At 42.4% G+C, this 42,603-nt stretch carries 39 protein-coding genes and 1 pseudogene; 28 read left to right on the top strand and 12 right to left on the bottom strand.

What is annotated here, in order from left to right; translation table 11 throughout:
• The 5 genes and pseudogenes from FTU44_RS14095 to FTU44_RS14075 all read left to right on the top strand — a co-directional run.
• A pseudogene (locus FTU44_RS14095) lies at positions 1–115 on the top strand (IS5/IS1182 family transposase); the annotation flags it as partial.
• Positions 116–270: 155 nt separating this feature from the next.
• A complete protein-coding gene (locus FTU44_RS14090) occupies positions 271–1,779 on the top strand; it encodes a hypothetical protein (protein WP_074384032.1) in 1,509 nt (502 codons plus the stop codon).
• 2 nt (positions 1,780–1,781) lie between these two features.
• Positions 1,782–3,833: a hypothetical protein gene (locus FTU44_RS14085; protein WP_180051202.1), complete on the top strand. Its 2,052-nt coding sequence runs from the start codon at positions 1,782–1,784 to the stop codon at positions 3,831–3,833.
• Between the two features lie 21 nt (positions 3,834–3,854).
• The gene (locus tag FTU44_RS14080; RefSeq protein WP_005172668.1) at positions 3,855–4,550 is read left to right on the top strand and encodes a hypothetical protein; all 696 of its coding nucleotides are present in this window, start codon (positions 3,855–3,857) and stop codon (positions 4,548–4,550) included.
• 144 nt (positions 4,551–4,694) lie between these two features.
• Positions 4,695–5,291, top strand: coding sequence for a 4'-phosphopantetheinyl transferase superfamily protein (locus FTU44_RS14075; RefSeq protein WP_218944638.1), 597 nt, complete (start codon positions 4,695–4,697; stop codon positions 5,289–5,291).
• 22 nt (positions 5,292–5,313) lie between these two features.
• Here the strand turns inward: FTU44_RS14075 and FTU44_RS14070 are convergent, their stop codons facing one another.
• The gene (locus tag FTU44_RS14070; RefSeq protein ID WP_180051196.1) at positions 5,314–6,084 is read right to left on the bottom strand and encodes an SDR family oxidoreductase; all 771 of its coding nucleotides are present in this window, start codon (positions 6,082–6,084) and stop codon (positions 5,314–5,316) included.
• A gap of 90 nt (positions 6,085–6,174) precedes the next feature.
• Here FTU44_RS14070 and mazG point away from each other — a divergent pair, with 90 nt between their 5' ends.
• From mazG to FTU44_RS13985, 17 genes are all read left to right on the top strand, one after another.
• Entirely contained in the window at positions 6,175–6,987 is an 813-nt protein-coding gene (gene mazG / locus FTU44_RS14065) for a nucleoside triphosphate pyrophosphohydrolase (RefSeq protein WP_100329225.1), read from the top strand.
• Entirely contained in the window at positions 6,947–7,360 is a 414-nt protein-coding gene (locus tag FTU44_RS14060) for a ComEA family DNA-binding protein (protein WP_180051193.1), read from the top strand. The genes mazG and FTU44_RS14060 overlap by 41 nt, the downstream gene beginning before the upstream one ends.
• Before the next feature lie 136 nt (positions 7,361–7,496).
• Positions 7,497–8,969, top strand: coding sequence for a polynucleotide adenylyltransferase PcnB (gene pcnB / locus FTU44_RS14055; protein WP_180051190.1), 1,473 nt, complete (start codon positions 7,497–7,499; stop codon positions 8,967–8,969).
• Positions 8,966–9,451, top strand: a complete 486-nt coding sequence (gene folK / locus FTU44_RS14050; protein ID WP_005172653.1) for a 2-amino-4-hydroxy-6-hydroxymethyldihydropteridine diphosphokinase — start codon at positions 8,966–8,968, stop codon at positions 9,449–9,451. Before pcnB ends, folK begins: the two co-directional genes overlap by 4 nt.
• Positions 9,452–9,504: 53 nt before the next feature.
• Positions 9,505–10,314, top strand: coding sequence for a 3-methyl-2-oxobutanoate hydroxymethyltransferase (gene panB, locus FTU44_RS14045; protein WP_074384037.1), 810 nt, complete (start codon positions 9,505–9,507; stop codon positions 10,312–10,314).
• Position 10,315: 1 nt separating this feature from the next.
• Positions 10,316–11,164 carry a pantoate--beta-alanine ligase gene (panC, locus tag FTU44_RS14040; RefSeq protein ID WP_005095700.1) on the top strand — a complete coding sequence of 283 codons (849 nt, stop codon included), beginning with the start codon at positions 10,316–10,318 and terminating at the stop codon, positions 11,162–11,164.
• Positions 11,165–11,182: 18 nt separating this feature from the next.
• Positions 11,183–12,034, top strand: coding sequence for an RNase adapter RapZ (gene rapZ, locus FTU44_RS14035; protein WP_005172647.1), 852 nt, complete (start codon positions 11,183–11,185; stop codon positions 12,032–12,034).
• Positions 12,031–12,300: an HPr family phosphocarrier protein gene (locus FTU44_RS14030; RefSeq protein ID WP_034608740.1), complete on the top strand. Its 270-nt coding sequence runs from the start codon at positions 12,031–12,033 to the stop codon at positions 12,298–12,300. Before rapZ ends, FTU44_RS14030 begins: the two co-directional genes overlap by 4 nt.
• A 2-nt stretch (positions 12,301–12,302) precedes the next feature.
• On the top strand, positions 12,303–12,836 hold the full coding sequence (gene yjgA / locus FTU44_RS14025; RefSeq protein ID WP_005172645.1) for a ribosome biogenesis factor YjgA: 534 nt from the start codon (positions 12,303–12,305) through the stop codon (positions 12,834–12,836).
• A 704-nt stretch (positions 12,837–13,540) separates the two neighbouring features.
• A complete protein-coding gene (locus FTU44_RS14020; RefSeq protein ID WP_180051187.1) occupies positions 13,541–14,809 on the top strand; it encodes a HAMP domain-containing sensor histidine kinase in 1,269 nt (422 codons plus the stop codon).
• Positions 14,810–14,893: 84 nt separating this feature from the next.
• Complete coding sequence (glnE, locus tag FTU44_RS14015) at positions 14,894–17,644, top strand: bifunctional [glutamate--ammonia ligase]-adenylyl-L-tyrosine phosphorylase/[glutamate--ammonia-ligase] adenylyltransferase (protein WP_180051184.1); 2,751 nt, start codon at positions 14,894–14,896, stop codon at positions 17,642–17,644.
• Positions 17,645–17,668: 24 nt separating this feature from the next.
• On the top strand, positions 17,669–18,595 hold the full coding sequence (locus FTU44_RS14010) for a branched-chain amino acid transaminase (protein ID WP_074384043.1): 927 nt from the start codon (positions 17,669–17,671) through the stop codon (positions 18,593–18,595).
• A 128-nt stretch (positions 18,596–18,723) separates the two neighbouring features.
• On the top strand, positions 18,724–19,446 hold the full coding sequence (locus FTU44_RS14005; protein WP_074384044.1) for a glycosyltransferase: 723 nt from the start codon (positions 18,724–18,726) through the stop codon (positions 19,444–19,446).
• Between the two features lie 38 nt (positions 19,447–19,484).
• Positions 19,485–20,228, top strand: a complete 744-nt coding sequence (locus FTU44_RS14000; protein ID WP_005172634.1) for a hypothetical protein — start codon at positions 19,485–19,487, stop codon at positions 20,226–20,228.
• A gap of 2 nt (positions 20,229–20,230) precedes the next feature.
• Complete coding sequence (locus FTU44_RS13995; RefSeq protein WP_373686019.1) at positions 20,231–21,043, top strand: glycosyltransferase family 25 protein; 813 nt, start codon at positions 20,231–20,233, stop codon at positions 21,041–21,043.
• Positions 21,044–21,049: 6 nt separating this feature from the next.
• On the top strand, positions 21,050–22,105 hold the full coding sequence (locus FTU44_RS13990; protein ID WP_180051179.1) for a glycosyltransferase: 1,056 nt from the start codon (positions 21,050–21,052) through the stop codon (positions 22,103–22,105).
• A gap of 26 nt (positions 22,106–22,131) precedes the next feature.
• Positions 22,132–23,073: a glycosyltransferase family 2 protein gene (locus FTU44_RS13985; RefSeq protein WP_005095722.1), complete on the top strand. Its 942-nt coding sequence runs from the start codon at positions 22,132–22,134 to the stop codon at positions 23,071–23,073.
• Here FTU44_RS13985 and FTU44_RS13980 read toward each other — a convergent pair.
• The 5 genes from FTU44_RS13980 to FTU44_RS13960 all read right to left on the bottom strand — a co-directional run bounded on the left by FTU44_RS13980 (position 23,066) and on the right by FTU44_RS13960 (position 28,107).
• The gene (locus tag FTU44_RS13980; protein ID WP_005095725.1) at positions 23,066–24,163 is read right to left on the bottom strand and encodes a glycosyltransferase; all 1,098 of its coding nucleotides are present in this window, start codon (positions 24,161–24,163) and stop codon (positions 23,066–23,068) included. The genes FTU44_RS13985 and FTU44_RS13980 overlap by 8 nt on opposite strands.
• Positions 24,164–24,174: 11 nt before the next feature.
• Positions 24,175–25,041 carry a lysophospholipid acyltransferase family protein gene (locus FTU44_RS13975; RefSeq protein ID WP_180051176.1) on the bottom strand — a complete coding sequence of 289 codons (867 nt, stop codon included), beginning with the start codon at positions 25,039–25,041 and terminating at the stop codon, positions 24,175–24,177.
• 18 nt (positions 25,042–25,059) lie between these two features.
• A complete protein-coding gene (locus FTU44_RS13970) occupies positions 25,060–25,281 on the bottom strand; it encodes a hypothetical protein (RefSeq protein WP_004733007.1) in 222 nt (73 codons plus the stop codon).
• A 114-nt stretch (positions 25,282–25,395) separates the two neighbouring features.
• Positions 25,396–27,180 carry an aspartate--tRNA ligase gene (gene aspS / locus FTU44_RS13965; RefSeq protein ID WP_180051173.1) on the bottom strand — a complete coding sequence of 595 codons (1,785 nt, stop codon included), beginning with the start codon at positions 27,178–27,180 and terminating at the stop codon, positions 25,396–25,398.
• Positions 27,181–27,342: 162 nt separating this feature from the next.
• A complete protein-coding gene (locus FTU44_RS13960) occupies positions 27,343–28,107 on the bottom strand; it encodes a DUF4184 family protein (protein ID WP_034609136.1) in 765 nt (254 codons plus the stop codon).
• 137 nt (positions 28,108–28,244) lie between these two features.
• Between FTU44_RS13960 and znuD the strand changes: the two genes are divergently transcribed.
• Positions 28,245–30,383, top strand: a complete 2,139-nt coding sequence (znuD, locus tag FTU44_RS13955; RefSeq protein WP_180051170.1) for a zinc piracy TonB-dependent receptor ZnuD — start codon at positions 28,245–28,247, stop codon at positions 30,381–30,383.
• A gap of 105 nt (positions 30,384–30,488) precedes the next feature.
• Complete coding sequence (locus FTU44_RS13950) at positions 30,489–31,952, top strand: phospholipase D-like domain-containing protein (RefSeq protein ID WP_180051167.1); 1,464 nt, start codon at positions 30,489–30,491, stop codon at positions 31,950–31,952.
• An 83-nt stretch (positions 31,953–32,035) separates the two neighbouring features.
• Here FTU44_RS13950 and FTU44_RS13945 read toward each other — a convergent pair whose 3' ends face one another.
• Positions 32,036–32,488 carry a hypothetical protein gene (locus FTU44_RS13945; protein WP_005095738.1) on the bottom strand — a complete coding sequence of 151 codons (453 nt, stop codon included), beginning with the start codon at positions 32,486–32,488 and terminating at the stop codon, positions 32,036–32,038.
• A gap of 179 nt (positions 32,489–32,667) precedes the next feature.
• On the opposite strand from FTU44_RS13945, the gene FTU44_RS13940 reads away from it, so the two are divergent.
• Positions 32,668–33,123, top strand: a complete 456-nt coding sequence (locus tag FTU44_RS13940; RefSeq protein WP_005095740.1) for an RcnB family protein — start codon at positions 32,668–32,670, stop codon at positions 33,121–33,123.
• Between the two features lie 38 nt (positions 33,124–33,161).
• Here FTU44_RS13940 and FTU44_RS13935 read toward each other — a convergent pair whose 3' ends face one another.
• Entirely contained in the window at positions 33,162–33,659 is a 498-nt protein-coding gene (locus FTU44_RS13935; RefSeq protein WP_005095743.1) for a phosphate-starvation-inducible protein PsiE, read from the bottom strand.
• Between the two features lie 173 nt (positions 33,660–33,832).
• Between FTU44_RS13935 and FTU44_RS13930 the strand changes: the two genes are divergently transcribed.
• Complete coding sequence (locus FTU44_RS13930) at positions 33,833–34,039, top strand: hypothetical protein (protein ID WP_005095746.1); 207 nt, start codon at positions 33,833–33,835, stop codon at positions 34,037–34,039.
• Positions 34,040–34,101: 62 nt separating this feature from the next.
• Here FTU44_RS13930 and FTU44_RS13925 read toward each other — a convergent pair whose 3' ends face one another.
• The 3 genes from FTU44_RS13925 to FTU44_RS13915 form a co-directional block, all read right to left on the bottom strand.
• Positions 34,102–35,883: an acyl-CoA dehydrogenase C-terminal domain-containing protein gene (locus tag FTU44_RS13925; RefSeq protein ID WP_005095749.1), complete on the bottom strand. Its 1,782-nt coding sequence runs from the start codon at positions 35,881–35,883 to the stop codon at positions 34,102–34,104.
• A gap of 168 nt (positions 35,884–36,051) precedes the next feature.
• Positions 36,052–37,854 (bottom strand): acyl-CoA dehydrogenase C-terminal domain-containing protein, encoded by a 1,803-nt coding sequence (locus FTU44_RS13920; RefSeq protein ID WP_005095752.1) that lies wholly within the window; start codon positions 37,852–37,854, stop codon positions 36,052–36,054.
• Positions 37,855–38,157: 303 nt separating this feature from the next.
• Positions 38,158–38,769 (bottom strand): hypothetical protein, encoded by a 612-nt coding sequence (locus tag FTU44_RS13915; RefSeq protein WP_005172593.1) that lies wholly within the window; start codon positions 38,767–38,769, stop codon positions 38,158–38,160.
• 135 nt (positions 38,770–38,904) lie between these two features.
• Between FTU44_RS13915 and baeS the strand changes: the two genes are divergently transcribed.
• Together baeS and FTU44_RS13905 are read left to right on the top strand one after the other, a co-directional pair.
• Entirely contained in the window at positions 38,905–40,557 is a 1,653-nt protein-coding gene (gene baeS / locus FTU44_RS13910) for a sensor histidine kinase efflux regulator BaeS (protein ID WP_180051164.1), read from the top strand.
• A 13-nt stretch (positions 40,558–40,570) separates the two neighbouring features.
• Positions 40,571–41,257: a response regulator gene (locus tag FTU44_RS13905; RefSeq protein WP_004278304.1), complete on the top strand. Its 687-nt coding sequence runs from the start codon at positions 40,571–40,573 to the stop codon at positions 41,255–41,257.
• A gap of 216 nt (positions 41,258–41,473) precedes the next feature.
• On the opposite strand, the gene FTU44_RS13900 is transcribed toward FTU44_RS13905, so the two are convergent.
• On the bottom strand, positions 41,474–42,334 hold the full coding sequence (locus FTU44_RS13900; RefSeq protein WP_180051161.1) for a hypothetical protein: 861 nt from the start codon (positions 42,332–42,334) through the stop codon (positions 41,474–41,476).
• Positions 42,335–42,603: the final 269 nt, after the last annotated feature.

The raw sequence follows: 42,603 nt of genomic DNA, 5'->3' as shown, positions 1-42,603 counted from the left end.
TTTTGCGAGATTAAAACATTTCCGTGCTATTGCAACTCGATTTGATAAACTGGCACGCAATTATAAATCTATGATTCGTATAGCCTGTATATTTATTTGGTGCAAAGCCAAATGAGGACACACCCTAGTCATTTAGTATAAGTATCAATTTAATATTTATGTAATATGTATTATATTTGTTTTAAATTGTTAACTCAGTCGCAAGAATGAAAGCTGGCTGAAAAAGATCATAAGAAATTACTGTCTCGATTGGGGTGGTGTGAGGGGAACATGAAAAAAACTGCATTGGCTTTAATCTGTATGATGGGCCTGCCAAGCCTCGCGTGTGCTGAAATGATCAAAGTAAATGGTGAGGGCAGTAGCCCTATTATTAAAAAAGATCCGGTAGGAACACGTAATCAAGCATTGAATAATGCAAAAACTGATGCAGTCATTGCTTTAATCAAAAAAATTAATGGTCCTCAAGCCATGCAGGATGCTCAGCCTCATCTAACAGATATTGTGAAACAAGTTGATAATGGCTACGTGTTTAATCGTGGCAGCCAAACTAATAGTAATAAAGAACTGGTCACCTCTATTTCAATTGAAATGGATGATCAGGAGTTTCGCCAGATCTTAAATGACCTGGGTTTATCCAAAAAGAATAGCCGAACCAGTCCGATCATGATCGTGATGGATGAATATTTCGGTGTGCCGCGTGATAACTCTAAACCGGTCAAAGAATTTACCTCGTACTTCTCTGATAAAAGCTATGCTTATGATGAAAAGGCCAGCTATGATGCCAAAGAAAGTGCCAAAGCGAGCGAGAGTTCATCATATTCATCGAAAGGAAAGTCATCAGCTGCATCTGGTTATGCATATGATAATTATTATGGTGCGGGTGTAGGAGTCGCAGCACGTTCAGCAAGTCACAATAATTCAGGTAAATCTTCAGCTTCAGCGAGTTATAACGCCAGTGAGTCAGCACGTTATAGCCAGTCTGAACGCCAAAATGATATTCAAAACTTTGTAAAATATGTGGAATATCAGACTCCATCTACAAAGCCAGAGCGTGAAAACCATACACTGAATGCAATTGCAGGCTCAGCATCTAAATACGATCTACGTTTAATGGATTCGGATCTATTCCGTAGCCGTTATTTAAAAGGCAAGAGTATGTCTATTCAGCAATTGCTGAGTGATGCAGAATTGGCAAAACTTGCAGTTGCTGCACGTCAGGAAAAAGCAGACTGGTTTATGGTCGGTAGCTCCTATATTTATGACCGTGGTCGTTCAGGTGTAACCGGCCAGTTTGTGTGTGATGGTGCTGTCAGCTATAAAATTTATTCAGTCGATGATGGCACGCTGATGGGCGGTGATACCCGCACGGAATCATCAATGGCTGCAACGACAAATTCGTGTCGTACCAATGTTGCCGGTAAACTGGGCGAAATGACCTTGTCCGAAGTCGGTCCACAAATTCTGTCCTATTCGAAAAACCGTAGCATGTATGGTAAGGAAATTACCCTTTTTGTAAAAAGTGTATCGGGTAGCGTATCTAGCCGCTTGGGAGATGATCTCTATGTGGCTTTAGATGAGATGGACGGCGCAGAAAATATCGATATACGTACCCAGGATGGCAAGCTGGTCGAGATGACCATGACTTATAAAAGTGAAAAGCCATTGAGTGCTGAACTGGCCAAAGCTTTACGCCGGGTAAATCCTGTGCTGTCTAATGCAGAACGTTTGCAAGCAGGGAATACCATTACCTTATGTATTGGCGGTACCCAATGCAAATAAGCATGAAAAAAATTACTCTTGCCATGGCCCTGATGGGTACTGCTGCAAGTGTGCAGGCCAATATTCAGGTTTTTCCGGCTAAAGGAATTTATGGCTTGGAATTGCCTTGTCGTCAATCGGCAGATCATATAGAAGCAAATGCCTCCTCGATTTCCTGTGACTTTAGCAAGGCTGTGTCGAACGAGGTGATCCGTAAACAAGTTGCACAGACTTTTGAGCAGCAGTTGAAACAGGTTTTGCAAGATCAGGTGGTGGCTTCAATTTCCCAGCAGAATAAACATCGAAGCTATGTGGCTTCTCTGGACGTTTTGCGTGCTAGTGAATATGTGGTGCAAAAGGAATCTACAGCCGAGATTTTTCTGCCAGTCACCTTAAGCTTAAAATTGACCAATATTCTATCTGGGGAAGTGATTTATACCGATAGTGCTACCTTGTCACAGCCTATTCAGGTGTTGTCGACCGAGATTCAGACTGTTGCAACACGTCAAGCCGTCCAGCAGAAGTTTCAAAGCAGTTTGCTGACCTTGACCCAGCAACTCACTCAGGATCTCCAGAAGAAATTCAAGGTGTCTGAAGTACAGACCAAGGTGATTGATCGCTGGAAATCCTATCTGATTTTAGATAAAGGCTTCAATCAAGGCATTGCCAAAGACGATGAACTCAGTTCGGATTCCGGAGATTTGATTAGAGTTGTACATGCCGATAGTGATTATGCAGTGGCATTACCGGTGTTGATGAGTGGCACTTCAAGCCAGTTTAGCAAGATTTCGGCAAATACCCGTCAGGCGCTGAATAAGCCTAAAGCTTTGGTCGTAGATGTATTGACCTACCAAGGTGAATCAAAAGACCTGATTGAGCAGATTTTTTCTGATGCCATCGGGGAGAATGCATCATTTACCCTTACGCCGGTGAATAAACGTTACAGCACTTTGGCGCAAAGTGTCAGTGAGCAGACGGGGTTAAGCAATCAGGAAACCCAGCACCAGCGCGAACTACCAGAATTTTTTATTCGTATTAATGTGATCCCTGTGATTGGCTATCAGCAACAAGTCGGCAAGATGACCCAGCAGCAAGTGGTACATAGCGAAGTTTTTGCTGAGATGATTGATCGTTCGGGACGTGTGATTTATTCCGCGCATGCGACTGATGAAATAAGTGAAACCATTTCACAAGGTATGGGTTTTTCACTCGGTACGCGTAAAGAAGTGGCACTCAAAAATGCTTTGGTGAAATTAGGTCAGCAATTTCAGAAAGGGATTCAATTTACCCGTTCCGATTTGCAGGTATCGAGCGGGGGGAGCGATACCATCACGATTCAGGATACGGGTGAGCGCTTGACCACAGGCATGAAAATTCATGTCTATAACCGTGAAAAAGTTGCACAACGTCAAGTATTGATTCCCACTTGGGAAGCTACAGTGGTTGAGCGTCAGGGCAATAAAGTTAAAGCACAGCTTGATTTTCCTGTGAGTGGAAATGATCGTCTACCGGTACGTTCAGGAGACAGCATCTTGGTGGATAGTCACGCTGCTGTCGGTGACTCAAAACTTGCCCGGGTGCTTTGTTCAAATCTGCATACTGAACAGGTTGGAGAGATTCCGTTTTATGGATTTGGGCCACTGATTTACCACGCGTTTACCAGTCAATCCAAGCGTCCGTTTTATGCGACAGGTTCAGGGTTTAAAGGGCAGACCAGTTTAAAAACATCTATTGTAAAAATGACTGAAAATGCGGGCTTTAAAAAACAGCTGGATTTGAAACTGTATGTGCCAAAAGAAGAGTGTTTACAGCCAGCATTTAAGATTCAGGTTCAAGAAGATTCCATCAAATGCAATACAGATCAATCCATCTGCGATGCCACTTTGGTATTGGCAGGAGGAGCACGCCGTTTTAATGAAAAACAGGAGCGGGTCGGTGCTGTAGGTTTGCAACAGGAAGTTAATTTAAAAGGCATAAATACTGCTCATCGTCATGCCATGTACAACATTCAAATGTTTAAAGCATTACCAAAAATTTTAAATCAGATCGTGCAAAAAGCCGATTCAGGGCAGTAAGGAATTATGAGGGGAAATACTATGAAAAAAATCGTAAGCATATTGATATTGGGAAGTGCTGTATTGACATCACAAAGTCATGCAGGTTTTGGAACACTCAGTGGTCTGGCCTCAAAAGTAGTGGAGACAACAACAGGTACATCTTCACAAAATCTGGATTTAGCCGGTTTTTTTAAGCAGGCACAAGCAACCAATGCCATGTTTATTCAGAGTCGTACAGCATTGGCAACCTTATTTGCTGAGCGAAAAGACAGCGAAGAACTGAAAACCAAGTTGAATAGCTTGAAAACCACTTCTGATGTCAAAGAAAAAGAAGCGATCCAGAAAGAAATTACCAAGCTAACCAATGCGGTTCTGGAAGCTTCGAAAAAAGATGAAGCTGCGACACTTGAGCGTATTAATGCATTAAATACCAGCCAGAAACAGCATTTAATGAACTCACTGACAAACTTTGCCATTGCTGGTCTGTCTGCACGCGAACTGGTCGTAAATAGTAAGCAGGTGTCTATGCAATTGCTGAGCAATCCAAGTACTATCAGTAATAGTGGCATGTCTTTTATGGATGCCAAAGGTCTGCTTAGCGATGTCACCGGCATTGCCAAAAACTCGACTATGGCATTGGTTGAGTATCCACAACTGATGAAAAAAGCTGGCTTGAACTTTAAGGCCCCAGAATCTGCTGCAGCAAAACCTGTCGATATTTCAGATTCAATTTAAGACAGATAAAGCTAGCCTGTTTTCGAACAGGCTTTCTTTTTTTATCTAGCGACGTAAAATGAAAAAAGTCAAACTGTTTTCAAGAGCTTTCCATTGTCGCGTAATATTCACATTTATTTGCAAAAAATAGATCAGTTCTTTTCAATGGAACTTCATCAATCACGTGTAGAGCAAATCAAATTTCGTAAACGTGCGATCTATGCCTATCGTAACCAATTGCTTTCAGATCAACTTAATTATTTTATCCAGTCTTCAGATTTTAGCATTACTGAATTCGGCAAACCCTATCTCCACACTCATCCAGACTTCAACTTTAACCATAGCCATAGTCAAAATTTCTATGCTCTGGCAACGAGCAATAATGTCCAAAATTTGGGAATTGATATTGAAGAGCTGAGCCGTAAGGTTCGATTTGAAGCCATGGCACAACATGCCTTTCATCCTGAAGAGCTTAAACAGTGGCAGGCACTGGACTATGATTCCGAATACTGGTTTAAGGTCTGGACCACCAAGGAAGCTGTATTAAAGGCCTCAGGACTGGGCATACGCATCAACCTGAATGAGTTAAATACCCAGATTCATCCAGATCAGAATGGTGGAAGATGTGAACATCCAGAGATCGGCGTCTATGCCTATCAAAATTATAATATGGCAGGATGTATGCTCACCGTGGCCTGGCAAAGTGAGCATTCATGCAAGGGTTTCAGATTTCCGCTAATCCAGATTCACCAATCTGTTTAAATCAGCAGAGTAGAAATAGACTCTATTGTCTGGCAATCAACAGGTTGCTGATTCGGTTCACAAACTGTGGACTCATACGTGATAGATGAAATAAAAATTTACTTTTTAATCCAACCGGATGGTGCGTAGCGTGCCAGATGGAATCTTTAAGCTGTACCAGTTTTAGAATATCCTGTGCGACATCCTCTGCTTTCAAATGTACCCCCATTTTTTTAATACTTTCTGCCTGCATATCTTTCACCATGGCTGTACCGACGAAAAGTGGCATCACATCAAGCACCCGAATCCCATAGGGTTGCCATTCAATATCCAGACTTTCAGTCAGACCGCGCACGGCAAATTTACTGGTCGCATAAGAGGCTAAATCGGCCTGTCCATAAATGGCGGATGCCGAAGATAAATTAATGACACGAGCAAATGAAGATTCTTTTAAATAAGAGAAAGTGGCATGACAGCCATTGAGGAGGCCTTTAACATTAATATCCAGCGTGCGATGATGCGCTGCAATTGTGGTGTCTTCAAAAGGCCCTGAATATAAAATTCCGGCATTATTCACCAGAATGTTGATTTCACCGGCCCAGGCTGAAAACTCCGCCAAAGCTGTTTCCCAGGAAGTATAGTCTGCCACATCCAGAAAGCCTGCTTTGGCATGTTCGCCCAGTTGCTGGGCCAGCTGTTCGGCCTGTGCCACATTGATATCATAAATACCGACTTTATAGCCGTGCTGGTAAAATAGCATGGCTGTCGCGGCGCCAATTCCTTGTGCTGCCCCACTAATCAATATACTGTGCATGTGCTTGATCTCCTTATTGTCTTTTTTTCTTGAGCATAACAAGAAACAGGCAGATTGACGCGACTATTTGGTAAAGAAGAGGTTTTAAAAGTGGAACAATTGCTTAATATCATGCGTGAATTACGTGAAAAATGTCCATGGGATCAGCAGCAGACTCCCGAATCTCTGACCCAATATGCGATTGAAGAAGCTTATGAAGTAGAAGCTGCGGTACGTTCTGGAAATGTTGACGAGATTCGCGATGAGCTGGGCGATCTGCTGTTACAGGTGGTGTTCCAGTCGCAAATGTACAGCGAGCAGGGCGCTTTTGATTTTCAGGATGTGGTGCAGGCCATTAGCGACAAACTCATCCGCCGTCATCCGCATGTATTTCAGGCTGAACAGTTTGCAAAATTGAGCCCGGAAGATGTCTCTCAGCTCTGGCAAGAAATTAAACAGCAAGAAAAGCAGGGCAAGCCACGTTCCCGTTTAGATGAGGTCAAGCATGCACCGGCCTTGGTACAGGCAGATGAAATCCAGAAAAATGTTGCAAAAATCGGCTTTGATTTTCCCGATGTCACTGGGGCATATGACAAAGTAGAAGAAGAGCTGGCCGAGTTAAAAGAAGCTTTGGCAAGCCAGAATTCCGATGAAATACAGGAAGAATTTGGTGACTGCTTATTTTCTCTGGTCAATGTTGGCCGTAAACTTGGAATCTCGAGTGAAATGGCATTATTAGGCACGATCCATAAATTTCGTACTCGATTTGCCTTGATGGAACATCAGGCGGAAAAACAACAACTTAATATAGACCGCTTGTCACTGGCTGAATTGGATCAGCTCTGGGAACAGGCCAAATTAGAATTAAAACAAAGAGCGGCGCATGAACAAACAACAACATCGAACAGGTCCGGCGTGGATTAATCTTCTTCTGGGTTTCTGGCTAGGCTATATTGCTATTGGAACTGCACATGCAACTGCGACCGATTATATGGAATGGAAGACCAGACAACAGCAACATGATGCACGGCTCAAACAACAGAATGCATCGACTAAAGCAGATCACTATCTGGCAAAACCGGCACTTTCGGTACAAGCGACAGGTGATAGAATTAGTTTAAATAGTGCAAATATTGAACAATTGCAACAGTTGCATGGCGTGGGACAAAAGAAAGCCCAAGCCATTGTTGAGTACCGGCAGAAAAATGGGAAATTTAAAAGCATTGAAGATATTCAGTTGGTCAAAGGCATTGGGCCGGCATTATTTGCCAAAAACAAGGCCAGACTCGCGTTGTGAATAGACTGAATTGATGCAAAATACAGAATCAATCTGAGCGGCAGGATTGACATAATCAAATTGCCCTTTAGTCGTGTAAGCGATATGATTAGCGTCATCTTAGAATTTTACGTTCAGACGTAGGAGACAGCGTCTTTTGCAAACTTTGCGCGCGTCAAAATGTGGTTTATCAACCGCTCAATTACCTTCTTATATTCTCGATGTGATTGATGCCTTAAACAAGGCAGGCTATGAAGCTTATATCGTGGGTGGTGGTGTTCGAGATCTGATGTTAGGTTTGAATCCTAAAGATTTCGATGCAGTTACCAATGCAACCCCGGCTCAGGTCAAGGAAGTATTCGGACGACGTTGTCGAATTATCGGACGGCGTTTTGAACTGGCGCATGTCTATTCAGGGCGGGAACTGGTTGAAGTGGCCACTTTCCGGGCACCTCCAAAAAAAGCAGTCACCTCGGCCGCGGGGATGATTCTGCGTGATAATAACTGGGGCAGCATCGAGCAGGATTTTGCCCGTCGCGACTTCTCGATCAATGCAATGTATTACCAGCCGCGTAAAGCGATTGTGCTGGATTTCTGCAATGCTGTAGATGATATTCACAGCAAAACTTTACGTTTGCTCGGTGATCCGGCCTTAAGATTTGAAGAAGATCCGGTGCGGATGTTACGTACTTTACGTTTTGCTGCCAAGCTGAATTTCAGTATTGATGAAGCCATTCTGGATATTTTCACGCCGGAAATGACCCAGCTGCTGCGTGATGTCTCTCCGCATCGACTCTATGATGAATCACAAAAGTTATTCACCATGGGGCATCTGAATCGTGTGTTGCCCATGCTGATTGATTTCGGAATCTGGCATCAGCTGTTCGCCGATATCAAAGCTGAAATCACGCCGTTTATGGAGCGTGCCGCGAAAAATACCGATCAGCGTATTTCGATTGGCAAGACCATCAATCCTGCATTTTTCTACGCGGTACTGTTATGGCAGCCATTCCTCGAGCGTTGTGAGTTTTATCTGAATAAAGGCGTGGTCGCAGCAGAAGCACGTGCCCAAGCGGGTCTGGATGTTTTGAAACGTCAGGCAACCCGAACCATTATTCCTCGCTTCGCCGAGACTTTCATTCGTGAAGTCTGGGAAATGCAGACCCGTTTGCTGAATCCAAAACCGCAACAAATTGAGGCCTTGTCTAGTCATGCGCGTTTCCGTGCCGGATTTGACTTTTTGCTGTTGCGCGAAAAATCAGGCGATGCAACGGCGCAAGGCATGGGCAGCTGGTGGGATGCTTATCAGCAAATGAGCGGTGACGAGAAAGAACGGGCCATTAGCCAGTACAACCGTCAGCGTGCCAAGAGCCGTCGTAAGGCCACTCAAGAAGAACATCTGGAACAGAAACTGACGGCACAACAGGATCTCGCCGAGATTGAGCCTTTAGTCAATGAGCCTGAACCACGTAACCGCCGGGTGCGTAAAGCCAAGTTTGAAGACAAGGCGAAAACCCTGTCACATGTGGCAGCCAGTGCCAGTGGTGAAATTGGCGCAGATCATCCGATTATGAAACGTAAGCGGGTGCAACGTGATTTAAGCCAGGTGGTGTTTGGGCCAACACAATGATCGTGACGTATATTGGTTTGGGCAGTAACCTAGGCGATTCACGCCAGATTTTGGCAGAAGCTGTACAGAAACTGGCGACATTGGGTCAGGTAAAAACCTCGCATCTTTACCAAAGTCCACCGATGGGGCCACAGGATCAGCCAAATTATCTGAATGCTGTGGTGCAGTTGAATACTAATCTGGCAGCTTTAAGCTTGCTGGATTATTTGCAAGCCTTCGAGCAGGAAGCCGGTCGGGTACGTTTGCGTCATTGGGGCGAGCGTACGCTGGATCTGGACTTGCTGATCTACGGGGATGAACAGATACAGAATCAACGCCTGACTGTACCGCATGTCGGCGTGTTAGAGCGTGATTTCGTACTCATTCCGTTGCTGGACATTGATGCTGAAATACAGGTTCATGCTACATCCTTAAAAGACCTGGACATCGTCAAGCAATCGACCTTAACGGTACTCGATGACACAAACTGGGCAAATATTTAATTTTTGAGTTATGGGTATGTTCGCGAGAACTTCAATCATAGAGGAACATCTTCATGGTCAGTCTGAGTGACTTAAGACGCTTCAAAGCAGATGGACGCAAATTTTCATGTCTGACTTGCTATGATGCCAGCATGGCCAAAGCCATGGAAATTGCAGAAGTAGACAGTATTCTGATTGGCGACTCTTTGGGAATGTCAATTCAGGGCCGCGATTCGACTTTACCAGTGACTGTTGCTGATATGGCCTATCATACCGCTGCGGTACGCCGTGGTAACCAGCATGCCTTTATCATGACTGACTTGCCGTTTATGAGTTATGCCACCTTAAATGATGCCTTGCAAAGTTCCAAAACCGTGATGCAGGCCGGTGCGCAAATGGTGAAAATGGAAGGCGGTGCATGGCTGGCAGAAACCGTGCAGGTGCTGACCCGTAACGGTATTCCAGTCTGTGTGCACTTGGGATTGACGCCACAATCGGTACATGTCTTTGGCGGTTATAAGCTGCAAGCTCGTACCCGTGAAGCAGCGGATCAACTGATTGCAGACTGTAAAGCAGTGGTTGATGCAGGTGCTGCACTGTTACTGCTGGAATGTGTACCGGCACAATTGGGTCAGGAAATCACGGAACTGTTTCCACAAATTCCGGTGATTGGCATTGGTGCAGGCGCAGCCACTGATGGTCAGGTCTTGGTAGTACAAGACATGCTGGGTTTAACCTTTGGCCATACTGCAAAATTTGTCCGTAATTTTATGCAGGAACAATCGGGTGCTACTGCCATTCTGGATGCTTTTAAAGCTTACCATGCTGCAGTTTTGGATGGATCTTTCCCGGCACCCGCACAAACTTTTCAGGTTGAATTGTAAGATGAAAACAGAAACCACCATTCAGGGACTCGCGGCCTCACTTAATCCGGCACGTGCCAACCGCAAGATTATTGGTTTTGTACCGACTATGGGCAATCTGCATCAGGGTCATTTAAATCTGGTACGTGAAGCGCGTAAGCTGTGTGATGTGGTGGTGGTCAGTATCTTTGTCAATCCGATCCAGTTTGGACCCAATGAAGATTTTGATAACTACCCGCGTACGCTGGAGCAGGACCAGCAGCTTTTGGCAGACGTCGGTTGTGATATCGTCTTCGCGCCAACGGTTGAGCAAATGTATGGCAAAAAACCGCGTCTGACCAATATCAGTATCTCTGACATTACTGATGACTTGTGTGGTTTGCAGCGCCCCGGCCATTTTGATGGTGTAGCGGTGGTGGTGACCAAATTGTTTAACATTGTTCAGCCAAACTATGCTTTCTTTGGGCAAAAAGATTATCAGCAGTTGGCAGTGATTCGCCAGTTTGTACAAGACCTGAATATTCCATTAGAAGTGATTGGCGTGCCAATTGCCCGTGCAGAAGATGGTTTAGCCTTAAGTTCTCGAAATGGTTACCTAAGCCAAGAGCATCGTGCAATCGCACCGGTCATTTATCAAAGCTTACAAAAGGCTGAACAGCAGCTCCATGCTGCGATTGAACTGGATACGGTATTGGCCGAGCTTCGCCAGACTTTAACAGATGTCGGGTTTGTCGTAGACTATGTTGAAGCACGAACGCCAGAATTAAAAAAAATTCATACGTTTAATCAAGATGTTGTGTTATTTGTAGCTGCAAAGATAGGTAATACACGTCTGATCGATAACCTGCAGGTCAAATACACTGCCGGATAGGATGAAAGGGTAGCATGTATGAAGCGCATTTTAATTGTCACGGGACAATCTGGTTCAGGTAAATCATCTGCATTGCAGGTGCTTGAGGATCTGGGTTATTACTGTATTGATAATCTGCCTTTGGCATTGCTTCCCGAAATCGTGGCGAAACTGCACAGTGAGAACAATCTGGAACAGTTGGCTTTGGGGGTCGATGTACGCAGTACCCGTGCCGATTTGCAAGAATTTGATCATGTGTTCGAGCAGCTACAACAGCATGGCTCGGTTGATATTATCTATCTGACCACGCAGGATCAGGAACTGATTGCGCGCTTTAGTGCCTCGCGTCGGCCGCATCCTCTAGCTTCGCGCTTTAAGAGTCTGAACGAGTGCATTCAGGAAGAAAAAATCCTGCTAATGCCCATCCAGCTGCGTTCTACCGTGCACATCGATACTACAGATAAAAGCGTGCATGACCTGAAACATACCTTATTGACCAAGTTGGGACAGACCGATAACCTGATCCTGATTTTGCAGTCTTTTGGTTATAAGCATGGCATTCCACTGGATGCCGATTATGTCTTTGATGTCCGGCATTTGCCGAATCCGCATTGGGAACTGGAATTACGCAAATTTTCAGGACTCGATCAACCGGTGCAGGAGTTTTTGCAAAAGAGCGATCAGGTCGAAGATATGTTTAATGATATTTACCATTTTCTGGACAAATGGTTGCCAACCTTTTCTGAAGGGCATCGTCATTATATGACTGTGTCAATTGGCTGTACCGGTGGCCAGCATCGTTCTGTTTACATTGTGGATAGACTAAAAAAAGCCCTTGAGGCAAAATGGTCTATTCAAGTCCTCCATCGAGAAATGAAGCACTGGTCATGATTGATACCACTGTTGACGTAATTAATAAACTGGGTTTACATGCACGCGCATCTGGTAAACTTATAGAAGTGACTACCAAATTTCGTTCCAGTATCCAGATTGGAAAAACGGACAAACTGGTAGATGCAAAAAATATCATGTCCTTGCTGATGCTCGGTGCGGGCAAAGGAACAACTTTACGCTTGGTGATTGAAGGAGCGGATGAGGACAAAGCCTTATCTGAAATTCAGGCACTATTTGCAGCAAAATTTTATGAGGCAGATTAATCGTGGCACGTCGACCGAACAGTTTAACTGAAGAAGATTTCGATTCTTTAGAGGGACGCGCAAGTAAAACCGAACAGAAAAAAGCAGTCCAGCGTATGGCGGCTTTGGGTGCACAGCTGGCTGAGCTGAGTGCTAAACAAATTAAAAACTTGCCTGTTGAAGAGCGTTTGATTGAAGCATTGCTCGATGTACAGGAATTTACCTCACATGAAGCACGTCGCCGTCAATTTTCACGTATTGGTAAATTACTGCGCAATGAAAATGAAACGGTGATTTTATCTTATTTAACACCAAAACAAGGTCTTAAAAAGACAGCCCAATTACAGCGTTGGGTCGATCGAATTGTCAAAGATGGTGACCCAGCCATTAATGAATTTACCAAAACCTATAATGCCACAGAGCGTCATACCTTGCGTCAGCATTATCTTCGCGTACACCGTGATTTAAAGAATCAGGCACCTGAAGCAGAGGTCAATGCGTCTAAGTTAAAGTTATTTAACTATGTACAGCAAGTGGCGTTAATTTCAGACAATTAATTCTTCGTTAAAAAGCGGTCTTTTTAGGCCGCTTTTTTTTGTCTTTACCTTAAGTGCGCTGTTCCTTGTGTAAAAAATACCCTGAATTGGATTCATTCGTCCTCAGCATGAAATTTCCATTTTTAATGTAAGCTTGAGTGATAAAAAATCACAAAATTTTCGCAATTAATTTGTTAAAGACTGTAATTTCTTTACAATTCAAAGGCTATCTTTCAGACAGTTTTTTTGAGACTTTAAGTTGAGACTCAAGATCATTGTTAAGTATTTTTTAAAAATAAAAAATGAATTTTGAGCGTTATTAGAGAGTGAAGCCAATCTAATTTATTTTTTAAACGAAATTTAAATCTATATAGTTGAAAAACCATTAACTTTTATTTAAAAGGGGATAAAAATCGATGCTGAGTATTTTTTGGTCAAGAGTATGTTAAAGTAAATACAAATAAACATGCTTAATTTTAGCTTAGATATTGAGTTTCAAATACTTAAGCAGACTTTTTTTTGAAGATTAAATTTTCAAGTTATTCTTAATTAATTAAATATCAGTGCCTTGCGGTTATGAGTGTATTTGGATAGAAACAGATTAACAAATCCTTTAACCTATAGGTGAGTTTTCAGCGTTCAGTAAATATAGAATCTTTGTTATTGATTGTATAAATTTGGTCGGCAGTGTTTTCTATATTCCATACATATTCAGAGAGGCAGACATGGAACTAAAACTGCTAGAGGTCGGTCAGAATACGGAGCTTTTAAGCTCATGTCGTATATCTCTCATTTTAGGCGTCTACACCTCCAATAATTTACTAGACACCTTCTGTAAGGTTGCCCGTAAAGTCCTAGGCGTTAAAACCAGTATTATTGGATTCCATATGGAGCCTTATATCTGGTACAGCTGTCCGCACGGTTTTCGGGCCTTGCATGCTCCGCAGGAAATTGCCATCCCTACATATCTGCAACAGGCAGATGTCATCGACCAGACTCATCCTGCTTATGCAGAATTGTCGAATTATGTGAAAGAGCTGGGTGTGGCGCATCACCGACTGGTCGCATTTAATTTAAAAGCGAATGCTGGTCAGCCGCTAGGTCAGGTGATTTTTTTTGATGATCAAACTGACAGGTTTGATCAGGATGATATTGAGACCGTTAAGCAATTTGCTGAAAGTTTAGTAATTCGAATCCAACTCAATGAAGAACATACTGAGCTGAAAGAACTATACGAACAGCAATGTGCACAAAACTTTAGTACAACCAAATTTTTCCAGATCATCGCACATGATCTGCGTGCGCCATTTCATGGCCTGCTGGGCTTTTCCGAAGTTCTGGCGCAGGAACGTGATACCTTGGATGAGTCCAGTATTCAGAGTATCGCGGATTATTTATATGATAATGCACAATCGACTTATAACCTGCTGGAAAGCTTGCTGACCTGGGCCATGGCCGAGGGCGGACGCTTTGTATATCATCCGATTAATTATGAACTCAAGCAATCCAGTAAAATTGTCTGCAGTGTATTGCACAGTCTGGCGTTGAATAAAAAAATTGAATTAATCGACAATATTCCCGAAGACATTAAAGTCCATGCGGATATCAATATGATTACTTCAGTGTTGCAGAATCTGGTTTCCAATGCGCTGAAATTCACCCCGGTTAATCAAGGCGGTAAAGTCATTTTAGAGGCAGAAATGGACGGTGAGCAGGTTAAAATCACCATTCAGGATACCGGTCTGGGCATGACTGAAGAGCAGATACAGAATCTGTTCAAGCCGACGTTGATGGTGAGTGTCCGAGGTACCGCTGAAGAGAAAGGTGCTGGTTTAGGTTTGGTATTGTGCAAGCGCTTTATTGATCTGAATCATGGTCAAATCGCGGTGGATTCAAAAGAAGGTCGAGGTACGACCTTTACGGTGCGTTTGCCAATGGTCACCAATGATCATCAGGCACTGGTGCTTGAAGATCTGCATGCTGAGAAATCCTAAAAGATAATTTCAAACTAAAACACTCCCCCTGAGACAAAACTCCTGCTATAACTAAGCAGAACGTTTCGGGGGAAGAGTTGAGTGATGAATGCGACACAATTGCAAAAAACCTTAAGAGCAAGCCAATATGCTGAACAGGTATTGGCCAATCACCAGAGCCTCCTGGAACAGGATTATGCAATTGACCAGTTTCAGGCTGCACTCAGTCGGGAATATATTGATCAGCTGGTGCAGCACTGTATCCTGAATATTATAGACGAAGCCGCCTGGATGCGCGCCATGCGTATTCTGCGGGCCCGCCTGATGTTTCGCTGGATCTGGCAGGATGCCAATCAACTCACCGATGTCATTACCCTCACCCAAGAACTCTCCGATTTTGCCGATGCCTGTATTTGTGCAGCCAAAGATTTTGCCCGTATGCCGATTGCTGCCAAGTATGGCCAGCCGATTGCTTATAACGGTAAAGTTCAGGATCTTATTGTCATCGCTATGGGCAAACTCGGCGCGCAAGAACTCAATCTTTCCAGTGATATTGACCTGATTTTTGCCTTCGACGAACAGGGTGAAACCGATGGACGCAAATGTATCGATGTGCAGCAGTTTTGCATCCTGTGGGGACAAAAACTGATTCACCTGCTGGATCAGATCACGGCGGATGGTTTTGTGTTTCGGGTCGATATGCGTCTGCGTCCTTGGGGTGATGGTTCAGCCCTGGCCATTAGTCATGTGGCCTTAGAGAAATACTTAAGTCAGCATGGCCGGGAATGGGAGCGCTACGCCTGGATCAAGGCGCGTGTTGTCAATCCAAGTCCGGAAGGTGATGCCCTGCTTGACATGACCCGTCCTTTTGTCTTTCGTAAATACGTGGATTACAGTGCTTTTGAAGCCATGCGCGAAATGAAAACCATGATCGAGCGTGAAGTCCAGCGGCGTAATATTGAAGATGATATCAAGCTCGGTGCTGGCGGTATTCGCGAAGTTGAATTTATCGTGCAGGTCTTTCAGCTGATTTATGGTGGAGCCAAACTTGAATTGCAGGATCGCCAATGTCTGGTCAATCTGAACCATCTCGATGATGCTGAACTCTTGGATGAACAGGCAGTCCAAGATCTGGAAGATGCCTATCTGTTCCTGCGCCGGGTGGAACATGCGATTCAGGCCTTAAACGATCAACAAACCCAATCTTTACCGACTGAGCCTGATTTACGTCAGCGAATGGTAGAGACCTTAGGTTTTGCAGACTGGTCAGATTTTATGACTGTCCTGAACCAGAAGCGAGCCAAAGTCATTTATCAGTTTGAGCATCTGATTAAGGAAAATGAACCGGAAGCCCAGGTCGAAAGTTTTGTCCAGCTGGAAAAGAAGCTCAACGATGTTCTGGATGATGCCGCCAAGAATCTGGTTCATGAATTCTGGCATGGTCATGCATTGAAAAAGCTACCGGCCAAGGCGATTCAACGTTTAAAAACCTTTTGGCCTTATCTGATTGAAGCGATTCTGGAGTCTGCCAAGCCGCAAATGGCGTTGTTGCGTCTCATGCCCTTGGTTGAGTCGGTGATGCGCCGTACTGTCTATCTGGTCATGCTGATTGAAAGTAAAGGCGCACTGCAACGACTGGTCAAAATGGCCACGGTGAGTCCCTGGATTTGTGAAGAACTCTCGCAATATCCGGTATTGCTGGATGAGTTTCTGTCGATGGATTTTGAGTTACCGAAACGACAGGATCTGGAAGATTCTTTACGCCAGCAATTACTCCGTATTGAGATTGATCAGGTTGAAGATCAGATGCGGGTATTGCGCCTGTTTAAAAAATCCAATGTCTTGGCCGTCGCAGCCAGTGATGTTCTGGCTGAAAGTCCTTTGATGAAAGTTTCTGATGCCTTAACCGATATTGCCGAAGTATCCGTTAATGCAGCTCTGCATTTGGCCTATCAGATGGTGGCCAAAAGGCATGGTTTTCCACTGGATGCCGAAGGCAAGCGCTGTTCAATCGAGCATACTGCTTTTGCGGTCATTGGTTATGGCAAGGTCGGTGGCATTGAACTGGGTTATGGCTCGGACTTGGATTTAGTATTTATTCATTTTATGGGAGAACAGGCCGATACAGATGGACTCAAGCCGATTAGTGGTTTTGAGTTTGCCATGCGTGTAGCACAAAAATTCATGTCATTGATGACCACGCAAACCCTGGATGGGCGGGTCTATGAAGTCGATACCCGTTTACGTCCTTCAGGTGAAGCAGGACTCTTGGTCACCAGTCTGAAAGCCTTTGAACAATATCAGCTTAAGAGTGCCTGGTTATGGGAGCATCAAGCCTTGGTGCGCGCGCGTCCAATTGCAGGTGAGTTAAGCCTAAGACAAAAATTTGAAATCTTACGCCGTAATATTTTGATTCAGCCTCGTGATGAAAATTATGTGCGGGCAGAAGTGCTGAAAATGCGTCAGAAAATGAAGGATCATCTGGGCTCCTCCAAAGCGCAGAAAAAAGATGGAATTTTTCATTTAAAACAAGATACAGGTGGTATCGTAGACATCGAATTTATGGCACAGTATGCGGTGTTGGCCTGGAGTGGGACGAATAAAGATCTCGCCCATTTCTCCGACAATGTAAGAATTCTTGAGGATACCGCAAAATCAGGTTGCTTATCCAGCGACGATGCGACTGCTCTGATTCAAGCTTATCTCAGTGAACGCGCCGAGAGCCACCGCTTAGCCCTTGCAAATCAATCCATGCAAGTGTCTGCAAGCGACTGGCACGATACCCGAATGACCGTTTGCAAGTTATGGCAAAGACTAATTGATCCAAGTGCAAGCTTTGCGCTGGATAGTGAATAATTGTGAAAAATTGGAGTTTGTGGCATGAATTTGGCTGATCGTGATGGTTTTATTTGGCAAGATGGACAACTGGTTGACTGGCGTGAGGCGAAAACCCACGTATTAACCCATACTTTGCATTACAGCATGGGTGTGTTTGAAGGCGTCCGAGCTTATGAAACTCCGAATGGAACGGCTATTTTCCGTCTAAAAGAACATACCAAGCGTTTGTTGAATTCTGCAAAAATTTATCAAATGAAAGTTCCATTTGATCATGCAACATTAGAACAAGCGCAAATTGATGTGGTGCGTGAAAATAAACTGGCATCTTGCTATTTACGTCCAATCCTTTTTATTGGTTCTGAAAAACTGGGTATTGCTGCAACTGATAACACGATTCATGCTGTGGTTGCGGCATGGAGCTGGGGTGCTTACTTGGGTGAAGAAGCTATGGCGAAGGGTATTCGCGTGAAAACTTCATCATTTACCCACCATCATCCAAACGTGACCATGTGTAAAGCCAAAGCATCTGGGAACTACACGCTGTCGATTCTGGCGCATCAGGAAGTCGCGCATTCGGGTTATGACGAAGCCATGTTACTTGATCCACAAGGCTATGTATGCCAGGGTTCAGGCGAAAACGTATTCCTGGTGACTGACGGTGTAATTCATACCCCTGATATTGCTGGTGGTGCGCTGGATGGTATTACCCGTCAAACCATTATTACCATTGCCAAAGACTTGGGTTATGACGTGGTTGAACGCCGTATTACCCGTGATGAATTCTATATTGCCGATGAAGCGTTCTTTACCGGTACTGCTGCGGAAGTGACCCCAATCCGTGAATATGATGACCGTCAAATTGGTGAAGGTGTCCGTGGTCCAATCACGACGCAAATCCAAAAAGCTTATTTTGATGCAGTTCAGGGTAAAGATCCTAAATATGCACATTGGCTAACTTACGTGAAATAAGTAATAATTTACTGATTGAAAAAACCTCTCATTTGAGAGGTTTTTTTTAAGGGATATACTTATTCTGCCGAACTTATGTCATCATATTCGGTATCCAGAAGATTTTAAGATGAGCTTAGGCATACGCAATGAGTAACATCGTTATTTGTATGAAATGGGGAACCAAATACGGTTCTGAATATGTCAATCGTTTATACAACATGGTTAAACGACATACGACAGTCGATTTCAAAATGGTCTGTCTGACGGATCGTACTGAAGGAATTAATCCTGAAGTACAATGTTTCCCAATTCCACCTTTGGCATTGCCTGAAGGTGCGCCTGAACGTGGCTGGAATAAGCTGTCCACTTTTGAACCTGATCTGTATGGTTTAGAGGGCAATGCGCTATTTCTCGATCTTGATGTGGTGATTGTCGATAACATCGATGAGTTCTTTAGCTATCCGGGTGATTTTCTGATTATCCATGACTGGAAACGTCCTTGGCGGATTACCGGCAACAGTTCGGTGTATCGTTTTAAACTGGGTGCATTTCCGGGACTTTTACCGTATTTCCGTGAAAATTTTGATGAAATCCGTCAGAAATTCCGTAATGAGCAGGCTTATTTGTCTTGGTATGTAGATAAAGAGGGCAAGCAGACTTATTGGCCGGAAAGCTGGTGTAAGAGTTATAAATATCATTGCCTGCAAAAAATTCCGATGGCTTATTTCAAGCCCCCAGTGAAGCCTGAAGGTGCCAAAATTATTGTGTTTCATGGTGAAATTAATCCACCTGATGCAGTCAATGGTGGTGGTGGAAAATGGTACCGTTATGTGTTGCCATCGCAGTGGATTAAGGATGCTTGGCAGTAAGTTGAACTAATGTGAAATTGAAAGAGATTTGATTTCAAATGCCTGTAAGAAAGAAGAGTAAGTTCGAACAATGGTTTTCATTTAGTCGCCATCAGCGTCGATTTGGAGCGGATAAGGTCTATGCTCAGTTTAATGATGTAGATCTTGATGCGCTTAAAAAACAGATCATTGATGGTAAAGAAACTCGCTATACCCATGGTTCTGCTAAAGATTTAAATGAGCATATTGAACAGCTTGAACAGGAATTTGTCGGTCAGTCTGCACTGAATCATTATCATGCCAGTTTAATTGTTCTGATACGCCGCGAAGTGGATGTTCCGAATAATTATGCAAAATTTAAAGCATTATGGATGACTGAGCGCGACTATTTACTGGCTTCATTAAACACGCGGTGGTTAATTTCTGCTTGTGATACTTTTATTGATTTAGAAGATGATCCGCTATTACAAGCAATTTTGATGAATGCAGTGATACTGATTAATACGATTAAGCTTCAAGAAACTGAAAGATTCTTGTGTGATCAGTTACTCGAAGTCAATTTACAGCATCAGGATTTATTGCAACAACAACGCTATGCTTTATTTGATGGCACTTCTGCATTTACTGTCGGGACAGATGATACCTTGCGTAATATGCGTTGGCGTCTAGAGCAGATATGTGAAACCCATGAGCTTGGGCAAATTGTGATGAAAGTTTTTGACAGATTGCAGCTTGATCAGAATAACAATGTGTATTCACGATTCAAACAGCGTCATACTCGTGATAAAACGAGATGGTGGTAAATGTGAATATTTTAATTATTAATTTAAAGACCTCACAGGATCGTCTTGATTTTCAAAAAAAGCAATTTGAAAAATTAGGCTTAAATTTTGAAGTATTAGATGCATTTTCAGTTGCAGACTTGAGTGAAGAGCAGTACCAGAAACTAGGTTTTGGTTGGCAAAGACCTTTACGTAAAGTGGAAGTAGCCTGCTTTCTGAGCCATCAAAAAGCGTGGGAAGAAGTACTGAAGAAGAATGAACCTTGTTTAATTCTTGAAGATGATGCAGTACTCGCTTCAAATACAAAAGAAATTTTAAAGAAAATCAAAGAGCATCACATTCAAGATGTGGATTTAATTAACTTAGAAGTGAGAAGCCGTAAAAAGATTATTAGCCGGATACCTGTATTAACTTTAAATCAGGCGCAGGTTGAATTATATAATTTATATCAAGATCGTACTGGAGCAGCAGGTTACATTCTTTATCCAAGTGGTGCGCAAAAACTATTAAATCGTTTGGCTCAGACAGCACCAGCAATTGCGGATGGATTTATATTCTCTACTTATGAGTTGCAATGTTTACAAGCTGAACCCGCAGCGATTATTCAAGAAGATCAGCTTGCTGCTTATGGTCTGATTACGCAAGAAAGTTTTGATTCAACTATTGGACGTTCTGAACACTTTAAGCCTGAATTTAACTCGATTAATGAAAAAATTAAATTTAAAAAAAGACGATTGGTTGGGCAGATTGCGATGGCAATGCGATATTTGCAGGTCATGGGAAAAGCAGAAAAAAGGTTGATTAACCTAGATCAAAAAAGATTTATTCAGGATTAGTGCTTCATGAAAAAAACAATCATATTAGCTATTTTTACTTTACAGGGAAATGGCGCTGAACGGTTTGCTTTAACCTTGGCAAAAGGTTTAATTGATGCGGGTCATGAAGCACACATTGTTTATTTTAAAAATATTATTGATTTACCGATTCCTGAGGGTGTAAAACTTCACTTTTTTGATTATCAAAAATATCGTGTAATTCCTAAATTTATGCGTGCCGGTTTTGCAGCAAAAGCATTTGATAATTTTATATTAAAAAATATTGGTACTCCTGATCTTGTCCTATCAAACTTATTTCCTGTTGATTTTGTATTATCAAAAAGTCAGTTGCCCAATGTACACTTAGTCATTCATAACACGACTAGTCTGGAATATGGTGAAAGATTAGAAGGGATGAGAAAAGAGTTGACTAAAATTTATTTAGCAAAACCGTGCGTGGCAGTTAGTAAAGGTGTCGAGACAGATTTTATTAAAGTATTTGGTTCTGAAAGTCGAATAACTACTATTTATAATCCGATTGATGTTGATCAAGTCATTTCAACCGCAAATGAATATGTGCCAGAAATTGAAGGGCCTTATATTGTAAATGTTGGGAAATTTAAGCGGCAAAAGCGACATGATATTTTAATTGAAGCTTATGCAAAAGCAAATGTTCAGGAAAAGTTGGTTTTAGTTGGAACTGGTGAATTATTAGAATCATCTAAAAAATTGGTTAAAAGCTTAGGGATAGAAGATAAGGTTATTTTTACAGGTTTTAAAAAGAATCCATATCCTTATATAAAACATGCAAAATTAATGGTGGTATCTTCTGATTTTGAAGGGTTAGGCTTGGTCATTCTAGAAGCTTTAGCTTTGGGTACACCAGTAATTAGTACTAATTGTCCATCTGGGCCTAGTGAAATTTTACCATCTATTAATTTAGTTCCTATTGAGGATACAGTTAAACTTTCGATTAAAATTAATTATGCATTGAGTGATTTGAAAAAATATTCAACTATCTTAGCTCCACATTTTTTTAAAAATTATGCAGTTAAGTTTTATTTGCAATTAACTAAAAATTAATAGTTATTAGATGTTTATGGTTTTTTATGATTAATATTAAATTATCAGTAATTATTCCTGTTTATCAGGTAGAAAATTATATTGAAAAATGTTTATATTCGTTATTTGAGCAAATGAATAAAAATGTTGAGTGTATTATAGTTAATGATGGAACCCCCGATCAGTCTATGGAGTTAGTGAAGAAAATAATAGAAAACTATGCTGGTCTTAATATTTGTGTAATTAATCAAGAAAATCAGGGGTTAAGTGCTGCTAGAAATAATGGATTAAAAAATGCGAAAGGGGATTATATAGCTTTTTTAGATTCAGATGATTGGATAGATAATTCTTATATTGAAAAAATTTTAAATATAATTGATAGCTCTAAGCCAGATATTATTCATTTCAATCCTATTATTGTAAGGGGGGGGAGCTATTCCCATGAATCTCTTTTTGATGAACTAGAAGGATGTCTGATTTTAGATAATAAAAATAAAGAATTTATCTTTAGAAAAAATAAATGGTTTTCTTGTTTTAGAGTTTTTAAAAAGAGTCTTTTTATAGATAAAATATTTCCATTAGGAGAGGTTTTTGAAGATATTTTAACTATACCATTTTTATATAAAAATGGTATTAAATTATATTTTATAAAAGATGGTTTATATTTCTACTATCAACGAGAATCTAGTATAACAAACTCTAAAAATCACTCTAAAAAAATAGATAGTTTAATGCATGGTATAAATATTTATAAGCAATATAAATGTGATTCGTTTAATGTTATAAAATTACATTTATTAATATTACTAATAGAATATTCTCTAAACTTTAATTATAAGAAATATCGAAATTTTTTAAACAAAAATAAAGTATTAATGCAGGAAGTTAGAGAGCTTCAAGGAGTCGAAAATATCCATTGGAAAAAAAAGTTAATGCTTAATCATCCTATTTTGTTCTTTTTTTATAAGAACTTTTTTCGGTTTAGATAATTAATGCTTCAAATTGTTTAGTCATGTGTTTGATATTTAGTCTATCTATTTCCTCTTTTGAAGGAGAATAGATATTTATTAGACTACTGTCAATCTTATCAGTTAAAGCTTTTATATCTCCACTTGGTACTAATCCATTTCTAAGATTTTTTGAATTTAGAAGATATTCGACGCCTGAACAACAATTAAATGCTATAACAGGAGTACCAAGAATAATAGATTCTGCAATTACAAGAGGACAACCTTCCATTTTAGAGGTGAGAAGCAAGTATTTGCTTTTTTTTATAAATTGAGATACATCTTTTTGCCAACCAAGAAAATCTATCCTATTTTCACCATTTAAATCTCTTGTTAACTTTTTTAAATCTTCTAATAAGGGGCCATCTCCAACTAAAGCCATTCTTCCTGTAGATTTACTATTGAGGAATGCTTTAATTGCGTAATCAGGTCGTTTTTCCTGACTTAATCGTCCTACGAATATAATATCCCAATATTTTTTATTTGTATTAATGTTAGTGTCTAATCTTGAGAAGTCAATTCCATTGTAAATTGTTCTTGATTTATTTAAAAATAATTTATTATTATAGGTGTTTTCCAAATCACTATTAACAAATATGATTTTCTTATCATAAAAGATATTATTCATATATTTTTTTTGTAGATAGAGTCTTCTTTTTTCTTTATATAGTCTAAAGATATTGGTTGCTTTGTATTCATTGAAATCTGCTATTTGACCATGAACCCACGCCCATACGTTTCCATCTAAATGGTTGAGTAATTGAAAAGCATAGTAATGTGTTAATATTATAAGATCAGCTTTTTCATTATTAATTGTATTTTTTATTGTTTCTATATCGACTTTCTTTAATATATTATTTCTATTTCTCCATAAAGAGCCTTTACAAAAAATATCAGGTACATCAATATTTAATATTTCTATTTTTGATGGAATATCCATCCTTATATTGTGTTTATCTAATAAAGCAATTTTTACTTTATAATTTTTTGATAGAGACTTAGCTAAATCTAAAGCTATTCTTTCAGCACCTCCCCCATGTAGATGATCAACTATAAATATGATTTTTTTCATATTAATTTTCCTTAGTTATAAATGTGTATGGATGAGTCGAGAAGCTTCCTAAACCTTTTATACCCCCACAAATACTGTTCTGGAGCGACATTAATCATGCGCTCCATTTCTTTATTTAAAGTATCGACAGAAAGCTGTAAATCCTTCGATAAAATATCATTTGATAATTCAGTCACGTAAATATCATAACCCGATAAATCTTCACGTCTTAAACAACTGAGTCCAACCACAGAGCATTGTGTTTTAGCCGCAAGTTTGGAAAGAAGCGTGGAAGATAGCGCATTTTGACCATAAAAATAAGAATAGATTCCACCACTTTCTTTAGGGACATGATCCGGTAAAATTGCAGAAAAACCACCTTGTTTTAAATGCTTAAATAAAGCACGTACACCAGAATCATCTGTAGGAACCAGTGTTGCATTCAGGCGTTGCCGGGCTTCAAGCATAAAGCGGTCAACATCCTGATTCTTGCTGGGCTTATACATAATCACAGGGGAGGTATGTTGATTTACCCAAACATTTAATAGCTCCCACGTACCAAAATGAGGCACCACAGCCAAGCAGCCCTGAGGATTTTGCAAAGCTTGGATAAATAGATCTGCACCTTGTATATCTCGAATTAAAGACAACGCGTATTCAGGAGATGAACCCCAAATTTTGACTGATTCTGCATAGGTCATGCACTGACTTTTGAGACTGCGTTTAGTCAAATCAGCTCGTTCAGATTCAGAAAGTTCAGGATAAGCAGAGGCCAGATTAATCTCGGTCACTCGGCGTGCAGAAGAATGGCTGAGATACAAAAGAGATCCAGCCAGTTGCCCAAGATTTTGAATGAATCTTAATGGAAGCTTGGAGAAATTTTTAAGTAGGGTGTACATGGTGTCCAGATGGTCAGATTATAGGTCTTTGTCCGGATTGCCTTTCAGCACCATATAAATCAAACCGACAAAAATCAGCAGGGCACCTAAAATACTGCTCAGGCAAAAATACACAATACGCTCATTGGTATCGAGGTTGAACAGGTTGTTGGCAAGGATATAGCGCATGAACAGCCATTGAACCACTGAAAATACAATAAGCATAATGCTGCGATTACGAACTGCAGGACGCATAGCCATTGCTAATTACCTTAGATTGAAAACTGTCGCTATTATGCCACTGTTCCAGATGCGACTCAATCTTACAAAAAAAGCCCCGCGCAAGGCAGGGCTTTTCACTTAAATCTTCAAGAATTATTCTGGAGATTCAGCTTTTGGTTTTTCACGTAAGCGAATACCAAGGTCACGCAGTTGGTTTGATTCAACTGGTGCCGGTGCTTGCGTCAATGGACATTCCGCAGTTTTGGTTTTCGGGAATGCGATCACGTCACGGATTGAAGATGCACCAGTCATCAACATTACCAGACGGTCAAGACCGAATGCCAAACCACCATGTGGAGGTGCGCCATAACGTAAAGCATTGAGCAAGAAGCTGAATTTCTCTTCCGCTTCTTCTTCATCAATGCCTAAAGCTTCAAAAATCGCTTTTTGCATTTCAAGGTTATGAATACGCAGCGAACCACCACCCACTTCAGTACCGTTCAATACCATATCGTAAGCAACAGAAAGTGCAGCACCCGGGTTGTTTTTCACGTCTTCAACGCTTGATTTCGGTAGCGTGAATGGGTGATGCACAGAGGTCCATTTGCCATCATCAGTTTCTTCGAACATCGGGAAGTCAACCACCCAAAGCGGCGCCCACTCGCAAGTTGCCAATTTCATGTCATGACCGACTTTGATACGTAAAGCACCCATCGCATCATTGACGATTTTGGCTTTATCCGCACCGAAGAATACGATGTCACCATTTTCAGCGCCCACACGTTTCAACAGATCCAGCACGATTGGCTCGATGAATTTCACGATTGGAGACTGAAGACCTTCGATACCTTTTTCAAGTTCGTTGACTTTGATATAAGCCAAGCCTTTCGCGCCATAAATGCCTACAAATTTGGTGTATTCATCAATCTGGCTACGTGGAAGTGAACCTGCACCCGGTACGCGAAGCGCAACGATACGGCCTTTAGGATCTTTGGCAGGGCCTGCGAATACTTTGAACTCAACGTCTTGCATCATGTCTGCAACGTCAACCAGTTTCAAAGGAATACGCATATCCGGTTTATCAGATGCATAGTCACGCATTGCATCGGCATAAGTCATACGTGGGAATTTGTCGAATTCAACATTTAAAAGTTCTTTGAACATTTTAACCGTCAAGGTTTCCATCAAATCCATAATGTCATCGTCACTCATGAACGATGTTTCAACGTCGATCTGGGTAAATTCTGGCTGACGATCCGCACGCAAGTCTTCGTCACGGAAACATTTTGCGATTTGGTAGTAACGATCGATACCGCCGACCATCAACAACTGTTTGAACAGCTGTGGAGATTGTGGCAGTGCGTAGAAGCTACCGTTTGATACACGGCTTGGTACCAAATAGTCACGCGCGCCTTCTGGGGTTGCACGGGTCAAGATCGGCGTTTCAACATCCAGGAAACCATTGTCTTCGAAGTAGTTACGAATCAGGTTGGTCAATTTAGAACGGAAACGTAGGCGATCTAACATCTCTGGACGACGGATGTCCAAGAAACGGTATTTCAAACGAATTTCTTCAGAAATATTGGTGTTTTCGTCATTCAAAGGGAATGGCGGAGTGTCTGACTGAGCAAGAACTTCAATTTCTTTACCCAAGACTTCGATCTGACCGCTCACCATATTGGCATTTTCTGTGCCTTCATAACGGCGACGTACACGGCCTGTAATTTTTAATACGAATTCTGAACGTACTTTGTCCGCAGTTGCGAATGCTTCAGGGGTATCCGGGTCAATAACCACTTGAACAAGACCGTCACGGTCACGCATATCAAGGAAAATCACACCACCGTGGTCACGGCGACGGTGAACCCAACCGCATAATGTTACAGTCTGGTCAATTTGAGTTTCGGTTAAAGAACCGCAGTAATGAGTTCGCATCATAGCGTTAGAAATCCAACTATATGGGTTAAGGTCAGCGAATACGTAAACAGCGTACCGCTTTGAGTAAAGGTAGGATTATGCCTCTTTGGGCATGTTGTCACAAGAACTTGGGTCAAAAACAATATCATTTTAAAGTGAATGAGATAAAAGCCAGCACTTTGCTTAGCCCATCCGGCGGTCGCGATCCAAAAATAAAAACAGCAAACAGCCCAGACTAAAGGTGATCAGAAAACCCTGGCTGAATTGATTGATGGAACGGCCGGTAAAATAGTACAGATCGGATTGCCAGACTTCTGTCGAGATATAACGTGCATAATCCCAGACTGAAAATAGGCCAGTGAATATCGAAAACAGCAATAATCCGCAGGCATAAGCTTTGATTTTCAGGTTCACTGCCAGATATTGCTGATGTTTTTTATAGTAATGCACGCTCATCCACAGCATAAACGGTAAGGCCAGAAAGGAAGTGCCGATTTGTAAAATTCGATGCAGCGGATAACTGTGTCCAAAAAGCTGAAATGGTCGTGCTAGAAAATCATGAAAAGCAAAAGTACGAAAGTCTACATGAGTCAAACCATCCCAGATTAAATGCGTGGCAGTACCGATGATCACCGCCAGACAAACTGCCAGAAAAAACTTGAATGCTGAAATGAGAGTGTGAATATTTAGATCATGCTGAATTCCGACAAAGCGGTAAATGGCTGGCCGATATAGAGCATACCAGATTGCACAAAAGCCCAATCCGATCCACAGGTCCGGATGAATCAGCGAGGACCATAAATGCGTAACATTCGAATTGCTGGAACTAAACAGACGATGTAAATCGGGCACCATACAGCCAATCGCCAATGCAGCAATCGGAAGCCGGTTTCCGCTTAAACGTGAAAGAGGTGGCGCAAGTACAGCATGAGACAGGGTAAAGGGCATAAAAGTTTTTTTAAAGATGAAAATAACCAGAAAACACATTTTAATAAAATATGCGAAGGATTATCGTAAAGGATTGCAAAAATAATGAAATGTTATATTATAACATTCATCCAAAATGGTGAATTTGAGCTTCAGTCATGTCCTTCCCTAAGAATCTAATAACACTTTCAATTTTTGCTGTAGCTGCCCCTACAGTTTTTGCAGAACAGACCTCATCTTCCATTCCCGTGCAGACCATGGACACCATTCAGGTGCAAGCTCATCCACTGGTGCAAACTGCAGCGGACTTTGCGGTAGCGGATCATGTTGTAGATCAGAAAGCCTTGTCTGAACGTGCAACCACCATTGGAGATGCATTGGCAGATGAACTGGGCGTATATTCTAACCAGTTTGGTACGGGGGCCAGCCGTCCGGTGATTCGTGGGCAAGATGGGCCACGTGTCAAAGTCTTGCAGCATGCTTCAGAGACAGCCGATGTTTCCACGTTATCTCCAGATCACGCCGTCACCGTCGATCCGATTTTGGCAAAACAGGTCGAAGTGATTCGTGGGCCATCGACGTTACTCTATGCAGCAGGAACAGTGGGTGGTCTGGTTAATGTCACCGATCAGAAAATTCCAACGCAAATGCCTGAAGATGGTCTGGAAGGTACAGTCGGTCTGCGCTATAACACCGGTAGTGATGAGAAACTGGCCAGTGCAGGAATTACGGCTGGAATTGGTGAAAAATTTGCTTTGCGTGTAGAAGGCTCAAAACGTAAGGCCAATGATTATATTGCACCAGATTATGTCGTTGAAGAGTCTCATGGAGATCACTCACATTTTCATAAACAGCGCCGTGTAGACAATACCTTTGCCGAAGGGCAAACGGTGAATATTGGCGGTTCATGGATCCATGACCGTGGTTTTGTCGGCTTATCTTATAGTAACCGCCAAGACCAATATGGTCTGCCAGGACACAGCCATGAATATCATGGCTGTGAAATTCATGGCGATCATTTTCACTGTCCAAAACCGGGCGAAGATGAGCATGATCATGAAGAAACAGCGGGGCCGTGGGTAGATTTAAACTCTGAGCGTTATGATGTTCGTACCGAGCTAGAACAACCTTTTGCCGGTTTTGACAAGTTGCGTGCGCATGCCAGCTTTACCGATTATGAACATGATGAACTGGAAGAAAATGCAGTCATCAGCAACTTTAAAAGTAAGGGTTATGATGCACGTTTAGAGCTGGTGCAGGTTCCTGTTGCAGGTTGGGAAGGTGTCATTGGCACCCAGCTTTCACAGCAGAAAATTAATTTATCGGCTCCAGAATCGCATAGTCATGCAGAACACGATCATGAAGGACATGAACACGATCATAGTGAGCATGCGGATCATAATCATGATGTGTTGATGGCAGATACCAAAACCCAAAAATACAGCCTTTTTGCTTTAGAACATAAGCAGTTCGGCGATGTTCATGTTGAACTTGGAGCACGTGTCGATCATCAAAAAGTAAAAGTGGATTCGGAGCAAAAAGATTATTCCGGTACGGGTGTTTCTGCCTCTGCCGCTGCGAATTGGGAGTTTGCACCGAATTACAAACTGTCTGTAGTGGGATCACATCAACAGCGTTTGCCTCTAGCGCAAGAGCTGTATGCTGATGGTCTGCATTTTGCGACCAATACCTATGAAGTGGGGAATCCTGATCTTGATAAAGAAAGGTCAAATAATCTTGAATTAGGTCTGCACTATGCAGGGGATAAACTGGATTACCATGTGCATGTCTATCACAACTGGTTTGATGATTATATTTATGGCGAAACGGTAGCGCAGAAAGGTAATTTGCGCGGCGTGCAATATACCCAAGACCAGGCCAGATTCTATGGCACTGAGGCTCAAGCCGGTTATCAGATCAATGATATGTACAAGCTGAGTGTCTTTGGCGATTATGTGCGTGGCAAAATTGAAGCTGAGAATGCACCACGTATTCCTGCCGGTCGCTTAGGCAGCAAAGTGGAAGCAGATTTTGCCGATGGTTGGTCAGGTTTGGCTGAATATTATCATGTCTTCAATCAGGACAAGATTGCCAGCTATGAAGAGGAAACCCAAGGCTACAACATGGTCAATGTGGGCTTAAGCTATACCAATACCCTTGCAGATAACAATGCTTATCGGGTGTATTTCAAGGCCAATAACCTGCTCGATGATCAGGTCTATTCCCATACTTCATTCCTGTCGAATATTCCGCAAGTCGGTCGTAACTTTAGCGTCGGTGTGCAGTATGATTTCTAAAGTAGTGATGAAATAACTGACCAAATCAAAGAGATGTCACTGAAATTGACTTGAAAAATCATCTGATAAAACCTAGCCTGAGCATATTGGGTTAGGTTTTTTCTTATGCGTATCTTTCAACGAATTCACAATAAACTGAACTGGTCAAATCGCCGTTATGCGGCATTGATTATCAGTCTACTGGCGGTCAGTTATCTGGCATCTGCTGTTTATCATACTTATAAGCCTTTACCAGAAGGTCTGAATTACACCGGCAAGCTGCGCCATGCCGAAGTCAAGTTTCTGGCCGATCGGACTTATCTGGATGCACAAGGAAAACAGCACTTAGATCATCGTATTTTTAATGAAATGCTGAAGATGATTGAAGAGGCCAAATCACTGATTGTGCTGGATCTGTTTTTATTTAATCAGCAAACCGGTGCCTCGACACAGGAACATCAGGCATTGAGTCAACAGTTGAGCGATGCCTTAATCAGTAAACGTCTGCTGCAACCGCAAGTTGAAATCAAGTTCATTACCGATCCGATCAATTCAGTCTATGGCGGAATTCAGTCCGAGCAGTATCGCAAGTTACGTCAGCATGGTATCGATGTAATTGAAACCAATCTGATCCCTTTGCGGGCGTCCAATCCGAGCTGGTCGGGGTTCTGGTATTTATGTTGCCAGGGCATTGGTAATAATCCGGAAAAAGGCTGGTTGCCGAATCCATTTGGCCCAGAAAAAATTACTCTGCGCAGTTATTTTGATTTATTTAACTTTAAAGCCAATCATCGTAAAACCTTGGTGGTAGACACCGATCAGGGCTGGAAAGCGCTGGTCACCTCCATGAATCCGCATGATGGGAGTTCGCGGCATTCCAATATCGGTTTATTGGTCTGGGGAACCACAGCCGTGGATATTCTGAGAACAGAACAATCGGTCGGCATCATGTCACAGGCCAATATGCCAGCCATTATCGCGGGCGATTTTCAGGCAGAAAATACCCAGCCACAAGTTCAGGTCCTGACGGAAAAAGCCATTTATGATGCGACTTTAAATCTGATTCAGACGGCGAAAAAAAATGAACAGATTGATCTGGCCATGTTTTATCTGTCCGAGCGTAAGATTATTAAAAGTCTGATTGCGGCGCATGAACGCAAGGTTAAGGTTCGGGTTTTACTCGATCCCAATAAAGATGCCTTTGGCCGTGAGAAAAACGGGATTCCAAACCGACAGGTGGCTTCGGAACTGCACAAGGCAGGCATTGATGTACGCTGGTGCAATACCCAGGGTGAGCAATGTCATAGCAAAATATTGATGAAGCGTAATGCTCAGCAGGCTGAAATGATTTTAGGCTCGGCCAATTTCACCGCACGCAATCTGAAAAACTATAATCTGGAAACCAATATGCGCGTGCTGGGTCAGCATCAGGCAGAAGTGTTTAAAGATGCCCAACAATATTTTGATGGTGCATGGTCAAATCTGAATGGCCGTGTGATGAGTGTGGACTATAGACAATATGAAGACAATTCATGGTCTAAATATTGGCTGTACCGCTTTATGGAATGGAGCGGCTGGTCGACGTTTTAGCATCTCTAATAATCTCCCTAAATCCCTCTTTTGAAAAGAGGGACTTTACCTCCCTTTTTTAAAGGGAGGGTAGGAGGGATTTTTTAAGGCTCCGGATTCGGTGGAACCAGTTCATCCAGTTCTTTATCGGACAATGCTTCAAGTTCAGCAAGATCCGTTTTAATTTTCCATTGCTCTTCATGGTCGACCGGATTGGGTAAACGCGCTTCTAGCCAGTCACAGACTACATCTGGCGGGAAATTGGCATGATTACATTGAATCACCCAAGACAAGAAATCTTTGGCGACACCATTCATATACGGTGGTGGCGATACTGGCAGGAACTGAGTCGGAAGACGTTCATTTTTAGAAATATAATTCAGGACATGACCTAGTTCCTGTACGGTCTGCCAAGCCAACGGATGATCTACATTGATCTGAAATTTAAACCACCATGCCTGTTTGCCATCTGAACCATAGCTATCAATCCGTTCTTTTTGAACACTCGGCACTTTAGAAAAATATTCATGTAAACGATCGAAATTTAAATCAGACACAGTATTCAACTCGAAACATTAAAAAAGTGATTTTAGCATAAAGCAGTCGCCTGCCGATGGGCCTGCTAGATTGAAAATACGCAGGCACATTACAAAAAATTGCAGGGTCAGTAAGCGTATTCATATTTTCTGCATTTATTTTGTTTAAAATATAAACGAGTGATTGAGAGGAAGCTCAAATGAAAATAGTGTTATTGAGTGCAATATTTGCTGCATTGCTATTGGGGGCTTCTGCACAGACGATGGCCGGAAACGCTTGGGGCGGATATACAGGGGTTGAACGTTCTAAGCCGAATTACCGCGCTGCACCATCACGCTCTTATGATCCACCACGGCACTCTTATCCGCAGCGTCCGATGCCACCTAGACCACATTACCCGCAACGACCGACCCATTGGGGTTATCCGCCTGCTCAAAGTCAAAGTGGTCTCAATATCCAGTATCAGGCACCGACCACGATTTATCAAAATTCCAATAGCTATAGCTGGGTGAATGGCGATCCGAATGTGGCTCGAATTGAAAGTTCAAGATATAGCGTTATCAGTGACTGGCAGCGTCTGGGCTTACCTGCACCACCGCGTGGCAGTTACTGGATTTATGAAAATGGACGTTATGTGCTGGTGCCGAATCGTTAAGTTAAAAATCCCCCTTTATTCAAGGGGGATTTTTTATATCAAGCCAACTCATCATCTTCCGGACGAGGCGTTTTGCCTTGTGGCACTGGTTTCTCGCTGTGTTTGTCACGAATTACCGATGGATAGGTCCATGACGCATAGCGCACCACTAAGATGGCAAATGCCATAATCAGGATCGAACCGGTAATAATCACCAGATCCATACTGGCTTTATGCGTGTGCTGAATGTCCGCAATGAGCAAGCGGGTCAGTGCGGTAATGGCAATATAAATCAGGAAGCGTACCGGCATATGATTGGTTTTAAAATAGATCCCCACCATGGCACCGAGTTCGAGATAGATGAACAGTAAAAGAATATCGTCAATGGTGGCGAACTGTTTCACGGTCAGAATATCGATGACGGTATGGCCAGCGGACCAGATCACCATACAGCCAATAATAAACAGGGCAATATAATGAAAACTTTCTACAGCAAGATTACCAAAACGGTCGAGGAGGGCTTCAAGTTTTTCAACTTTGGGATGGGGTTTCGGCATAAGATCTTCCTGATTTTTATTTGATATAAACGATACTTAGAGAATAACCTGCAAAAATTATGCACAGAATGATTGGATGAAAAATAAAGATTAAATTATTTGAACTTTTGCGCTTTTTTTAGACTAAATTGCTATATTGTATGGGTGGTACATTGAATAAATAGGAGAAAAAAGTGTTAGATAAAATTCAAACAAAAATTGACCAATTAGAAGCCGGAAAAAAATTAATCCTCGGCGTAGGTATTAAGGCTGAAGATATGCAAAAGGTGGTGGAACTCTGCGAGTCTTTAGAGTCAGAGGGGAATATCAAAATTGTGAATAAACATCTGAATCCGAAAAGCAATAATCAACCGGATTCTTTAATGATTCAGAAAGTTTAAGTTTCGAATTGTAATAAAAACGCCTGCATCAAGCAGGCGTTTTTGATTATGGCTGTTTCAGCTTAAGCTTGAGTCGTGAAGTAATCTTCAGAGAAGTTCATGATCAGGTCAGAACCTGATTTTACTTTGGTGATGCGTAGAGCCAGCTCAGGCAGAATGCGTTGCACAAAATAATTCGCCAAAGCCAGTTTGTTTTGATAGAACTCGCCCTCTTTATTTTTCGCAGCATTGGCAATACGCGCGAACATATACGAGAAGCTGAGCAGACCGACAGCGTGCAGATAGTCGACCGCGGTCGAGTTCGGGAAATCATGACTTTCTCTTGCTGCTTCCAGAATAAACTGAGTCACCGATTCGACTTCAGTCGCTGCATCCAAAGTGGCATCTTTAATGAAGTTTAGGTCTGCATCCAGACTGTTGGCAAAGTCGCGGATTTCAGAGATATATTCAGAGATATATTCACCGCCACATTTAATGGTTTTACGACCGATTAAATCTTGTGACTGTACGCCGTTGGTGCCTTCATAGATCTGGGAAATACGCAGGTCACGGATACATTGCTCCACACCCCATTCACGGATATAGCCATGACCACCAAACACCATTTGCGCATCTAATGTTGCCTGGAAGGCAGTATCGGTTAAATAGGCTTTTGCGATTGGCGTGAGTAGTGCCACGCGGTCATTGGCTTTTTTCACGGCTTCTGGATCGGTAGAGAACTTGGTAATGTCCAGTTGCTGACCGACATAAACTGCAAAGGCACGAGACGCTTCATTGTTGGCACGTACATTCAGCAGCATACGGCGTACATCACCATGCACCAGAATACTGTCCGCGGGTTTGTTTGGTGATTGAACGCCAGCCGCACTGCGACCCTGTAAACGGTCTGTGGCATATTGTGCAGCATTTTGATAAGCAAATTCAGAAGCACCTAAGCCCTGAATCCCCATGGACAGGCGTTCATAGTTCATCATCACGAACATCGCAGCCAGACCTTCGTTTTCTTTACCCACCAGATAGCCTTTGGCGCCGTCAAAATTCATGACACAGGTCGCAGAAGCTTTAATGCCCATTTTGTGTTCGATAGAACCTGGCCCTACAGGATTGCGTTCGCCAACAGAACCATCTTCATTGACCAGGAATTTCGGTACGATAAACAGGGAAATACCACGTGAACCCGCAGGTGCATCTGGGGTTTTGGCCAGAACCAGATGAATGATGTTTTCCGCCAGATCATGATCACCACCAGTGATGAAAATCTTGGTGCCGGTGATGCTATAGCTACCATCTTCATTGTGTTCAGCTTTGGTTTTGATAATCCCCAGATCTGTACCGGCATGTGGCTCGGTTAAGCACATGGTGCCTGACCATTCACCCGAATAAATTTTAGGTAAATAGGTTTCTTTTTGCGCTTGTGAAGCATAGCTGTTTAAGGCCATACCTGCACCGACAGACAGCAGCGGATACAGCATGAAAGACGGGTTGGTGGCAAACAGCATTTCATCAGAAAGTACCGTTAGCATTTTCGGCATTTCCTGGCCGCCCCATTCGGTATCTGCGCCCAACCCGATCCAGCCGCCTTCGGCATATTGTTTAAAGGCTTCTTTAAAGCCAGCAGGGGTAGTCACATTGCCATTTTCATATTTTGCGCCTTCTTCATCACCGCTACGGTTGAGTGGCAGGGTCACGTTTTGCGCAAATTTCGCCATTTCTTCCAGAATGGCTTCTGCTGTTGCAGCATCGAGGTGCGCTAAATTTTCATTGGCTTGCCAGAATTGTTCTGCATTAAAGACATCGTTGAGGATGAATTTCATATCGGCAAGTGGCGCGTTATAAATTGGCATGGTGTGTCACCTGTTTATTGTTTGATTAAATAAGTTTTAATCAGTCTAAAGGACTCAAAATCTGAATGTTAGACGACTAAAGGTTAATTCTGTAACTCGTTATAAAGAAAAAGGACTGTCTGTTCATTGACCGTCCTTTTTCTGTGATGCGATTAGTCTGATTCTAACTTAGAATGCGAAATGTTCTGCATCCAGGTTCATCAATGGCTCTACACCTGTTGCGATCACGTCAACATGTGAACGAACGCGTGGCAGGATTTTCTTGAAGTAGAAGCGTGCAGTGGTCACTTTGGCATTGTAGAAGTCAACTTCAGTGGTGCCAGCAGCCAGTTGCTCTTGAGCAACCAGTGCCATACGTGCCCATAGGTAAGCCAGGGTGACATAACCAGAGAAGTACAGGTAATCGACCGCAGCTGCACCGACTTCTTCAGGGTTTTGCATCGCACGCATACCAATTTGCATGGTCAGGTCGCCCCATTCCTTGTTCAAGGCAGCCAATGGCTCAACGAATTCTTTCATTGCAGCATTGTCTTTGTGCGCTTCAGCAAATTTGTGGATCATCTTGGTGAAGTCTTTCAACATCGCACCTTGAGTACCCAACACTTTACGACCTAACAAGTCCAGCGCCTGAATTTCAGTGGTACCTTCGTACAAACAGGCAATACGTGTATCACGTACGATTTGCTCCATGCCATGCTCAGAAATAAAGCCATGACCACCGAAGACCTGCACACCGTGTTTCGCAGCTTCAGAACCGGTTTCAGTCAGGAATGCTTTTGCGATTGGGGTAAGTAGAGACAAGATATTGTCTGCAAATTTACGATCGGCTTCTTCTACAGCATGTTCAACCACGTCCGCATATTGCGCCAACAGGTAAACCAGTGCGCGACCTGCTTCAGCATATGCTTTTTGGGTTAGCAGCATGTTACGTACAGCTGGATGCACAATGATTGGATCTGCTTCTTTTTCCGGGTTTTTAGGGCCAGACAGTGAACGCATCGCCAGACGGTCTTTGGCGTAGGCAAGTGCACCCTGGAAAGAACCTTCAGACGCTGCCAGACCTTGTACTGCCGTACCGATACGTGCGGTGTTCATGAAGGTGAACATGCAGTTCAGACCACGGTTTTCAGGGCCAATCAGGAAGCCTTTCGCGTTATCGAAGTTGATCACACAGGTTGCGTTACCGTGGATCCCCATTTTATGTTCGATTGAACCACAACGTACGCCATTGCGATCGGCAATAGAGCCATCGGCATTTAGGTTGAACTTCGGTACGATGAATAATGAAATACCTTTGGTACCTTTCGGTGCGCCCGGTAAACGTGCCAGTACGATATGGATGATGTTTTCAGCCATGTCGTGTTCACCCGCAGAGATGAAGATTTTCTCGCCAGAAATGGCGTAGCTACCATCTGCTTGTGGCTCGGCTTTGGTACGGATAATACCCAGGTCAGAACCTGCATGCGATTCGGTCAGGCACATGGTACCCGTCCACTCACCTGAAACCAGTTTAGGCAGGTAAGCATCTTTTTGTTCAGCTGAACCGTGGTGTTCTAAAGTACGAACTGCACCGTGAGACAGGCCAGGGTACATGCCCCATGCCCAGTTCGCAGTACCGACCATTTCAGAAATGGTAATCCCTAAAGAATTTGGTAAACCTTGACCGCCATACTGTTCTTCAGCAGAAAGTGAAGGGAAGCCAAGCTCGATGTATTTTTGATACGCTTCTTTAAAGCCTGTTGGTGTAGTCACCACGCCGTCATTCCAGGTACAACCTTCACGGTCGCCCGCCTGGTTAATCGGAGAGAGTTCATTTTCACAGAAATCAGCCGCAGCTTCTAAGTACTGATCTACCAGTTCACGGCTTACGTTTTCTTGGAATGCAGGGAGATTTGCATAGTGTTGTTCAGCATTTAATAATTCATGCAACACAAATTGCATATCACGTAAAGGCGCTTTGTATTGTGGCATATCGGTTTCCTCAATACTGGTTTAACCAGCGTTATAATCTTAGATGAACTAAAAACGTATCTTCACTGACACGGTTTGGAATGATTCTAATCCTGCAACATCTTCCCCTGCGGTACAAGCTTTTCAGGGGGATTTCTTGGTGACTGTAAAGTCAAAGATTAATATGCATGACGTATTAAACATATTGAGTATAAAGGCTTTAGTCATATTTTGTATGATACGAATAGTCAACTATCCAGGGTAAATAGCACGCAATAAAAAAGCACCCGAAGGTGCTTGTCGTGAATCATTGATTCCTATGCATTAATAGGCAGATGTTTTGGGCTGGAAACGAACATGACATTGACCATTCACTGTTTGTTCACCTGCTTTGATCTGTGCAGCAGTACCATCTTTCTTGCCTTGACAGGCTTGCAGCATCGCTTGTTGTTGTGCCTGACGCTGAGCCAGACGTTGATCAAACTGTTTGGTCAATTCTGCACGTTTTGCATCAGTTAATGCTTCACCGCGCATCATGCCGCCACGGACATCGGCACGCATTGGACGATGTTCACCTTTCATGCCGCGGTGTTCACCGCGCTGGCCTTGCATGTTTTTACGATCGGCTTTAAAAACGATAGTGCAGCTGCCATCAATGGTTTTATCACCGGCCTTGATTTGAACCGCTGAACCTACGGCTTTATTGTCACAGGCCTGTTGCAGCTGTTTGGCAAATTGCAGACGTTCCGCACGCTTTGCCTTAAACTGCTCGCGCTGTTCAGGCGAAAGATGATGCTGTTTTTTACCCTCATGATGATGTTTCATCATTTGGCGATGCTCATTGTTCGGTACATTGCTGGTAGATTGACAGGCAGTCAAAGCCCCTATAGAAAGAACACTGGCGCTGATTAAGGCTATTTTTGTCATGGCTTGCATTGTATTTATTCCCGTCAAGAACCTGATTTTATGTCAGGTAAAGATTAAACAATAAAGATGAAGAAACAATGAAGAGTTTTTTGATGCCATGTTCGCTACAATAATGAATATAGAAGAAAAATTGAGATTTCTGTTTTGAACATTCGCCGTATTCCGATTGCATTACGTCTATTTTTGACCGTACTGTTGACCACGCTGGTTATTACCACAGTGAGTCTGGGTGTACTGCATCTGAATATGCAGCGTAATTTCGCCCGCTATGTGGCTGATGTCGAAATGCAGAAACTGGATTATGTGATTAAAAATCTGGCGGATGTCTATGCGGTGTATCAGGACTGGGGCAATGCGATTCAGGCCCAGATTCTACAAATGGAAGGGGAAGCCGCCCCAGATGATTATGACCGTTTATCACGCTGGTGGCTGCGCCGTCAGTATGATATTGCCTTGCAGCAGCGCTATTTTCAGGAACAGACCCTGGTTCAAGTCGCACCCAGTATGGTCGATCCGGCTTTGCCACCGCGTCAGGTCAATGAAGAAGAGTTACGCCTCCTGGCTTCCAATCTACCCTCTCAGTTTCAGCCCTTTGAAGGCCTAAAATTTCCGCTGAGTTCTAATCAGAATCTGTTTAGAACTGACCGTAAGAATGGCGAACAAGCAGCACAGCAGCCGACCGGCAAGAAGCAGTTTATCCAGATGCCGGACCGTCTTGGTCTCAGTTCACGTCTTTCGCTGTATGATGCAAAACGGCGTTTTGTGGTCGGTGAGGCTTCAGATGAGCAGATTTCCTATCGCCCGATTATGGTGAATAATCAGATTGTCGGCTATTTGGGCTTAAAGCCGGTTCTGGATCAGGATGATGCCTTAAGTATTAATTTTTTTAGTAATCAAAAGCGTTATTTATTTTTGGTCTATGCGCTCAGTATTTTGGCCAGTCTGATTGCCTCCTTGTTATTGGCGACTTATTTCAAGAAACCAATTCAACGTTTGCTGAATGGTACGCGTGCTCTGACCCAAGGCAATTATCAGTATCAGGTCAAAGTCAACCGCAATGATGAATTGGGTGATTTATCCAATGAATTAAATGCCTTGGCTGTGATTCTGGATCAGCATGAAACCTCACGCCGTCAATGGGTGGCAGATACTTCACATGAATTGAAAACGCCATTGGCGGTATTGCAGGCACAGATTGAAGCAATGCAGGATGGGATTCGTAAACCCACCCCTGAACATTTTGCTTCCATGCTGGCGCAGGTCACCAGCCTGAAAAAACTGACACAGGATCTGGCCGCATTGGCACAGGCCGATGCGCAGCAATTGCAATTTTACTTCTCGACGGTGAATCCGTGGGAGGTGGTACAGCAGGAACTGATCAACTTCCAGCCCAACTTTGATCAGGCTGAACTGACGGTCACTGCAGATGGTGAAGGTGCTGAATTAGATCTGGATCTGGACCGTTTTAAACAGATTGTGGCCAACTTGCTCAGTAACAGTATTCGCTATACTGAAGCGGGTGGGGAGGTGCATATTCATACTACACAGGATGATAAAGAATGGACCCTGTATGTTGATGACAGTCCGTTTGGCCTAACTGATGAACAACTGGCGCGTATTGGTGAGCGTTTCTACCGTGTCGATGATTCGCGTACCCGGGCAACTGGCGGAACCGGACTGGGTTTGGCATTATCATGTAAAATTACGCAGGCGCTGGGCGGCAGCTTAAGCTTTGCACATTCACCACTGGGTGGTTTACGATGCAAGCTGAGCTTTCCTAAACAAATGAAACCATGAAGGGAATAGATTGATGAAACATGTCATGCTGGTTGAAGATGAAATCGAACTTGCACAGTTGGTGCGAGACTATCTGGAAGCTGCTGGTTTTGAGGTCAGTATGTTTCATGATGGGCAGGAAGCATATAACAGTTTTACCCAGCGTAAACCGAGTCTGATGATTTTGGATTTGATGGTGCCGCGTATGGATGGTCTGACCATTTGCCGTAAAGTACGTGAACAGTCGGATTTACCGATTATTATGGTGACCGCGCGTACTGAAGAAATTGACCGGGTATTGGGTCTGAATATGGGTGCAGATGATTATCTCTGTAAACCATTTAGTCCGAAAGAACTAGTTGCGCGTGTACAGGCTGTGTTACGTCGTCTGGATCGTAAATCAGAACCGGAAAGCAATGATTTATTCCGTATGGACAAATCCCAGCAGCGTATCTGGTACCAGCAAAAAGCTTTGAACCTAACGCCGACCGAATTCCGTTTGCTGGAGTTATTCTTGGAACATGTCGGACAGGTATATTCACGTGCACAATTGCTGGATCATATTAATCCGGACAGTTTTGATGTGGCAGACCGTGTGATTGACAGTCATATCAAGAATTTGCGCCGTAAGATTTCAGATGCGGCTGAAACTGGCAATCGTCATGAATGGATTCAGGCAGTGTACGGTGTCGGTTACCGTTTTGAATATCCTGAAGATTGATTTGGGATTGAGATAAAAAAGCGAATCAGGTATGGTTCGCTTTTTTTCGGGACTAGACACTAGTATCTAGATTAGACAGAGAACACTGCACTTTTCAAAAGCGCAATCCTCAGTATCTCAGTTGTCTTTAACTTTACTATTGCCAACTCATAAAAGTTTATCACTAAATAAATGTTCACTTACATAAATAGATATCAAGTAGGCGGTGGGATTGCCTTAAGAAAAAATGTTTTTAAAGCAAAAACGTTGAATATCCTTAATTTTGCTGAATGTTTTACCTTTTACTGACTTGAATATGTCCGGGTTTTTTAATAATTCTTCTGCCTGAGTGTAGCTCAGTTGATTTTTACGTAATTGATCAATTGTAGTGCTCTGTCTCACCTCAAACATAGATTCAGTCCAGCTTCCATATTCTGGGAGGTAAAAAAGTCGATCTCCATATGTCCAAAAACTCCCTTTGATTGGAATCCCTTTATATAAGGGAGACTGAATGAACAGATCTTCCTCTTTTTTCCATTGAGAGAAGGGCATATTGTTTAGCATTCTAATTTCTGAAGTTGTTGAGCATAATTCAGAAAAAAACATGAATAAAGTGCTTGAGAAGGTTTGATATTTTCTAAAAAAATAAATGTGCTTACCATTACTGAATACACTTGGGGATAATCTGTGAAGTTCTGAGATAAAGGGATTTTTGTTGAGGACTTCGAGTTGAAGCTTTTGAGTATTAAAAAAAGCGATTTGATCCTCAGAAGTAAAAATTGGGAAAAAGGTATGATTGTCATCTTTTTTAATTATCTTTAGATTTGGATAATCAATTTTATGTGATTGATAAAAATAGCGATCGCTTAGTGGGTCATATAAGTAAATTTCGAAGTCAAATGGAATGGATTTTAAAGCGTCATTGTAATTTAAATCTAAAATTTCATGTTTATAAAAAACATTTTTTTGATCTGTGATATAGCTGTTTTCTTGCCAGATTTTTTCATGGGGTTGAAAGGAGGTTAAATATCTTAAGTGATATGGATCTGTTGATTTTAATTGTTGTCCTTCAACATAAGTCGATTCACCATTCGTCATGATATTTTTAATTATTAGCTTATAGTTTTGCTTACCATTTTTTAACTGATATAGAGGGTAGTGGTATCCTGATTTTGTAATTTTTCTCCCCAATAACATCGCATCTATTTTTTCAGATAAAGTAGGATCGATCGAATCTGAACTTGAACCGTACCGGGTTTGTCGGAGACCAAACTTTCTGAGAGAATGTCCCGATGAAAAAAGTAAAATATACCCCTGAAATCAGAGATAGAGCGGTTCAATTATTGATTGAATCCGAAAAAGATTAT

The organism is Acinetobacter sp. YH12105 (assembly GCF_013419095.1).
GTDB classification, from domain to species: Bacteria; Pseudomonadota; Gammaproteobacteria; order Pseudomonadales; family Moraxellaceae; genus Acinetobacter; species Acinetobacter pseudolwoffii.
Note: the sequence above shows the minus strand (reverse complement) of the source record. Positions and strands in the feature narration are given on the sequence as shown.

What these genes read in the sequence shown, in the direction of transcription:
- FTU44_RS13920 (WP_005095752.1), bottom strand. Translation starts at nt 37,854, where the DNA reads ATGCCACAATACAAAGCGCCTTTACGTGATATGCAATTTGTGTTGCAT.
- FTU44_RS13940 (WP_005095740.1), top strand. Translation starts at nt 32,668, where the DNA reads ATGAAAATAGTGTTATTGAGTGCAATATTTGCTGCATTGCTATTGGGG.
- panC (WP_005095700.1), top strand. Translation starts at nt 10,316, where the DNA reads ATGAAAACAGAAACCACCATTCAGGGACTCGCGGCCTCACTTAATCCG.
- FTU44_RS13915 (WP_005172593.1), bottom strand. Translation starts at nt 38,769, where the DNA reads ATGCAAGCCATGACAAAAATAGCCTTAATCAGCGCCAGTGTTCTTTCT.
- FTU44_RS14085 (WP_180051202.1), top strand. Translation starts at nt 1,782, where the DNA reads ATGAAAAAAATTACTCTTGCCATGGCCCTGATGGGTACTGCTGCAAGT.
- FTU44_RS13975 (WP_180051176.1), bottom strand. Translation starts at nt 25,041, where the DNA reads ATGTACACCCTACTTAAAAATTTCTCCAAGCTTCCATTAAGATTCATT.
- FTU44_RS14030 (WP_034608740.1), top strand. Translation starts at nt 12,031, where the DNA reads ATGATTGATACCACTGTTGACGTAATTAATAAACTGGGTTTACATGCA.
- FTU44_RS14000 (WP_005172634.1), top strand. Translation starts at nt 19,485, where the DNA reads ATGCCTGTAAGAAAGAAGAGTAAGTTCGAACAATGGTTTTCATTTAGT.
- FTU44_RS14075 (WP_218944638.1), top strand. Translation starts at nt 4,695, where the DNA reads ATGGAACTTCATCAATCACGTGTAGAGCAAATCAAATTTCGTAAACGT.
- FTU44_RS14070 (WP_180051196.1), bottom strand. Translation starts at nt 6,084, where the DNA reads ATGCACAGTATATTGATTAGTGGGGCAGCACAAGGAATTGGCGCCGCG.
- folK (WP_005172653.1), top strand. Translation starts at nt 8,966, where the DNA reads ATGATCGTGACGTATATTGGTTTGGGCAGTAACCTAGGCGATTCACGC.
- FTU44_RS13970 (WP_004733007.1), bottom strand. Translation starts at nt 25,281, where the DNA reads ATGGCTATGCGTCCTGCAGTTCGTAATCGCAGCATTATGCTTATTGTA.
- FTU44_RS13900 (WP_180051161.1), bottom strand. Translation starts at nt 42,334, where the DNA reads ATGACGAATGGTGAATCGACTTATGTTGAAGGACAACAATTAAAATCA.
- panB (WP_074384037.1), top strand. Translation starts at nt 9,505, where the DNA reads ATGGTCAGTCTGAGTGACTTAAGACGCTTCAAAGCAGATGGACGCAAA.
- FTU44_RS13985 (WP_005095722.1), top strand. Translation starts at nt 22,132, where the DNA reads ATGATTAATATTAAATTATCAGTAATTATTCCTGTTTATCAGGTAGAA.
- rapZ (WP_005172647.1), top strand. Translation starts at nt 11,183, where the DNA reads ATGAAGCGCATTTTAATTGTCACGGGACAATCTGGTTCAGGTAAATCA.
- FTU44_RS13960 (WP_034609136.1), bottom strand. Translation starts at nt 28,107, where the DNA reads ATGCCCTTTACCCTGTCTCATGCTGTACTTGCGCCACCTCTTTCACGT.
- FTU44_RS14005 (WP_074384044.1), top strand. Translation starts at nt 18,724, where the DNA reads ATGAGTAACATCGTTATTTGTATGAAATGGGGAACCAAATACGGTTCT.
- FTU44_RS13905 (WP_004278304.1), top strand. Translation starts at nt 40,571, where the DNA reads ATGAAACATGTCATGCTGGTTGAAGATGAAATCGAACTTGCACAGTTG.
- znuD (WP_180051170.1), top strand. Translation starts at nt 28,245, where the DNA reads ATGTCCTTCCCTAAGAATCTAATAACACTTTCAATTTTTGCTGTAGCT.
- FTU44_RS14080 (WP_005172668.1), top strand. Translation starts at nt 3,855, where the DNA reads ATGAAAAAAATCGTAAGCATATTGATATTGGGAAGTGCTGTATTGACA.
- FTU44_RS14060 (WP_180051193.1), top strand. Translation starts at nt 6,947, where the DNA reads ATGAACAAACAACAACATCGAACAGGTCCGGCGTGGATTAATCTTCTT.
- FTU44_RS13925 (WP_005095749.1), bottom strand. Translation starts at nt 35,883, where the DNA reads ATGCCAATTTATAACGCGCCACTTGCCGATATGAAATTCATCCTCAAC.
- FTU44_RS13980 (WP_005095725.1), bottom strand. Translation starts at nt 24,163, where the DNA reads ATGAAAAAAATCATATTTATAGTTGATCATCTACATGGGGGAGGTGCT.
- FTU44_RS13950 (WP_180051167.1), top strand. Translation starts at nt 30,489, where the DNA reads ATGCGTATCTTTCAACGAATTCACAATAAACTGAACTGGTCAAATCGC.
- FTU44_RS14020 (WP_180051187.1), top strand. Translation starts at nt 13,541, where the DNA reads ATGGAACTAAAACTGCTAGAGGTCGGTCAGAATACGGAGCTTTTAAGC.
- glnE (WP_180051184.1), top strand. Translation starts at nt 14,894, where the DNA reads ATGAATGCGACACAATTGCAAAAAACCTTAAGAGCAAGCCAATATGCT.
- FTU44_RS13990 (WP_180051179.1), top strand. Translation starts at nt 21,050, where the DNA reads ATGAAAAAAACAATCATATTAGCTATTTTTACTTTACAGGGAAATGGC.
- FTU44_RS13935 (WP_005095743.1), bottom strand. Translation starts at nt 33,659, where the DNA reads ATGCCGAAACCCCATCCCAAAGTTGAAAAACTTGAAGCCCTCCTCGAC.
- aspS (WP_180051173.1), bottom strand. Translation starts at nt 27,180, where the DNA reads ATGATGCGAACTCATTACTGCGGTTCTTTAACCGAAACTCAAATTGAC.
- FTU44_RS14010 (WP_074384043.1), top strand. Translation starts at nt 17,669, where the DNA reads ATGAATTTGGCTGATCGTGATGGTTTTATTTGGCAAGATGGACAACTG.
- FTU44_RS14090 (WP_074384032.1), top strand. Translation starts at nt 271, where the DNA reads ATGAAAAAAACTGCATTGGCTTTAATCTGTATGATGGGCCTGCCAAGC.